The 57,671-nt window shown below is 61.7% G+C and carries 44 protein-coding genes and 7 pseudogenes (2 of these 51 cut by a window edge); 27 read left to right on the top strand and 24 right to left on the bottom strand.

Features of this window, described 5'->3' with window-relative positions; all coding sequences use genetic code 11:
• Window positions 1-522: the start of a YccS family putative transporter gene (gene yccS, locus AC0V2S_RS06165; protein WP_475508954.1), read on the bottom strand. 1,674 nt of this gene lie to the left of the window's left edge; the window shows 522 of its 2,196 coding nt (coding positions 1-522); its start codon is at window positions 520-522; its stop codon lies beyond the left edge, outside the window.
• Between the two features lie 151 nt (window positions 523-673).
• Window positions 674-1,852 carry a BaiN/RdsA family NAD(P)/FAD-dependent oxidoreductase gene (locus tag AC0V2S_RS06160; protein ID WP_475508953.1) on the bottom strand — a complete coding sequence of 393 codons (1,179 nt, stop codon included), beginning with the start codon at window positions 1,850-1,852 and terminating at the stop codon, window positions 674-676.
• 153 nt (window positions 1,853-2,005) lie between these two features.
• Here AC0V2S_RS06160 and AC0V2S_RS06155 point away from each other — a divergent pair, with 153 nt between their 5' ends.
• A complete protein-coding gene (locus tag AC0V2S_RS06155; protein WP_475508952.1) occupies window positions 2,006-2,794 on the top strand; it encodes a substrate-binding periplasmic protein in 789 nt (262 codons plus the stop codon).
• On the opposite strand, the gene AC0V2S_RS06150 is transcribed toward AC0V2S_RS06155, so the two are convergent.
• A complete protein-coding gene (locus AC0V2S_RS06150) occupies window positions 2,791-4,026 on the bottom strand; it encodes a diguanylate cyclase (RefSeq protein WP_475508951.1) in 1,236 nt (411 codons plus the stop codon). The two genes, AC0V2S_RS06155 and AC0V2S_RS06150, sit on opposite strands and share 4 nt — an antisense overlap.
• Before the next feature lie 151 nt (window positions 4,027-4,177).
• Window positions 4,178-5,557: an ATP-dependent RNA helicase DbpA gene (dbpA, locus tag AC0V2S_RS06145; RefSeq protein ID WP_475508950.1), complete on the bottom strand. Its 1,380-nt coding sequence runs from the start codon at window positions 5,555-5,557 to the stop codon at window positions 4,178-4,180.
• Between the two features lie 227 nt (window positions 5,558-5,784).
• Between dbpA and AC0V2S_RS06140 the strand changes: the two genes are divergently transcribed.
• Window positions 5,785-7,029, top strand: a complete 1,245-nt coding sequence (locus AC0V2S_RS06140; RefSeq protein ID WP_475508949.1) for an HD-GYP domain-containing protein — start codon at window positions 5,785-5,787, stop codon at window positions 7,027-7,029.
• A 109-nt stretch (window positions 7,030-7,138) separates the two neighbouring features.
• On the opposite strand, the gene mdtD is transcribed toward AC0V2S_RS06140, so the two are convergent.
• Window positions 7,139-8,566 (bottom strand): multidrug transporter subunit MdtD, encoded by a 1,428-nt coding sequence (mdtD, locus tag AC0V2S_RS06135; RefSeq protein WP_475508948.1) that lies wholly within the window; start codon window positions 8,564-8,566, stop codon window positions 7,139-7,141.
• A 251-nt stretch (window positions 8,567-8,817) separates the two neighbouring features.
• Here mdtD and torT point away from each other — a divergent pair, with 251 nt between their 5' ends.
• Together torT and AC0V2S_RS06125 are read left to right on the top strand one after the other, a co-directional pair.
• Window positions 8,818-9,846: a TMAO reductase system periplasmic protein TorT gene (gene torT, locus AC0V2S_RS06130; RefSeq protein WP_475508947.1), complete on the top strand. Its 1,029-nt coding sequence runs from the start codon at window positions 8,818-8,820 to the stop codon at window positions 9,844-9,846.
• Between the two features lie 206 nt (window positions 9,847-10,052).
• Window positions 10,053-11,222: an integrase core domain-containing protein gene (locus AC0V2S_RS06125; protein ID WP_475508601.1), complete on the top strand. Its 1,170-nt coding sequence runs from the start codon at window positions 10,053-10,055 to the stop codon at window positions 11,220-11,222.
• A 327-nt stretch (window positions 11,223-11,549) separates the two neighbouring features.
• On the opposite strand, the gene betA is transcribed toward AC0V2S_RS06125, so the two are convergent.
• The 7 genes and pseudogenes from betA to AC0V2S_RS06090 all read right to left on the bottom strand — a co-directional run bounded on the left by betA (window position 11,550) and on the right by AC0V2S_RS06090 (window position 19,940).
• Window positions 11,550-13,232, bottom strand: coding sequence for a choline dehydrogenase (gene betA / locus AC0V2S_RS06120; protein WP_475508946.1), 1,683 nt, complete (start codon window positions 13,230-13,232; stop codon window positions 11,550-11,552).
• A gap of 110 nt (window positions 13,233-13,342) precedes the next feature.
• A pseudogene (gene betB, locus AC0V2S_RS06115) lies at window positions 13,343-14,856 on the bottom strand (betaine-aldehyde dehydrogenase).
• Window positions 14,853-15,443, bottom strand: coding sequence for a transcriptional regulator BetI (betI, locus tag AC0V2S_RS06110; protein WP_475508945.1), 591 nt, complete (start codon window positions 15,441-15,443; stop codon window positions 14,853-14,855). Before betI ends, betB begins: the two are co-directional and overlap by 4 nt.
• A 240-nt stretch (window positions 15,444-15,683) precedes the next feature.
• Window positions 15,684-16,861, bottom strand: a pseudogene (gene choV, locus AC0V2S_RS06105) (choline ABC transporter ATP-binding protein).
• Window positions 16,858-17,703 carry a choline ABC transporter permease subunit gene (gene choW / locus AC0V2S_RS06100; RefSeq protein ID WP_475508944.1) on the bottom strand — a complete coding sequence of 282 codons (846 nt, stop codon included), beginning with the start codon at window positions 17,701-17,703 and terminating at the stop codon, window positions 16,858-16,860. The pseudogene choV and the gene choW overlap by 4 nt, the downstream one beginning before the upstream one ends.
• A gap of 91 nt (window positions 17,704-17,794) precedes the next feature.
• Complete coding sequence (locus AC0V2S_RS06095; RefSeq protein ID WP_475508943.1) at window positions 17,795-18,736, bottom strand: choline ABC transporter substrate-binding protein; 942 nt, start codon at window positions 18,734-18,736, stop codon at window positions 17,795-17,797.
• Window positions 18,737-19,001: 265 nt separating this feature from the next.
• On the bottom strand, window positions 19,002-19,940 hold the full coding sequence (locus tag AC0V2S_RS06090) for a choline ABC transporter substrate-binding protein (protein ID WP_475508942.1): 939 nt from the start codon (window positions 19,938-19,940) through the stop codon (window positions 19,002-19,004).
• Between the two features lie 284 nt (window positions 19,941-20,224).
• On the opposite strand from AC0V2S_RS06090, the pseudogene AC0V2S_RS06085 reads away from it, so the two are divergent.
• Together AC0V2S_RS06085 and gbdR are read left to right on the top strand one after the other, a co-directional pair.
• Window positions 20,225-21,600: pseudogene (locus AC0V2S_RS06085) on the top strand (L-serine ammonia-lyase).
• 480 nt (window positions 21,601-22,080) lie between these two features.
• Window positions 22,081-23,183 (top strand): annotated as a pseudogene (gene gbdR / locus AC0V2S_RS06080) (choline metabolism transcriptional regulator GbdR).
• Between the two features lie 76 nt (window positions 23,184-23,259).
• Here the strand turns inward: gbdR and AC0V2S_RS06075 are convergent.
• Complete coding sequence (locus AC0V2S_RS06075) at window positions 23,260-23,523, bottom strand: hypothetical protein (protein ID WP_475508941.1); 264 nt, start codon at window positions 23,521-23,523, stop codon at window positions 23,260-23,262.
• A 467-nt stretch (window positions 23,524-23,990) separates the two neighbouring features.
• On the opposite strand from AC0V2S_RS06075, the pseudogene AC0V2S_RS06070 reads away from it, so the two are divergent.
• From AC0V2S_RS06070 to AC0V2S_RS06035, 8 genes and pseudogenes are all read left to right on the top strand, one after another.
• Window positions 23,991-24,966, top strand: a pseudogene (locus AC0V2S_RS06070) (dipeptidase).
• A 179-nt stretch (window positions 24,967-25,145) separates the two neighbouring features.
• The gene (locus AC0V2S_RS06065) at window positions 25,146-25,655 is read left to right on the top strand and encodes a DUF5943 domain-containing protein (protein ID WP_475508998.1); all 510 of its coding nucleotides are present in this window, start codon (window positions 25,146-25,148) and stop codon (window positions 25,653-25,655) included.
• Between the two features lie 140 nt (window positions 25,656-25,795).
• Window positions 25,796-27,856 carry a dimethylglycine demethylation protein DgcA gene (gene dgcA, locus AC0V2S_RS06060; protein WP_475508940.1) on the top strand — a complete coding sequence of 687 codons (2,061 nt, stop codon included), beginning with the start codon at window positions 25,796-25,798 and terminating at the stop codon, window positions 27,854-27,856.
• Between the two features lie 140 nt (window positions 27,857-27,996).
• A complete protein-coding gene (gene dgcB, locus AC0V2S_RS06055; protein ID WP_475508939.1) occupies window positions 27,997-29,949 on the top strand; it encodes a dimethylglycine demethylation protein DgcB in 1,953 nt (650 codons plus the stop codon).
• Between the two features lie 126 nt (window positions 29,950-30,075).
• Window positions 30,076-31,299, top strand: a complete 1,224-nt coding sequence (etfA, locus tag AC0V2S_RS06050; protein ID WP_475508938.1) for an electron transfer flavoprotein subunit alpha — start codon at window positions 30,076-30,078, stop codon at window positions 31,297-31,299.
• Entirely contained in the window at window positions 31,289-32,068 is a 780-nt protein-coding gene (gene etfB, locus AC0V2S_RS06045; protein ID WP_475508937.1) for an electron transfer flavoprotein subunit beta, read from the top strand. The genes etfA and etfB overlap by 11 nt, the downstream gene beginning before the upstream one ends.
• Window positions 32,069-32,350: 282 nt before the next feature.
• Window positions 32,351-33,004, top strand: a complete 654-nt coding sequence (locus AC0V2S_RS06040) for an MCP four helix bundle domain-containing protein (RefSeq protein WP_475508936.1) — start codon at window positions 32,351-32,353, stop codon at window positions 33,002-33,004.
• Window positions 32,887-33,975, top strand: a complete 1,089-nt coding sequence (locus AC0V2S_RS06035) for a methyl-accepting chemotaxis protein (RefSeq protein ID WP_475508997.1) — start codon at window positions 32,887-32,889, stop codon at window positions 33,973-33,975. The genes AC0V2S_RS06040 and AC0V2S_RS06035 overlap by 118 nt, the downstream gene beginning before the upstream one ends.
• Window positions 33,976-34,131: 156 nt before the next feature.
• On the opposite strand, the pseudogene gbcA reads toward AC0V2S_RS06035, so the two are convergent.
• Window positions 34,132-35,417, bottom strand: a pseudogene (gbcA, locus tag AC0V2S_RS06030) (glycine-betaine demethylase subunit GbcA).
• Window positions 35,418-35,714: 297 nt separating this feature from the next.
• Here gbcA and gbcB point away from each other — a divergent pair.
• Window positions 35,715-36,814 (top strand): annotated as a pseudogene (gene gbcB, locus AC0V2S_RS06025) (glycine-betaine demethylase subunit GbcB).
• A gap of 117 nt (window positions 36,815-36,931) precedes the next feature.
• Here the strand turns inward: gbcB and AC0V2S_RS06020 are convergent.
• The 4 genes from AC0V2S_RS06020 to AC0V2S_RS06005 all read right to left on the bottom strand — a co-directional run bounded on the left by AC0V2S_RS06020 (window position 36,932) and on the right by AC0V2S_RS06005 (window position 40,799).
• Entirely contained in the window at window positions 36,932-37,555 is a 624-nt protein-coding gene (locus AC0V2S_RS06020; RefSeq protein WP_475508935.1) for a glutathione S-transferase family protein, read from the bottom strand.
• 143 nt (window positions 37,556-37,698) lie between these two features.
• Entirely contained in the window at window positions 37,699-38,211 is a 513-nt protein-coding gene (locus tag AC0V2S_RS06015; protein WP_475508934.1) for a hypothetical protein, read from the bottom strand.
• Entirely contained in the window at window positions 38,208-39,641 is a 1,434-nt protein-coding gene (locus AC0V2S_RS06010) for a hypothetical protein (RefSeq protein WP_475508933.1), read from the bottom strand. Before AC0V2S_RS06010 ends, AC0V2S_RS06015 begins: the two co-directional genes overlap by 4 nt.
• A 117-nt stretch (window positions 39,642-39,758) precedes the next feature.
• Window positions 39,759-40,799, bottom strand: coding sequence for a threonine aldolase family protein (locus AC0V2S_RS06005; protein ID WP_475508932.1), 1,041 nt, complete (start codon window positions 40,797-40,799; stop codon window positions 39,759-39,761).
• A gap of 240 nt (window positions 40,800-41,039) precedes the next feature.
• On the opposite strand from AC0V2S_RS06005, the gene glyA reads away from it, so the two are divergent.
• The 7 genes from glyA (at window position 41,040) to fdhA (ending at window position 50,077) form a co-directional block, all read left to right on the top strand.
• Window positions 41,040-42,293 (top strand): serine hydroxymethyltransferase, encoded by a 1,254-nt coding sequence (gene glyA / locus AC0V2S_RS06000; RefSeq protein WP_475508931.1) that lies wholly within the window; start codon window positions 41,040-41,042, stop codon window positions 42,291-42,293.
• A gap of 69 nt (window positions 42,294-42,362) precedes the next feature.
• Window positions 42,363-43,613, top strand: coding sequence for a sarcosine oxidase subunit beta family protein (locus AC0V2S_RS05995; RefSeq protein ID WP_475508930.1), 1,251 nt, complete (start codon window positions 42,363-42,365; stop codon window positions 43,611-43,613).
• A gap of 147 nt (window positions 43,614-43,760) precedes the next feature.
• Window positions 43,761-44,075, top strand: a complete 315-nt coding sequence (locus tag AC0V2S_RS05990) for a sarcosine oxidase subunit delta (protein WP_475508929.1) — start codon at window positions 43,761-43,763, stop codon at window positions 44,073-44,075.
• Window positions 44,072-47,089, top strand: a complete 3,018-nt coding sequence (locus AC0V2S_RS05985) for a sarcosine oxidase subunit alpha (protein ID WP_475508928.1) — start codon at window positions 44,072-44,074, stop codon at window positions 47,087-47,089. The genes AC0V2S_RS05990 and AC0V2S_RS05985 overlap by 4 nt, the downstream gene beginning before the upstream one ends.
• A 36-nt stretch (window positions 47,090-47,125) precedes the next feature.
• The gene (locus tag AC0V2S_RS05980) at window positions 47,126-47,755 is read left to right on the top strand and encodes a sarcosine oxidase subunit gamma (protein ID WP_475508927.1); all 630 of its coding nucleotides are present in this window, start codon (window positions 47,126-47,128) and stop codon (window positions 47,753-47,755) included.
• 107 nt (window positions 47,756-47,862) lie between these two features.
• On the top strand, window positions 47,863-48,720 hold the full coding sequence (gene purU, locus AC0V2S_RS05975; RefSeq protein WP_475508926.1) for a formyltetrahydrofolate deformylase: 858 nt from the start codon (window positions 47,863-47,865) through the stop codon (window positions 48,718-48,720).
• A gap of 157 nt (window positions 48,721-48,877) precedes the next feature.
• The gene (fdhA, locus tag AC0V2S_RS05970; protein ID WP_108094902.1) at window positions 48,878-50,077 is read left to right on the top strand and encodes a formaldehyde dehydrogenase, glutathione-independent; all 1,200 of its coding nucleotides are present in this window, start codon (window positions 48,878-48,880) and stop codon (window positions 50,075-50,077) included.
• 27 nt (window positions 50,078-50,104) lie between these two features.
• Here fdhA and AC0V2S_RS05965 read toward each other — a convergent pair whose 3' ends face one another.
• The 6 genes from AC0V2S_RS05965 to lptM are packed head-to-tail and all read right to left on the bottom strand — an operon-like array spanning window position 50,105 to window position 54,658.
• Window positions 50,105-50,800, bottom strand: a complete 696-nt coding sequence (locus AC0V2S_RS05965; RefSeq protein ID WP_475508925.1) for an HAD family hydrolase — start codon at window positions 50,798-50,800, stop codon at window positions 50,105-50,107.
• Window positions 50,797-51,693 (bottom strand): tyrosine recombinase XerC, encoded by an 897-nt coding sequence (xerC, locus tag AC0V2S_RS05960; RefSeq protein WP_475508924.1) that lies wholly within the window; start codon window positions 51,691-51,693, stop codon window positions 50,797-50,799. Before xerC ends, AC0V2S_RS05965 begins: the two co-directional genes overlap by 4 nt.
• A 48-nt stretch (window positions 51,694-51,741) precedes the next feature.
• Window positions 51,742-52,443, bottom strand: a complete 702-nt coding sequence (locus tag AC0V2S_RS05955; RefSeq protein WP_475508923.1) for a DUF484 family protein — start codon at window positions 52,441-52,443, stop codon at window positions 51,742-51,744.
• Window positions 52,440-53,270, bottom strand: coding sequence for a diaminopimelate epimerase (gene dapF, locus AC0V2S_RS05950; protein WP_475508922.1), 831 nt, complete (start codon window positions 53,268-53,270; stop codon window positions 52,440-52,442). Before dapF ends, AC0V2S_RS05955 begins: the two co-directional genes overlap by 4 nt.
• Window positions 53,271-53,275: 5 nt before the next feature.
• Window positions 53,276-54,523, bottom strand: coding sequence for a diaminopimelate decarboxylase (gene lysA / locus AC0V2S_RS05945; protein ID WP_475508921.1), 1,248 nt, complete (start codon window positions 54,521-54,523; stop codon window positions 53,276-53,278).
• A gap of 9 nt (window positions 54,524-54,532) precedes the next feature.
• Entirely contained in the window at window positions 54,533-54,658 is a 126-nt protein-coding gene (gene lptM / locus AC0V2S_RS05940) for an LPS translocon maturation chaperone LptM (RefSeq protein ID WP_110615808.1), read from the bottom strand.
• A gap of 148 nt (window positions 54,659-54,806) precedes the next feature.
• On the opposite strand from lptM, the gene AC0V2S_RS05935 reads away from it, so the two are divergent.
• The 5 genes from AC0V2S_RS05935 to AC0V2S_RS05915 all read left to right on the top strand — a co-directional run.
• Complete coding sequence (locus tag AC0V2S_RS05935; RefSeq protein WP_475508920.1) at window positions 54,807-55,841, top strand: AraC family transcriptional regulator; 1,035 nt, start codon at window positions 54,807-54,809, stop codon at window positions 55,839-55,841.
• A gap of 68 nt (window positions 55,842-55,909) precedes the next feature.
• Window positions 55,910-56,242: an iron donor protein CyaY gene (cyaY, locus tag AC0V2S_RS05930; protein WP_108097993.1), complete on the top strand. Its 333-nt coding sequence runs from the start codon at window positions 55,910-55,912 to the stop codon at window positions 56,240-56,242.
• Between the two features lie 22 nt (window positions 56,243-56,264).
• Window positions 56,265-56,483: a DUF1289 domain-containing protein gene (locus AC0V2S_RS05925; RefSeq protein ID WP_475508996.1), complete on the top strand. Its 219-nt coding sequence runs from the start codon at window positions 56,265-56,267 to the stop codon at window positions 56,481-56,483.
• Window positions 56,484-56,617: 134 nt separating this feature from the next.
• Window positions 56,618-57,022 carry a nucleoside diphosphate kinase regulator gene (gene rnk, locus AC0V2S_RS05920; RefSeq protein WP_475508919.1) on the top strand — a complete coding sequence of 135 codons (405 nt, stop codon included), beginning with the start codon at window positions 56,618-56,620 and terminating at the stop codon, window positions 57,020-57,022.
• 49 nt (window positions 57,023-57,071) lie between these two features.
• Window positions 57,072-57,671, top strand: partial view of a lipase family protein gene (locus AC0V2S_RS05915; RefSeq protein ID WP_475508918.1) — the 5' portion only. It continues 201 nt past the right edge of the window; the window shows 600 of its 801 coding nt (coding positions 1-600); the start codon lies at window positions 57,072-57,074; its stop codon lies beyond the right edge, outside the window.

Here is a 57,671-nt window from a genome sequence, read left to right as displayed (position 1 = left end):
CACTGGCTGGTGGGCAAAAATCGCCTGCCAGATCACCGATAGCAAGCCATACCAGGCGGCGCCGGCCACCAGCAGCATCGGTTCGTGCCAGAAATTCACCTGGGCGCCGTCGCGCTGGTCCACCCCGATCATGGTGTACACCGAGAGAATCAGCGTGGCCTGAGCGATGCGTGCGTAGCGTTCGCCCAGCGCGCCAAGCATGGTCAGGCAAAAACTCGCCAACGCCATCGAGGCCGCAAACACCCAGGGCATCGGGAACAACAACTCCACCGCCACCGAGGCCACGCTAAAGCACGCCAGGGTCACCAGCAGCGCATTGAGGCGGCCCTGCCAGCTGTCATCGGTTTCGGCCAGGGCGCTGGCGATTACGCCGAGAAACAGCGGAATCAACTGGTGCATGGCGTCCTGCGTCCAGCACAGGGCCATGATCCCGGTCAGGGCGATAAAGGCCCGCAGGCTATAGCTGAACTTGTCCAACGCCCACAGGCGACGCAGGGATTGGCGAATGGTCGGAGCGGGCATCAGTGGCAGGCAACCTGGCTGGCAATAGGGTGATTAGAGCGGATAAGCGCGACAGTGCGAACTGTCGCCCGCGACTTTTTGCAAAAAGCCTGGGCGATCAGCGCGCAAGCCGTGTGGTTGGACACTCGCCGCGCCACGAAGTCACGCCACCCTAGACGTATTGCGCCGCCGCATAGGCCGACGCCCAGGCCCACTGGAAGTTGAAGCCGCCCAGGTGGCCGGTAACATCCAGCACCTCGCCAATAAAATACAGCCCCGGCGACTTCAAGGACTCCATGGTTTTCGACGACACCTCCTTGGTGTCGACGCCGCCCAACGTCACCTCGGCGGTGCGGTAGCCTTCGGTGCCGGCCGGCACCACCTGCCAGTTGGCCAGTTGCTCGGCAATCTGCGCCAGCTCGCCGGGGGTGTACTGCTTCATCGGCTTGGACACAAACCAATGCTCGGCCAGCAGGTTGGCCATTTTCTTGGTGAACAGCTCACCCAGCAGGGTTTTCAGTTCGCTGTTGGGGCGCTCGGCCTGTTGTTCGGCAAGCCAGGTCGGCACGTCGTGGTCGGGCAGCAGGTTGATCGCCAAGGCCTGGCCGGGCAGCCAGTACGAGGAGATCTGCAAAATCGCCGGGCCGCTAAGGCCGCGGTGGGTGAACAGAATATTTTCCCGGAAGCTCTCGTCGTTGCAGCTCACCAGGCAATCCACCGAGGTGCCGGACAGCTCGGTGCACAGCTCTTTGAGTTGGTCGGTGATGGTGAACGGCACCAGCCCGGCGCGCGTCGGCAGCAGGTTGTGGCCGAACTGTTTGGCCACCTGATAACCAAAACCGGTGGCGCCCAGGGTTGGAATCGACAGGCCGCCGGTGGCAATCACTAGCGAGGTGCAGCTCACGGCGCCGATGCCGGTTTGCAGTTGATAGCCGCTGTCGGTCTTGTCGATCTGGGTGACGGCGGTATTCAGGTGCAGCGTGACGCCGGCCTGGTCGCATTCGCTGAGCAGCAGTTCGAGAATGTCGCTGGCCTTGTTATCGCAAAAGAGCTGACCGAGTTTTTTCTCGTGATACGGCACGCCGTGCTTGCTCACCAGCTCGATAAAGTCCCATTGGGTATAACGGGCCAGGGCCGATTTGCAGAAGTGCGGGTTCTGCGACAGGAAGTTGGCCGGCTCCGTATACATATTGGTGAAATTGCAGCGCCCGCCGCCGGACATCAGGATTTTCTTCCCGGCCTTGTTGGCGTGGTCCAGCAGCAACACCTGACGCCCACGCCCGGCGGCCTGCAACGCGCACATCAAACCGGCCGCGCCGGCGCCAATAATCACCACATCCGAACCTTGCACCGCGCACCTCTAAGCATTAGCCCTGTCTACAGGGGCGGCAGTTTAGCGTATGCACCGCACAAAACTTGGCGTTTCCCGACATCGGTACTGGTGTTGTGGGCCAAGGGCTGACTAAGCTCAGGTATCCATGAGCCGGTTAAGAAGTCGCCAGGCATGAAGTTATTCCCGCGCCTTATGTTGTGGCTGGTGTTTGCTTGCAGCGCCTCGGTGAGTGCCGAGAGTTTGCGCCTGGTGGCCAATACCTGGCCGCCGTTCAACGACGTCAATCTGCTTAACAATGGCCTGTCCAGCGACCTGGTGATTACCGCGCTCAAGCGCGCCGGCTACTCCAGCTCGTATTTCCAGGTGCCGTGGGCGCGGGTGCTATACGGGTTGCAGGCGTCCGACTACGACATCGTGGTCAGCGCCTGGTACGACGCCGAGCGCACCAGCTATGGCGTGTTTTCTGAACCCTATCTGGTTAACCGAATCCGTTTTCTGCGGCGCAAAGGCACCGATGTGCAGTTCCGCACCCTGAGCGATCTGGGCAGCAATTCCATCGCCGTGGTTCGCGGCTATGTGTACCAGCGCGACTTCGACAGCGACCCCTCGCTGCTCAGGGTGCCGGTGGTGGACTTCGCCATGGGCGCGCGCATGCTCGCCGCCGGGCGTGTGCAATTGACCCTGGAAGATGAGCTGGTGGCGCGGCATTACTTCCAGTACGAATTGCGCGGCACGGAAAGTCAGCTCGAGTTCTTGCCCGAGCCTTTGAGCGAAAACGGCCTGCATATTCTGGTGCGCAAAAGTCATCCGCATGCCGAGGAAATCGTCGCGCGGTTCAACCAGGCCATGCAGGGCATGAAGGCCGACGGCACCTACGCGAAGATATTCGCCGCCCATGGCTTTGCCGCCTTCGAAGCGAGCGGCCCAACCGGGCAAGACCCGGGCGAGATAGAGGATTAGTTGCTGACCGTGCGCCCGCGGCCTTGATGCTTGGCCTGGTACAAACGGGTATCGGCCTGGTGCAGCAGGCTTTCCAGGTCTTCCGGCGCGCCCTGGTACACGCCGGCGCTGAAATTCAGCGGCGGAGCGTCGTTCGCATACTTCAAACCGTTCGCCACCTGGCGCAACTGCTCCAGCGCACCATGCAGCGCTGGCGCGTCCTGACGGCTCAGCAGGGCAAACTCCTCACCGCCCAGGCGGCCCAGCAAGGCATCTGGAAACACCTGCAGCAGCGCGCGGGCAAACAACACCAGCGCGGTGTCGCCGCTGGCGTGGCCGTGTTCGTCGTTGATGCTTTTGAAGAAATCCAGGTCGAGCATGGCCACGCTCAGGTCATGGCCACCGCGTTGCGCCAGCTTGCACATCTGCGTGCCTTGCTCGTAAAAGGCGCGGCGGTTGTAGAGGTTGGTCAGCGAGTCGAACAACGCGGCTTGCTTGAGCGCCTGCATCAGGTCGCGCCGCTCCAGGGTCGACATCACCCGGCAATTGAGCTCTTCCGGGCAGAACGGTTTGCGCAGGAAGTCGTCGGCGCCGTGCTTGATAAACAGCGCGCTCAGCGAGCCCTTGGTGTCGGCAGACAAGCCGAGAATGATGAGGTCCGTGCGCTTCATTTTCTGCCGCAGCAGCTTCACCAGATCGAACCCGCTGATGCCGGGCATGCTGTGGTCCACCAGCAGCAGGTCGATGTCGGGCTGGTCCTTGAGAATCTGCAACGCCTGGTCGCCGTCTACCGCATCGATGATCTGGTAGAGGTGCGAGGTGAGAATGCGGCGGATGAAATGGCGGGTGGAATCGGAGTCTTCGGCGACCAGGATTTTGACCTTGCTGTTGCTTTCCAGACGGTGCAGCAGGCGGAAGGCGTACTCATAGGAATGCTGGCTTTCCTTGAGCACGTAATCGACCACGCCCTTGAGCAGCAGCTCGTCGCGACGCTGCTCGTTGTAAGAGCCGGTGAGCACGATGCAGGGCAGCTTGTAGCCGAGCACCAGGTCGACAATTTCGCCGTCCATGGCATCGGGCAGGTGCAGGTCGACGATGGCAGCGAAGAACAACGAGGCGGAGGTTTCCAGCATCACCTGGGCTTCGCCTAAGGACGCGCAGAAGACGGGTTGCAGGTTGGGTTCCTGGCGGAATAGGTGCTCGAGAATCTTCAGGACAAGAGGGCTGTCCTCAACGACCAAAATGTTCCTCACCTACTACTCCTTGTACTTGCGGTGCTTACGTCTCTCGCTCGGCCTTACCATTCTGGACCCCAGCCTTCGCTGGGGTGACGGGGTACTTAACAAACTCTCCGTCATCCCAGCGAAGGCTGGGATCCAGAATCTCAAGGGCGAATGCGGTTTTTTAAAGCATACGTACGCGAATCGACTTGCCTTTGATCTTCCCGCTGTTCAGGCGGTTAAGCGCCTGATTCACCACATTGCGATCCACCGCCACATAGGCCTGGTAATCGAAGATGGCGATCTTGCCGACCTTGTCGCCGGGAATGCCGGCATCGCCGGTGAGCGCGCCGAGAATATCGCCCGGGCGCACTTTGTCTTTACGCCCGGCGCCGATGCACAGGGTCACCATCGGTGGCTGCAACGGGCCGCCCGGCTGGGCCTTGAGGTTATCGATCTGGTCCCACTTCAGCGGTGCCTGCTGACGGGTTTCGATGGCTTGCGCGCGGTGGCCTTCGGCTGGCGCGACCAGGCTCAGAGCCAGGCCTTTTTCGCCGGCGCGACCAGTACGGCCCACGCGGTGAATGTGGATTTCCGAATCACGGGCCAGCTCGACGTTGATCACCGCATCCAGCGAGTCGATATCCAGACCACGGGCCGCCACGTCGGTGGCCACCAGAATGCTGCAACTGCGGTTGGCGAACATGGCCAATACCTGGTCGCGGTCGCGCTGTTCCAGGTCGCCGTTCAGGGCCTGGGCCGAGAAGCCTTTGGCGGTCAGGTGGTCGACCACTTCCTGGCACTGCTGCTTGGTAAAGCAGAACGCCACGCACGATTGCGGACGGAAGTGCGCGAGCAGCTTGGTCACGGCCTGCATGCGCTGGTCGGGGTCGATTTCGTAGAAGCGCTGCTCGATCTGGTTGTCGGCATGCATCGACTCGGCGCGCACCTGCTGTGGGTCGCGCATGATGGCGGCGGACAGCTGCTTGATGCCCGACGGGTACGTGGCCGAGAACAGCAGGGTCTGCCGCTTGGCCGGGGTGTGGCTGATGATGTCGGTGATGGCGTCGTTAAAGCCCATGTCGAGCATGCGGTCGGCTTCGTCGAGTACCAGGGTGTTGAGGCCGTCGAGTTTCAGGGTGCCTTTGCGCAGGTGTTCCTGAATGCGCCCCGGGGTGCCGACGATAATGTGCGCGCCGTGCTCCAGCGAGCCGATCTGCGGGCCGAACGGCACGCCGCCACACAGGGTCAGCACTTTGATGTTGTCGGCGCTGCGGGCCAGGCGGCGAATTTCCTTGGCGACCTGGTCGGCCAGCTCACGGGTCGGGCACAGCACCAGGGCCTGGCAGCCGAAATAACGCGGGTTCAGCGGGTTGAGCAGGCCGATGCCGAAGGCCGCCGTTTTGCCGCTACCGGTCTTGGCCTGGGCGATCAGGTCCATGCCCTTGAGAATCACCGGCAGGCTTTGTGCCTGAATCGGCGTCATCTCGGCATAACCCAGGGATTCCAGGTTGGCCAACATGGCGGCGGATAGGGGCAACGAATTGAACGCGGTGGAAGTCACGGGAGCAGGCCTGCTGAACGGAAATGGCGTGCAGTGTAACAGGGGGCGCCGCGCCACACGGCATGGACAGTGCAAGGCGGCGACGGGCTGTGGATAAATTTGTGTGCTGTAGCCGACCGGTTGCGCATAAAGGCTTGCGCAAAAGTGGCTATTTGCTGGTATTACTTTCTTCATGGGTCCGGGCGTTGCCGCCTGACCGTATCCGCTGAAATCTGCCGGGTCCTGCCGTGCTGAAACGAATTGCTGTCGCCGACCTCTGTCTGGGCATGTTTATTCACGAATTCTGTGGTTCGTGGATGGAACACCCATTCTGGAAAACCAAGTTTTTGCTGAGCACCGCCAAGGACCTGCAGCGCATTCTCGACAGTGGCATCGAAGAGGTCTGGATCGACCCTACCAAAGGCCTCGACGTGCCCGATGGCAGCGTCGCGCTGACCCAGGACGAAGTGGCCGCCGAAGTCGAGCAGCTGCTGGTGGCCGAAGTCCAGCACAAGCCGGTCAGCGCATCGCTGGAAGATGAAGCCAAGCGCGCGCAAAAACTCTGCGCCCGCTCCAAGGATGCGGTGGTCGCCATGTTTGGCGAAGTGCGCATGGGCCAGGCCATCGATGCCGAACGGGTCGTTGAACTGGTGGATGAAATCACCGAATCAGTGATCCGCAACCCCGACGCCATGATCAGCCTGGCGCGGCTGAAAACCTCCGACGAATACACCTATATGCATTCGGTGGCCGTGTGCGCGCTGATGATCGCCCTCGCCCGCCAGTTGGGCTTGAGCGAGGAGCAGGTGCGCGACGCCGGGGTAGCCGGGCTGCTGCACGACATCGGCAAGATGATGATCCCCGACGCCATCCTCAATAAACCCGGCAAGCTCACCGATGCCGAATTCACCACCATGCGCGACCACCCGATGGCCGGGCTGAAGCTGCTCAAAGACAACCGCGACATCAACGCCATCGTGCTCGACGTATGCCTGCACCACCACGAGAAGGTCGATGGCAGCGGCTATCCGCACCACCTCACCGGTGAGCACATCAGCCTGTTCGCCAAGATGGGCGCGGTGTGCGACGTGTACGACGCCATCACCTCCAACCGCCCGTACAAGAACGGCTGGGACCCGGCCGAGTCGATCCGCAAGATGGCCGAGTGGAGCAAAGGCCATTTCGACCCGGCGGTGTTTCAGGCTTTCGTAAAATCTGTGGGCATCTACCCCACCGGTTCGCTGGTGCGCCTGGAAAGCGGGCGGCTGGGCATCGTCATGGACCAGCACGCCACCTCGCTGCTGACGCCTCGGGTAAAGGTGTTTTTTATGGCCAAATCGAAAACGCCGATTCAGCAGCAGGTGATTGATCTGGCGAAGCTGGTGGGGCGGGAAAAGATCGTCGGCCGCGAAGCGCCGGAGGACTGGAATTTTCCAAAGTTGGAAGAGCTGTGGAGCGGGTTGCCTTCGAAAAACGGCAGCTATTTCGGCTGAAAAACGGTGTCTCCTGCAAAACTCTGGGTCCCAGCCTGCGCTGGGACGACGGTGGTCTTATCAAAACCTCCGTCATCCCGGCGCAGGCCGGGATCCAGAATGCCGCGTCTTATTCCTGAATCTCTGTCGGCACCGGCCTCGCCGACCGCCCATCCTCACGCGACAGCTGCAAGAAGATCCCCGCCGCCAACAGCGTCAACACCCCCACGCACAGAAACGTCAGCTGGAACGCGCCGAGCACGCTATTGATCTCGCCACTGCCGATCTCGCTGGTAAACCCACCCAACAACGCCGCCCCCGAGGCAATCCCCAAACTGATCGCCAACTGCACCACCACCGACAGCAGGCTGTTGCCGCTGCTGGCGCTGCTATCGTCGAGGTCGATCAGGGTCACGGTATTCATGGCGGTGAATTGCATGGAGTTCACTGCGCCCAATAACCCCAGTTGCACCAGCAACACGGCATAGGGCGTGGTCGCCGTGATCAGGCCCAGGCTGGCCAGCAATGCGCCGAGCAGCAAGGTGTTGCCGGTCAGCACCGTGCGGTAGCCAAAGCGGTCGATGATCGATTTGGCCAGGGGTTTTACCGCCATGGCCGCCAGGGCCAGGGGAATCATGCTCATGCCGGCCTGCGCCGGTGAATAACCCAGCGCCACCTGCAACAGCAACGGCACCAGAAACGGCAACGAGCCGCTGCCTAAACGGGCGAACAGATTGCCGAGAATGCCCACCGCAAAGGTGCGGGTGCGAAACAGGCTGGGGGCGAACAGCGGCTCGGCCACTTGCCCGGCGCGCAGCCAGTACGCCGCCAGGCAAGCCAGACCGCCGAGCAACAGCAGCATCACGCGCATATGCGCCAGATGCAGTTCGCCCAGGCCTTCCAGCGCGATCGTGATCAACACCATGGCGCCGCCAAACAGCAGAAAGCCCACGGTGTCGAAACGGCTGCGCAGCGGGCCGCGCAAATCCGGCATTACCCGGTACACGGCGATACAGCCGATCAGGCCAACTGGAATATTGATCAGGAAAATCCAGTGCCAGCTGGCGTATTCCACCAGCCACCCACCCAGGGTCGGGCCAATCAGCGGGCCGAGCAAACCGGGCAGGGTGATAAAACTCATGATCCGCACCAGCTCCGTGCGCGGGTAAGCGCGCAATACCACCAGCCGGCCCACCGGCATCATCAGCGCACCGCCCAGGCCTTGCACGATGCGCGCACCGACCAGTTGCGGCAGCGTGGTGCTCAACGCGCAAAGCAGCGAGCCACAGCTGAACAGCAGAATGGCGCCGAAGAAAATCCGCCGCGTGCCGAAGCGGTCGGCAATCCAGCCCGACGCCGGAATCAGCAGCGCCACGGTGAGCATGTAGGCGATGACCACCGACTGCATGCGCAGCGGGTCTTCCAGCAGCTCGCGGGCCATGGCCGGCAAGGCGGTGTTGAGGATGGTGCCGTCCAGGGTCTGCATAAAAAACGCGATGGCGACAATCCAGGGCAGCAAGCGGGCGGTGCGGGCATCCAACGGGGGGTGTACAGACATAGAAACTCTCGAGGGCAGGGCGGCAACACTCCACGGACTTTAGGCTCAAGGTTCGTTGGTTGCCAGCATTTACCCGGTGCGATTGGCGAAACCAGAGCAGCGCTGCCACGCTGTAGATGCCCCTGAACCTGCTCAAGACGATGCCCGAGGGAGCCGCAAAATTTCCCCCGTCGCAGGTAGAAATCCGTAATGCAGGCTGGCACGCTTTGCACGTACGTACTCCATTGCCCTCTTCACATAAGGCGCTGCCGATGCGGGTGACCTTTGTCGTTGTGTTCTGTTTGTTTGCTTCACTGGCCCAGGCCCAGGAGTGGTTTCCGGTGCCCGTGGTGAGCGATGGCCGGGCCCTCGATTACCAACCCCAACTCAAGGCCAGCAAACCCTGGCGGATTTGTGCGGTGCTGCCGCAGGGGCTGGGCCGTTATTGGTGGGCGATGTCCTGGGGCCTGTCGCAAGAGGCCGAGCGCCAGGGTGTGCGGATGGGGATTTACGATGCCGGCGGCTACCAGAATGCCGGTGTGCAGAGCGAGCAATTCGCCCGCTGCGCTGCTCGTGGTGCCGATGCGTTTATCGTCGGCGGTATCAGCGCTACGGGCCTGTGCCCGCAGATCAAAGCGGCCGCCGACAAAGGCGCGCCGGTAATCGATCTGGCTAACCGCTTGGACTGCCCGGGCGTCAGTGCTCATTCGCGGGTCGACTTTGCTGAGATGACCAAAGAAGCGGTGGCCTATCTGCTGGCCGACAGCAAGGGCCGCGCGGTGCGGGTGGGCTGGTTTCCGGGGCCGCAGGGCGCGGGTTGGCTGAAGGATGCCGAGGATGGACTGAATGCGGCGCTCAAGGGCTCTGCGGTCACTCTGATTCATGGCGGCTATGGTGCGGCGGATATCTCTGGGCAGGCGCCGCTGGTGCGCGATCTGCTGGAGCGTGAGCCTAATCTGGATTATGTGTTGGGCAATGCCGAGGCGGCGGCGTTTGCGTCGCGCTTGGGGCACAACAAGGCGCCGCGTTATCACTTCAAGGTGATTTCGTTTTATGCCAATGAGCGGTTGCTGGAGCCGATTGCCGATGGGCAGGTGTTGGCGGCGCCGACGGATTCGCCGGTGGTGCAGGCGCGTATTGCGGTGGATTTGGCGGTGCGGTTGTTGGAGAAGCAGGCGGTGGCCAAGTGGGTGAGTCCGCAGATCATCATGCTCGACAGGAGCAATGTGCGGGGGTTGGATTTGAGTTTGCTGATTCCGCCTAGTGGGCAGTGGATGATTCGGCAGGATTTGCCGGACTGATTTTTGGTTTTTGTGGCGGTGATGGCCTTCGTTACCGCGTGTGCTGGGCGTTTTGTTTCGCGCCTTACGCGCGAGTCACTTTTGTCATTGCGACAAAAGTAACCAAAAACGCTAGCCGGTACGACTCACCCACATAGGTAACAAATCAGTTCAACCACATGGGTAACAGTTTTTAACCTAGTGGGGTCTCCTCAGGAGGGTGCCCCATGCCGTGGCGAGAACTGAAACCTATGGACGAGAAAGTGTTGTTTATTGCTGACTACCTCAGGCAGGTCAGCAGCTTCACTGCGTTGTGCGAGCACTTCGGCATCAGTCGAAAGACCGGCTACAAGTGGGTGGAACGCTACAACCTAGCCGGTATGGAGGGGTTGGCTGAGCAAAGTCGCCGCCGCCGCGAACAGGTGTGCACCCCCTTTGTTATTCGTGAATACATCCTCGATCTGAGGCGCCGATCTGCCGTTGAGCTGGGACCGAAGAAGATCCAGGCACTGGTGGAGCAGCGATACCCTGGGCAGAGTCCTTCCCGGACCACGATCTACACCATCCTTAAGCAGGCGGGGTTGGTCACGCCCCGCCGGCTTCGTAAGCGGGTGCCCAGCTATCCAAAGCCGCTTAAATCCACCAACGAACCTAATGAACTCTGGAGCGCCGACTACAAAGGCCAATTCCTGACTCAGGACGGGAAGTGGTGTTATCCGTTGACGGTGATGGATCACGCCAGCCGCTTTCTGCTGGCTTGCGAAGGCATGTCTGGCACGCGATTGAAGGAAACCCAGTCGGCTTTTGAACACCTGTTTCGCTGCTACGGATTACCTTCGCGCCTGAGAACAGACAACGGAACCCCTTTCGCCAGCGCTGGCAAAACCGGCCTAAGCCAATTGTCCATTTGGTGGTTACGGCTGGGCATCATTCCTGAGCGAATAGCACCTGGTCGCCCCGAACAGAATGGGCGCCACGAACGCATGCATCGCACGTTGAAACGCGCCGTCACTCACCCCTGTTCTGCGCATATGGCAGAGCAGCAAAAGCAGTTCGACCTGTTTCGTCACAACTACAATGAGCAGCGGCCGCACGAAGCGCTAAACCAGAGCACGCCCAAATCGCACTACCAGAGTTCGCCACGCCCATACCCTGAACGGTTGCCGGAGCCGGCCTATCCTGGCTATGTCGAACCACACCGTGCCGACTGCAGCGGAATCATCAATCGGCACGGCATGCGCATCTATGTGGGGCACCTGTTGAAGCACGAGCTAGTTGGGCTGGAGCAAATTGGCGATGATCTTTGGGCCATACATTTCGGCCCGGTAGTGATCGGTAGGCTGGACGAAAGGGAGCAGAAGGATGGATATCTATCCTTGAAAGTGTCACCCATGTGACTGAACACTTTTGTTACCCATGTGGTTGTCTCGTACAAGCCCCCACCTTGGGTTTTCACTGCGTGAAAACTTCCCTCGCTGCGTCGCCGCTCCAGGGGCCGGGCTGAAGGGCCATCCATGGCCCTCATCCCTCTCCGCGGCTCCCGGCCGCTACGACCCCTTACGCAACGACTCCACTCGGCCTGGCGCTCAAGGGGCGGGTAGATCACAAGCCAGATCAAGATCAAAAGCCAGATCAAAAGATCGAGGCTGAAGCCTCCCACAGGGAGCGGTGAACTCACTGTGGGAGAGGCTTCAGCCTCGATTCCTGAAAACGGAAATCCTTCGTTAACGCACCGGCGTACCTCTAACCGGCGCCCCATTGGCCACGAAATACGGCGCTGTGCTGCGTGGCAACGGCGTCCGCCCACGAATCTTGTCGGCGATTTTCTCGGCGATCATGATGGTCGGCGCGTTCAGGTTGCCGGTGGTAATCAGCGGCATGATCGAGGCGTCCACTACGCGTAAACCTTGCACGCCATGCACGCGACCTTCGCCATCCACCACGGCCATTTCGTCTGTGCCCATCTTGCAGGAGCAGGAGGGGTGGAAGGCGGTTTCGGCGTGTTCGCGGATAAATTGGTCGAGTTGTTCGTCGCTCTGTATGTCCGGCCCGGGGCTGATTTCGCGGCCGCGGAAAGGGTCCAGGGCGGGCTGGTTCATGATCTCGCGGGTCAGGCGGATGCCGTCGCGAAATTCTTGCCAGTCTTGCTCGGTGGCCATGTAGTTGAAGAGGATGCTCGGGTGTTCGTGCGGGTCTTTGGATTTCACTTGAATACGCCCGCGGCTCGGTGAGCGCATGGAGCCGACGTGCGCTTGAAAGCCGTGTTCTTTTACGCCGTTGCTGCCGTTGTAGTTAATCGCCACTGGCAGGAAGTGGTATTGGATATTCGGCCATTCGAATTCTGGCCGGGTGCGGATAAAACCGCCTGCTTCGAATTGGTTGCTGGCGCCGATGCCTTTGCCGAGGAATAGCCATTTGGCGCCGATCTGCGGCTGGTTGCGCCATAGCAGCGAGGGGTAGAGCGACACCGGTTGGGTGCAGGCGTATTGCAGGTACATTTCCAGGTGGTCTTGGAGGTTTTCACCCACGCCGGGCAGGTCGTGCACCAACGGAATGCGCATTTTTTTCAGCAGGGCGGCGGGGCCCACGCCGGAGCGTTGCAGGATCTGCGGTGAGGCGATGGCGCCGGAGCACACCAGCACTTCGCGGCGCGCCATGGCTTCCACCGGAATCGAGCTGGTGCCTTTGAGGTAGGCCACGCCCACGGCATGTTTGCCTTCGAACAACACGCGGTCGGTGACGGCGTGGGTGACGATGGTCAGGTTCGGGCGTTTGCGCGCCTGGTCGAGATAACCCCGGGCGGTGCTGGAGCGCCGGCCCGCCGGGGTGACGGTGCGGTCCATCGGGCCGAAGCCTTCTTGCTGGTAGCCGTTGAGGTCGGTGGTGGCGGGGTAACCGGCCTGTACGCCGGCTTCGACCATCGCTTTGAACAGCGGATTATTGCCGGCTTTGGGCGTGGTGACGCTCACCGGGCCGTCGCCGCCGTGGTAGTCGTCGGGGCCGATGTCGCGGGTTTCGGCTTTGCGGAAATACGGCAGGCAGTCGAGGTAGCTCCAGTCTTCCAGGCCCGGGGTTTTCGCCCAGTTGTCGTAGTCCAGGGCGTTGCCGCGGATGTAGCACATGCCATTGATGAGCGACGAACCCCCCAGGCCCTTGCCGCGCCCGCATTCCATACGGCGGTTGTTCATATGCGGTTCGGGGTCGGTTTCGTAGGCCCAGTTGTAGCGCCGGCCTTGCAGGGGGAAGGCTAATGCGGCGGGCATCTGGGTGCGAAAATCCAGGCGGTAATCCGGGCCGCCGGCTTCGAGCAGCAACACTTTTACGTCGGCATCTTCGGTCAGGCGAGTGGCCAGGGTGTTACCGGCCGAGCCGGCACCGACGATGATGTAATCGAATTCTGTGTTCATCTATGCACCAGGAACAGGGACGTAGGATGGGTAGAGGCCTTGGCCGAAACCCATGCTGCTCGCGAAATCGATGGGTTTCGCCTTCGGCTCTACCCATCCTACGGGTCGCGTCAAAAGACGGAGGTATACCCACCCAACTCCACCTGCACCGACTTAATGCGGGTGTATTGCGCCAGGGTCACCAAACCGTTTTCGCGGCCGACGCCCGATTGTTTGTAGCCGCCCACCGGCATCTCGGCCGGCGATTCGCCCCAGGTGTTGATCCAGCAGATCCCGGCTTCCAGCTGGTGGATAACCCGGTGCGCGCGGTTCAAGTCCTGGGTGATGATGCCGGCGGCCAGGCCGAACTCGGTGTCGTTGGCGCGGCGGATCACTTCGGCTTCGTCGTCATAAACGAGGATGCTCATCACCGGCCCGAAAATTTCTTCGCGCACGATGGTCATCTCATCGGTGCAGTCGCTGAACACGGTCGGCGCCACATACGCGCCTTTGCCAAATTCACCTTCCGTTACGCGCTCGCCGCCAATCAGCAACCGCGCGCCTTCTTCTTTGCCCTTGGCGATATAGCCGAGCACGTTTTCCATATGGGCAAAGCTCACCAACGGGCCGAAGTTGGTGGTGTCGTCGGTCGGGTCGCCGAGGCGAATGCGCTGCACGCGCTCCAGCACCTTGGCTTCAAAGCGCGCCTGCAAACTGCGCGGCACGAATACGCGGGTGCCGTTGGTGCACACCTGGCCGGAACTGTAGAAGTTGGCCATTACCGCGATGTCGGCCGCCCGGTTGAGGTTGGCGTCTTCGAAGATGATCAGCGGGCTCTTGCCGCCCAGTTCCATGGTCACTTCTTTCAGCGACGAGCTGGAGGCGCTGGCCATGACTTTCTTGCCGGTGTCGGTGCCGCCGGTGAAGGAAATTTTCTCGATGCGCGGGTGCTCGGTCAGCCAGGTGCCGACTTCGCGGCCGGCGCCGGTGAGTACGTTGAACACGCCATCGGGCAAGCCGGCGGCGGTGTAGATTTCCGCAAGTTTCAAGGTGGTCAGCGAGGTGACTTCGCTGGGTTTGAAAATCATCGCGTTGCCGGCGGCCAGGGCCGGGGCGGATTTCCACAGGGCGATCTGGATCGGGTAGTTCCAGGCGCCAATCCCAGCCACTACGCCCAGCGGTTCGCGGCGGGTGTAGACGAACGAAGTTTCGCGCAGGGGGATCTGCTCGCCTTCGATCGCCGGCACCAGCCCGGCGTAGTACTCCAGCACGTCGGCGCCGGTGACGATGTCCACGTAACGGGTTTCCGACAGCGCCTTGCCGGTGTCGAGGGTTTCCAGTTCGGCCAGTTCGTCGTTGCGCTCACGGAGAATATCCACGGCTTTGCGCAGAATGCGCGAGCGCTGCATGGCGGTCATCGCTGCCCAGATTTTCTGGCCCTTTTCGGCGCTTTCCACCGCGCGCTCTACATCGGCTTGCGAGGCGCGTTGCACCTCGGCGAGCACTTCACCGTTGGCCGGTTGATGGCCTCGAAGGTGGCGCCGCTGGTGGCATCGACATAGCCGCCGTCGATATAGAGTTTTTGCAGGGAAAACGGGCCATGGTGTCCTCGCGAGAGTCGTAAAAGGGGGAGGGCGAGCGTCAGCCCGCCTGCCTGGCCAATTGTTGGTCCAGGTAGTCGAAGGCGATTTGCAGGGCTTGCTGAGTATCGAACGCTTCGCCGCTCAGGGCGCCGCGCAACCACAAGCCGTCAATCAATGCGGCCAGACCGCGGGCGGCAGTGCGCGCCTCGGCAATCGGCATCACGCGGCGAAATTCGCAGCAGATATTGGAATACAGGCGGTGGTCGTTGATGCGTTGCAGCCGGCGCAACGACGGCTGGTGCATGCTGCTGGCCCAGAACGCCAGCCAGGTTTTCATTGCGGGGCCGTTGACCTGGCTGTCATCGAAGTTGCCCTCGATGATGGTGCGAATCTGTGCCCGTGGGCTGAGGTCTTCGAGGAGCATACGGCGGTCGCGCACAGCCAGGCTAAGGGCCGACATCAAGTGGCGCATGGTGGCTTCGAGCAGGCCGTTCTTGTCTTGGAAGTAGTGGCTGATGATGCCGTTGGAAACACCGGCCAGGCGCGCGATGAGGGCGATGCTGGCGTCCATGCCGACCTGGTCGACGGCTTCCAGAGTGGCGTGAATCAACTGCGAACGGCGGATGGGTTGCATCCCTACTTTGGGCATCGTTGTACTCCTGACATCCAGACGCTGCGGGCTTTCTGGCAGTCTAGAGCGTTTTTATTGAACGCGGAATCAATAAAAACGACGGGCTGTAGCTCTGAGCGACACAGCAGGGTCGCTGTGGTCCGTTCACGACATTGGGAGCGTTCGTTGGGCTTCGCTGCGCTCAACCCAACCTACAATTCCGTAGGTTGGGTTGAGCGCAGCGAAGCCCAACGGCCGGCCCAACATTGCGACAGCAAATTAGCCGAGGTTCTTGCCCAGCAACGCGTGATAAAGCTCGGTATCCCCCAGCACCCCAACCACCCGATTCTCATCCTGCAGCACCAGCTTGTGCCCGGTCTGATAACGGATCTGCAGCGCATCGCGCATGCCGATATTGGAGTCCACCAGCGTCGGGCGGCGGGTCAGGCCTTCAACGGCGTCACCCGGTGCCCAGTTCTGCAGGGTGATGGCGTCCGCGCCCTGGCGTGCGCCTTTGTACACGTTGCCTTCGGCCAGCCCCAGCCACGAGTCGTTGCCCGGGTCCAGACACACTTCGCCGTTAACCTGGGTGCACTTGTCCAGCGTGCGCATCAGGCTGCGGCCGCACAACACGTTGAGCGGGTTGGTGTGGGCGACGAAGGTGCGCACGTACTCATCGGCCGGGTTCAGCACGATCTCTTCCGGCTTGCTGTATTGAATGATGCGGCCGTCTTTCATGATGGCGATGCGGCTGCCGAGTTTTAGCGCTTCATCGAGGTCGTGGCTCACGAACACAATGGTTTTGCTCAGCTTGCGTTGCAGCTCGAGCAACTCGTCCTGCAGGCCCTGGCGGATCAGCGGGTCGAGTGCCGAAAACGGTTCGTCCATCAGCAGAATATCGGCATCCATCGCCAGCGCACGGGCCAGGCCCACGCGCTGCTGCATACCACCGGAAAGCTCGTCCGGGCGTTTGTTGCGCCACTGGGTCAGGCCCACCAGTTCGATCTTGTCGTTCACAAGCTTAGTGCGCTCGGCACTCGGGCGGCCCTGCATTTCCAGGCCGAAGCTGATGTTCTCGCGCACAGTCAGCCAGGGCATCAATGCGAATTTCTGGAACACCATGGCGATGCGTTTGGTGCGCATGGCCTTGAGGGTCGCTGCCGAGCAGTTGGCGATGTCCACTTCCTGGCCTTCATGCTCAATCAGCAGACGCCCACGGCTCACCGTGTTCAGCCCGTTGATGCAGCGCAGCAGGCTGGATTTACCCGAGCCGGACAAGCCCATCATCACGCAGATTTCGCCGCGCTCGACGTCCAGGCTGGCTTTTTCCACGCCGACCACCAGGCCGGTTTTTTCAGAATCTGGTCGCGGGTCAGGCCTTGGTCCAGCAGTGCCAAGGCTTCCTTGGGGTACTTGGAGAAGATGACGTCGACGTTCTCGAAACGAATCATGCTCATTGTTCAACCCTCACTTTCGCTTCGGGCTGTTTGCATACCCGGTCGAGGATGATGGCCAGCAGCACGATGGCCAGGCCGGCTTCGAAGCCGAGTGCGATATCGGCGGTATTGAGTGCGTTGACGACCGGTTTGCCCAGGCCATCGGCGCCTACCAGGGCGGCGATTACCACCATCGAGAGCGACAGCATGATGCATTGGGTGATGCCGGCCGCGATGCTCGGCATGGCGTACGGCAGTTCGATGCGCGTCAGCAGTTGGCGGCGCGAGCAGCCGAAGGCTTTGCCGGCATCCAGCAGTTCATTGGGCACGTCGCGAATGCCCAGATACGTCAGGCGTATCGGCGCGGCCACCGCAAACACCACGGTGGAAATCAGCCCCGGCACAACGCCCAGGCCGAACAGAGTCAGGGTAGGAATCAGGTACACGAAGGTCGGTACGGTTTGCATCAGGTCGAGGATCGGTTGCAGCACGGTGTAAAAGTGCGGGCGGTGCGCCGCCATGATGCCCACTGGTACGCCAATCAACACGCAGATAAACGTGGCGAACAGCACCTGCGCCAGGGTTTCCATGGTCTCTTGCCAGTACCCCAGGTTGAGGATCAGCAGAAACGACAGCACGCAGAACAGGGTCAGGCCCCATTTGCGCTGAATCAGGTGAGTGAGCAAGCCGAACAGGCCAATCAGTACCAGCGGATTGAAAAAGGTCAGGCCATTGGTTACCCCGTGAATCATGAATTCCAGGGCAGAGGCGATGGCGTCGAAATACGCAGCTCCATGCTGGGTCAGCCACTCTACGAATTCGGCGATTTTCTCGCCCAGAGGGAGTTTTTCAAAAGTCGGCATGGTAGTGAGTGTCCACATGCGGGGGGATAGGTACAGGCTGCCGAGCGCGCCGCAGGGTAGCTGCAGGCGCTCGGTTACTGCTCTAACAGACTTACTTGGCGAATGCGGCTTTGGCGGCATCGACGCCAGGTTTGCCGTCGAGGGTGGTCACACCAGCCAGCCAGGTATCGAGTACCTGTGGGTTAGCTTTCAGCCAGGCCTTGGCGGCCGCGTCGGGCTTCTGGTTTTCGTTGAGCACGGCGTCCATCAGGTTGTTTTCCATCTCCAGGGTGAAGGAGAGGTTGGTCAGCAACTTGCCGACGTTGCCGCACTCTTGCACGTAGCCTTTGCGCACGTTGGTGAGCACGGTGGCCTGGCCGTAGTTGGGGCCGAAGTACTCGTCGCCACCGGTGAGGTACTTCATTTTGTTGCGGGTGTTCATCGGGTGCGGCTCCCAGCCCAGGAACACCATGAACTCGTTTTTGCGGCTGGAGCGTTTCAGCTGCGACAGCATGGCCGCTTCGCTCGACTCAACCACCTTGAAGCCCTTCAGGCCAAAGGCATCTTTGTCGATCATGCTCTGAATCAGACGGTTGCCGTCGTTGCCGGGCTCGATGCCGTAGATTTTGCCGTCGAGCTTGTCTTTGAATTTGGCGATGTCGGAGAAGTCTTTCAGGCCTGCGTCATACGCGTAGTCCGGCACGGCCAGGGTGTACTTGGCGCCTTCGAGGTTGGCCCGTACGGTTTCCACGGTGCCGGCATCACGGTAGGCCTTGATGTCGTTCTCCATGGTCGGCATCCAGTTGCCGAGGAACACATCGAGGTCCTTGCCAGCGGCCAGCGATTTGTAGGTCACCGGTACGGAAATCATGGTGGTCTTGGTTTTGTAACCCAGCGATTCCAGCACGGCACTGGTCACCGCCGTGGTGACCGTGATGTCGGTCCAACCCACATCAGAAAAGCGCACGGTGCTGCACGACGCCGGCTCTGCGGCGCTGGCCAGCAACGGCAGACCGAGCGATGCGACCAACAGCAAGGGGGTGAAAACTTTCATGGGACTGACTCCTTATGATTTTGTTTTGGCAGTGCAGTGCTGAACGCGGGTTGCCGCTTCTTGTATAGCCCCTGGCTTAACGCCCCGGATAAGCGCGCCATGCAGCGCTGCCGGTAAAGAGCCTAGCGGTCGTGTCGAGAACGATCATGGAACAGGGCAAAACAAACGAATACAGGGTGCGTCGCAACCAGTGCAGAGGGCGTCGTATCTGGCACGAGTGAGGTCGTTTACGACCTCATCCGCCAATTTCGCCGCCCCTTTAAAGTCAAAGTTCGAGCTTGTTTTTCACAACGGCGAGCGCCGGTTGTCCTTCGCGGGTGGTCACGCCCTGTAGCCAGGCATCGAGAACCTGCGGGTGCGCGGTCAGCCAATTCTTCGCGGTCTGGCGCGGGTTGAGGCTCTGGTTGAGCACGCCATCCATCAATTCGTTTTCCATCGCCAACTGGAACTCCAGATTGCCCAGCAGCTTGCCGACGTTGGTGCATTCCTGGGCATAGCCCTTGCGCACGTTGGTGTACACCGTGGCGCCGCCGTAGTCGGGACCGAAGTAGTCGTCGCCGCCTTCGAGGTATTTCATTTTGTAGTGAGTGTTCATCGGGTGCGGTTCCCAGCCGAGGAACACGATCCACTGATTGAGGTGCCCGGCGCGCTCGACGCTGGCGAGCATCTTCGCCTCGTTGCTCTCCACCAGCTTGAAGGTGCCGATGCCGTAGGCGTTCTCTTTGATCATCTTGTTGATCAGCGCATTGCCATCGTTGCCGGGCTCGATGCCGTAGATTTTGCCGTCGAGTTTGTCCTTGAATTTGGCCAGGTCCTTGAAGCTTTTCAGGCCGCCGTCATACACATAATCCGGCACTGCCAGGGTGTACTTGGCGCCATGCAGGTTGGCTCGCAGGGTTTCAACGGTGCCGGCGTCGCGGTAGGCCTTGATGTCGTTTTCCATGCTCGGCATCCAGTTGCCGAGGAACACATCCAGCTGTTTGTCTTGCAGCGATTTATAGGTCTGCGGCACCGACATGCGTTTTACGCTGGTGACGTAACCGAGGTTGCCAAGCAGCAGACGGGTGACGGCGGTGGTCACGGTGATGTCGGTCCAGCCGACATCGGCAAAGCGCACCAACTTGCAGCTTTCCGGTTCTGCGGCGGTGGCCAATACGGGCGTTGTCAGGCTTAGCGCCAGGCAAAAAGAGGTCACGAATTTCATAAGCGGTCCTTGGCTAGGTGGCAATGCCCATACGCTCGCAGGATCTGTGCCGGGCGCGGCGACTATGCGCGTGACATGTGACAGCCACCACGGCCGAGGTCGCGATTGGATTTGCCGACGTCGTATTCAGTGCGCCGCTGTTGCAGGCGGGTGTGAGGGGGCTACAGGGCGACGTTGGTGGATACGACCGCGTCGTTGCCGGACCCCGTGCAGGGGAACAAAAGCCGGATGATCCGCGCACTTGCGGGCGTTCTTCCCGCCCTGTACCGGTTGAGGAAAACAGCATGGCCATCAGCGTATTCGACCTGTTCAAAATAGGCATCGGCCCCTCCAGCTCCCACACCGTCGGCCCCATGCGTGCGGCCGCGCTGTTCGTTCAAGGCCTGCGTGAACGCGGCGAGTTGCAGCACGTGCGCCGCGTGGAAGTGCGTCTGTATGGCTCGCTGTCGGCCACCGGCATCGGCACGGCAGCGACAGCGCGGTGATCATGGGCTTGATGGGCGACTGGCCGGACGCCATTGACCCGGCCGACATTGCGCCGCGCATTGCGGCTCTGCACGAGAGCGGTTGCCTGCTGCTCGACGGCCACTTCGAAGTGCCGTTTCAGTGGTCGCGCGACATGCTGCTGCTCGACGAAAACCTGCCCTACCACCCCAACGCCATGACCCTGATTGCTGAAGGCATAGGCGGGGAGTTGCACCGCGACACCTACTATTCGGTCGGCGGCGGGTTTGTGGTGGATGCCGAGCAGGCCGCCAGTGGCGTGCTTGATCAGGACCACACCGAACTGCCTTACGATTTCTCCAGCGCCGAAGAACTGCTGCGGCTGTGCAAAACCCACAGCCTGCGGGTTTCGGAACTGATGATGGCCAACGAAATGGCCTGGCGCAGCGAAGCGGAAATTCGCCAAGGCCTGATGCGCCTGTGGAAAGCCATGCGCGACTGCGTGGACAACGGCCTCAAGCACGAAGGCATTCTGCCCGGCGGGCTCAACGTAAAACGCCGCGCCGCCAAGCTGCACCGCAGCCTGCAGGAACTGGGCAAACCCAATGTGATTGGCTCGACCCTGAGCGGCATGGAGTGGGTAAATCTTTTTGCCCTGGCCGTGAACGAAGAAAACGCCGCCGGCGGGCGCATGGTGACCGCGCCTACCAATGGCGCGGCCGGCATTATTCCCGCCGTGCTGCACTACTTCGTGCGCTTTAGCCCGGCGGTGACCGAGGCGGATGTGTGCGACTACTTTCTGGCCGCAGCCGCCATTGGCATCCTGTGTAAAAAGAACGCCTCCATCTCCGGGGCGGAAGTGGGCTGCCAGGGCGAAGTCGGCTCGGCATGCGCCATGGCCGCGGCGGGCCTGGCCGAGATTCTTGGCGCCACGCCGGGGCAACTGGAAAACGCCGCCGAGATTGGTCTGGAACATAACTTGGGGCTGACCTGCGACCCGGTCGGTGGCCTGGTGCAAGTGCCGTGCATCGAGCGCAACGCGATTGCCGCAGTAAAAGCCATCAATGCCGCACAGATGGCCCTGCGTGGTGACGGCGAACACTTTATTTCCTTGGACCGGGTAATCCGCACCATGCGCGACACCGGCGCGGATATGCACGACAAATACAAAGAGACCTCGCGCGGTGGGTTGGCGGTTAGTGCGATCGAGTGTTGAGGTGGCTATCACCGTTTGCAGGAATCGAGGCTGAAGCCTCTCCCACAACAACCGCAGGAAACTGTGGGAGAGGCTTTAGCCTCGAGTTTTTGATCTTCGTTTTATCTGCACAGTTTTTGATCGTTACCTGAATAACACGCCATGTTTTGGCGCGAACTTTCGGCAACCCTTCCGCCACCTGGCGGCCCCGTGTTGCACCCGCAGTGACAGTTTCCGAAAGCGCCGTAGGAGCGCCGCAGAAAGTGCTACGAAACTGCTCAGTCACGCTGCCCGCCTGCGTTCTAGCACCCTCGTTCTGACCTTATAAGCAGTGGCGATTTAGAGCCTCAGCGACGTCGTTTTTGGTTTTTTTTGAATGGCCGTTCAATTTAGGCATGGGCTTTGCGTTAGGCCTTGCCATAGCCCAACGCTGTGATCACACGTGGGCCAGAAAAATAAAGAGCCTCGGTTGGGGCCACACCTGCGTGAGGAGATACCGTGATGTCGCCGTTCAACCAAGGGGCTCAACCCCAGAACCGTGCTCCACAATCCATCGGCTTTCTGCTGCTGGATAATTTCACTCTGATTTCCCTGGCTTCGGCCGTCGAACCACTGCGCATGGCCAACCAGTTGTCTGGCCGTGAGCTATACCGCTGGACCACCATGACCCTGGACGGCAATCAGGTGTGGGCCAGTGACGGTCTGCAAATCACCCCGACTGCGCGGCCGCCAAGGCGCCGGCGCTCGATATGGTGATTGTCTGCGGCGGCATCGGTATTCAACGCAGTGTTACCCGCGAACACGTGCTGTGGCTGCAAACCCAGGCACGCCAGTCGCGCAAACTCGGCGCCGTGTGCACCGGTAGCTGGGCCCTGGCTTGCGCCGGTCTGCTCGATGGTTTTGATTGCAGCGTGCACTGGGAATGCCTGGCCGCCATGCAGGAAGCGTTTCCGCGTGTGGTGATGAGCACCCGCCTGTTCACCCTCGACCGCAACCGCTTCACCAGCTCCGGCGGCACCGCGCCGCTGGACATGATGCTGCACGTGATCTCCCGCGAGCACGGCCGCGAGCTGTCGGCGGCGATTTCGGAGATGTTCGTGTACGAGCGCATTCGTAACGAACAGGACCACCAGCGCGTGCCGCTCAAACATATGCTCGGCACCAACCAGCCCAAGCTGCAGGAAATTGTGGTGCTGATGGAAGCCAACCTGGAAGAGCCCATCGATCTCGATGAGCTGGCGGTCTACGTCAGCGTTTCCCGTCGTCAGCTTGAGCGCCTGTTCCAGAAATACCTGCACTGCTCGCCATCGCGTTACTACCTGAAACTGCGCCTGGTGCGGGCACGGCAGCTGCTCAAGCAGACGCCGATGTCGATTATCGAAGTGGCGTCGGTGTGCGGGTTTGTGTCCACGCCGCACTTCTCCAAGTGCTACCGCGAGTACTTCGGCATTCCGCCGCGTGACGAGCGCATGGGCTCCAACACCGCGCAGCAAGTGGCGCTGATGCCGATTCCGCAGGCGTTGGTGTTGGCGAGTACGCCGGGGGCGATGTCGGCTCTTAGCCAGGCGCGCAGCGAATCGACGTTCGCCAGCGTCCGGTTGTAAAACCATTCGCGAGCAAGCTCGCTCCTACAGGTCCGCGTGGGCATGTAGGAGCGAGCTTGCTCGCGAAGCTTTTTAATTACCCGCCATGACTCTCTTTGTACTGCGCCAGCGCCGGCAGCAACTGCCGCGAAATCGCTTCGCGCACCGCCGGCAGCATCACCGCGCCGCTGCCCAGCATCTGTTCCACCAACTTGCGTAACGCCATCGCGCGCGGGCCATCAAGGCCGATAACCGCGTGTTCGCACGCCTGTTCCGGCGTAGCGCCGGCGGGCACGGCAAAGCCCAGGGTTTGCAGGCGTTCGCGCAGGTCGTCCTGGTCGATCAGGTCTGCGTGCATCATGGCCGTGGTCCTTTTACGGGGAGAGGTGAATCGATTCTGGTGAGCGCTGAGGCCGGCGACAAGCGACATGGCTGTTATATGCATGAGCAGGTCGTTTTCAAGCAATTTTCAGTCGTTCGCAATCGGCACAATGGCCGCCAGAGCGTCAGCCTTGATTGGCAATACGTTGGCTGTTTGCCCAGGTTGGTCACCGGGGCGAAGTGGTCGGCTTAACGTGGACTCTCCCTGTTAGAAGCATATTGGCTCCCTGCGCTGTGTCGGCTTTGCAGGGAGCTTTTTTTTGCCCGAAAAAAAGCATCGAGGCTGAAGCCTCGATGCTTTTGATCTCCTCCCCAATGCCCCTGCTTTGACGCTTTCGACAATTCCCCTGTCGTTTTTGCGCGATAGCGGCAAACCCCCAAGGAATATGCTGGCTCAAAGCGCCGGCAAACGATTCGGCGCGCTCTTGCCAAAAAGGGGACAGCCTGATGAGCCCAGCCGAATTGCACGCCGACAGCATCGTTATCGACGGTCTGATCATTGCCAAGTGGAACCGTGAGCTGTTCGAAGACATGCGCAAAGGCGGCCTGACCATGGCCAACTGCACGGTCTCGGTATGGGAAGGCTTCCAGGCCACCGTCAACAGCATCGCCGCCAGCCAGAAACTGATGCGCGAAACGCCGACCTGGTTATCCCGGTGCGCACCACCGCCGATATCCGCAAAGCCAAGGAGCAGGGCAAAACCGGCATCTTGTTCGGCTTCCAGAATGCCCATGCGTTTGAAGACCAGATCGGCTATGTCGAGATCTTCAAGCAGCTGGGCGTGGGCATTGTGCAGATGTGCTACAACACCCAGAACCTGGTGGGCACCGGCTGCTACGAGCGCGACGGCGGCCTGTCTGGTTTTGGTCGCGAGATCGTCGCCGAGATGAACCGCGTTGGCGTGATGTGCGACCTCTCTCACGTCGGTTCCAAGACCTCCGAAGAAGTCATCCTCGAATCGAAAAAGCCGGTGTGCTACTCGCACTGCCTGCCGTCCGGGCTCAAAGAGCACCCGCGCAACAAGTCTGATGAAGAGCTCAAGTTTATTGCCGACCATGGCGGGTTTGTCGGCGTGACCATGTTTGCGCCGTTCCTGGCCAAGGGCATCGACTCCACCATCGACGACTACGCCGAAGCTATCGAATACGTGATGAATATCGTCGGCGAAGACGCCATCGGCATTGGCACCGACTTCACCCAGGGCCACGGCCAGGACTTCTTCGAATACCTGACCCACGACAAGGGCTACGCCGTCGCCTTACCAGCTTCGGCAAGATCATCAACCCGCTGGGCATCCGCACCGTGGGTGAGTTCCCCAACCTCACTGAAACCCTGCTCAAGCGCGGTCACCCGGAGCGGGTGGTGCGCAAAGTGATGGGTGAAAACTGGGTCCGCGTTCTCGCCGACGTTTGGCACGAATAACGTCTTCTCCTTCGGCCCTCTCCCCCGGCCCCTCTCCCGCAAGCGGGCGAGGGGAGACCACCCCGATCAGCGCACCTTACGCGGTCGGGCCCCCTCTCCCGCTTGCGGGAGAGGGTTGGGGAGAGGGCAGCCAACTTATGAATTTTCCGGAGTAACACCATGGCCAAAATCGCCCCCAACTGCCCATCGAAGTCGACAGCGAAACCGGTGTCTGGACCAGCGATGCGCTGCCGATGCTGTATGTGCCGCGCCACTTTTTCGTGAACAACCACATGGGTATTGAGGAAGTGCTGGGCGCTGATGCCTACGCCGACATCCTCTACAAGGCTGGCTACAAATCCGCCTGGCACTGGTGCGAGAAAGAAGCCGAATGCCACGGCATTGAAGGCGTGGCGGTGTTTGAGCATTACATGAAGCGCTTGAGCCAACGCGGCTGGGGCCTGTTCAAGATCCAGGACATCGACCTGGAAAAAGGCACCGCCAGCGTGAAGCTCGAGCACTCCTGCTTTGTGTATGTGTACGGCAAGGTCGGCCGCAAGGTGGACTACATGTTCACCGGCTGGTTTGCCGGCGCCATGGACCAGGTTCTGGCCGCCAAAGGCAGCAGCATCCGCACCGTCGCCGAGCAGGTGTATGGCGGGTCGGAAGAAGGGCATGACGATGGGTTGTTTGTTGTGAAGCCGCTGTAACCCATCTAGCGAAAATCCCCTGTGGGAGAGGCTTCAGCCTCGATGCTTTTGATTTCGGCACCGAGTAAAGGCCATCGAGGCTGAAGCCTCTCCCACAAAAGAAAAAAGAAAATAGGTCGCCCTTCCGTGAGGTTGCCGTAATGGCTTTTGAATCGATGTTCCAGCCGATCCAGATCGGCAAACTGACCATCCGCAACCGCGTGCTCAGCACTGCGCACGCCGAGGTGTATGCCACCGATGGCGGCATGACCACCGAGCGCTATATCAAGTACTACGAAGAGAAGGCCAAGGGCGGTATCGGCCTGGCGATCTGTGGTGGCTCTTCGGTGGTGGCGATCGACAGCCCGCAGGAGTGGTGGAGTTCGGTCAACCTCTCCACCGACCGCATCATTCCGCACTTCCAGAATCTGGCCGATGCCATGCACAAGCACGGCGCCAAGATCATGATTCAGATTACCCACATGGGCCGCCGCTCGCGCTGGGACGGCTTTAACTGGCCGACCCTGATGTCGCCGTCGGGTATCCGCGAGCCGGTGCATCGCGCCACCTGCAAAACCATCGAAGTGGAAGAGATCTGGCGGGTGATCGGCAACTACGCGCAAGCGGCCAGACGCGCAAAAGAAGGCGGCCTTGACGGCATCGAATTGTCGGCCGTGCACCAGCATATGGTCGACCAGTTCTGGAGCCCACGGGTTAACAAACGCACCGATGAATGGGGCGGCGATTTCGAAGGGCGGATGAAATTCGGCCTGGAAGTATTGAAGGCGATTCGCCAGGAAGTCGGTCCGGACTTCTGCGTGGGCATCCGTATCTGCGGTGATGAATTTCACCCGGATGGCTTGAGCCACGAAGACATGAAGCAGATCGCCACGTACTACGACAACACCGGCATGATCGACTTTATCGGCGTGGTGGGTTCGGGTTGCGACACCCACAACACCCTGGCCAACGTGATCCCCAACATGAGCTACCCGCCGGAGCCGTTCCTGCACCTGGCGGCCGGCATCAAGGAAGTGGTGAAGGTCCCGGTGCTGCACGCGCAGAACATCAAAGACCCGAACCAGGCCACCCGTATTCTCGACGGCGGCTATGTGGACATGGTCGGCATGACCCGCGCGCATATCGCCGACCCGCACTTTATCGCCAAGATCAAGATGGGCCAGGTCGACCAGATCAAGCAGTGCGTTGGCGCCAATTACTGCATCGACCGCCAGTACCAAGGCCTGGACGTGCTGTGCATCCAGAACGCCGCCACCTCCCGCGAATACATGGGAGTGCCACATATCATCGAAAAAACCACCGGCGTGAAACGCAAGGTGGTGGTCGTCGGTGGCGGTCCCGCCGGCATGGAAGCGGCGCGCGTAGCCGCCGAACGTGGCCACGACGTGACCTTGTTTGAAAAGAAAGACGCGCTCGGCGGCCAGATCACCACGGCGTCAAAAGCCCCGCAGCGTGACCAGATTGCCGGTATCACCCGCTGGTATCAGCTTGAGCTGGCCCGCCTGAAAGTCGATTTGCGCCTGGGCACCGGCGCCGATGTGGCGACCATTCAGGATCTGCGTCCGGACGTGATTGTGCTGGCCAACGGCGGTCATCCGTACCTGGAGCAGAACGAACACTGGGGCTCGGCTGAAGGCCTGGTGGTCAGCAGCTGGGACGTGCTCGACGGCAAGGTGGCGCCGGCCAAGAACGTGCTGGTGTACGACACCATCTGCGAATTCACCGGCATGTCGGTGGCTGACTTTATGGCCGACAAAGGCTCGCAGGTGGAGATCGTCACCGACGACACCAAGCCGGGTGTGGCCATGGGCGGCACGTCGTTCCCGACCTACTACCGCAGCATGTACCCCAAAGACGTGATCATGACCGGCGACATGATGCTGGAGAAGGTCTACCGCGAAGGCGACAAATTGGTGGCTGTGCTGGAGAACGAATACACCGGCGCCAAAGAGGAACGGGTGGTCGATCAGGTGGTGGTGGAGAACGGCGTTCGCCCGGATGAAACGCTTTACTACGCGCTGAAAGAAGGCTCGCGCAACAAAGGCCAGATTGATGTCGAGGCCCTGTTCGCGATCAAGCCGCAGCCGTGCCTGAGCGAAGCGGGGGACGGTTATCTGTTGTTCCGCATCGGCGACTGCGTGGCCCAGCGCAACACCCACGCGGCGATTTATGACGCGTTGCGGTTGTGTAAGGACTTCTGATGCCGCTGGTCTCCCCTCGCCCGCTTGCGGGAGAGGGGCCGGGGGAGAGGGGCTTTTTATCGGTGATTCGCGTCGCCTGCACCCCCTCTCCCTAACCCTCTCCCCGCAGGGGCGAGGGGACTGAATTGTGGAGACCAACGATGTTGAACACCCTTCTGCCCATCCTGCTATTCGCTGCCCTGCTGCTGGCCGTGATTGGTGCGGGCAAGCGCTTTTTCATGTGGCGGCGTGGCCGTGCGGCCGAGGTCGATTGGCTTGGCGGCCTGCTGGCCATGCCCAAGCGCTATATGGTCGACCTGCACCACGTGGTGGCCCGCGACAAATACATCGCCAACACCCACGTCGCCACCGCTGGCGGCTTTGTGCTGGCCGCCGTGCTGGCGATTCTGGTGCATGGCTTTGGCTTGCATAACCGTATTCTCGGCTTCGCCCTGCTGGCTGCCAGTGCGCTGATGTTTGTCGGTGCGCTGTTTGTCGCCAAGCGCCGCCTCGACCCGCCGTCGCGGCTGTCGAAAGGCCCGTGGATGCGCCTGCCGAAAAGCCTGCTGATGTTTTCCGCCAGCTTCTTTATCGCCACCTTGCCGGTGGCCGGCATTCTGCCCGCCGATTTTGGTGGCTGGATATTGGCGCTGGTGCTGGCCATTGGTGTGGCCTGGGGTGTGTCCGAATTGTTCTTCGGCATGACCTGGGGCGGGCCGATGAAACACGCCTTTGCCGGCGCCCTGCACCTGGCCTGGCACCGCCGCGCCGAGCGTTTTGGTGGTGTTCGTTCCACCGGCTTGAAAGCCCTGGACCTGAGCAACCCCAACGCACCACTGGGCGTGGAAAAACCCACCGACTTCACCTGGAACCAACTGCTCGGCTTCGACGCCTGTGTGCAGTGCGGCAAGTGCGAAGCGGCGTGCCCGGCCTTTGCTGCCGGCCAACCGTTGAACCCGAAAAAGCTGATTCAGGACATGGTGGTCGGCCTGGCCGGCGGCACCGATGCCAAATTTGCCGGGAGCCCATACCCATCCCTTGACGGCGGTGGCAAACCGGTTGGCGAACACAGCGGCGGTCCGCATCAACCCATCGTCAACGGGTTGGTCGATGCCGAAACCCTGTGGTCGTGCACCACCTGCCGCGCCTGCGTCGAGGAGTGCCCGATGATGATCGAGCACGTCGATGCCATCGTCGATATGCGCCGCCACCTGACTCTGGAAAAAGGCGCCACGCCAAACAAGGGCGCCGAGGTGCTGGAAAACCTGATCGCCACCGACAACCCCGGCGGCTTCAACCCCGGCGGCCGGTTGAACTGGGCGGCGGATTTGAACCTCGAGCTGCTCAGCGAAAAGAAAACCACCGATGTGCTGTTCTGGGTCGGCGACGGCGCCTTCGATATGCGCAACCAGCGCACCTTGCGCGCGTTCGTCAAAGTGCTGAAAGCCGCCAATGTCGACTTCGCCGTGCTCGGGCTGGAAGAGCGCGACAGCGGCGACGTGGCCCGCCGCCTGGGTGATGAAGCCACGTTCCAAAGCCTGGCTAACCGCAATATCGCCACGCTGGGCAAATACAACTTCAAGCGCATCGTCAGCTGCGACCCGCACAGTTTCCATGTACTGAAAAACGAATACGGCGCCCTGGGTGGCAATTACGAGGTGCTGCACCACAGCACCTTTATTGCCGAGCTGATTGCCGGGCAAAAACTCAACCTTGGCCAGCACAAAGGCGGCTCGGTGACGTATCACGACCCCTGCTACCTCGGCCGCTACAACGGCGAGTACGAAGCGCCGCGTGATGTGTTACGCGCGCTCGGCATTGAAGTGAAAGAGATGCAACGTTCGGGCTTCCGTTCCCGCTGCTGCGGCGGCGGTGGCGGCGCGCCGATTACCGATATTCCCGGCAAACAGCGGATTCCGGATATGCGCATGGTGGATATCAAAGAGACCGGCGCCGAGCTGGTGGCCGTGGGTTGCCCGCAGTGCACGGCGATGCTCGAAGGGGTGGTGGAGCCGCGGCCGCAGATTAAAGACATTGCCGAGTTGGTGGCCGACGTATTGCTGGAAGCGCCGGCTGCGGTGGCCGTGAAGCGTGTGGTGGAGGTGGTGGAATGATGAATCTGAATGCCACTCCGTCCCTCGTAGGAGCGAGCTCGCTCGCGAAGCTTTTACGTTCGCCGCACTATCGCTTCGCTAGCAAGCTAGCTCCTACAAGAAGCAACCGCGCGGCGGAGGTTTGCCATGTCTGACATCATCCGCCGCGACCCCCGCGCCGAGCGCATCGCCCGCAACCGCCTGCACCCGTTGCACGCCGCCATGCAGCGCAGCGAAACCAGCTGGATGGGCCCCAACGGCATCATCCGCAAGAACCCTCACGCCGTCGGCTTTATCGGCCCCAACGGGATAAAACGCATCGACCGCAGCGGCGCTCAACAAGGCGGTACAACCAAGCGCTCCAACCAGACCGCCGCCGTGCAGTTGCCGCTGCATACCGTCGCCGCGCCACGCTTCTACATCGTGGTCGTCCCCGATTTGGTCGGCGGCCGCCTGACCACCCACGACCGCGACCTGCTGGGCCTGGCCCACAAGCTGGCCGGCAGCGAAGGCGCGGTGTTGGCGGTGGTATTCGGCGAGCATAAAGAAAGCAGCTTCGACACCGCTGGCGTCGACCGACTGCTGCAGTTCGAAGGCCCGCTCTACAGCGGTTATGCGCCCGAGCAACAGGTGCAGGCCCTCGCCGCCATCGAGCGGCAATTCCAGCCGCGCCATTGGTTGCTGCCCGATAGCCGCACGGGCGGTGGCGAGCTGGGTCGGCGTCTGGCTGCACAGTTGGGCGAACGCCCGGCCACTCGCGTGTGGCAAGTCACCGACGAACACTGCATCGGCCGCGCGGGTGCGGGCCAGCAGGATCTGCAACGCCCATTGGCGCGGGTAATTCTGGCCGCCAGCGAATGCGCCGAACCGGTCAGCGAAACCCGTCATGAAGCCTTGGCGCTCGCGCTCGACAACGAAGTCGCCCGCTGCCTGCCCCGTATCGAAGACCTCGGCGCCGTGGCTGTCGACCCGGCGGCAACGCCGATGGCCGAAGCCGAATTTATTCTCTCCGGCGGCAACGGCATCAAAGACTGGGACCTGTTCCACCGCACCGCCGTGGCCCTCGGCGCCACCGAAGGCGCCTCGCGCGTGGCGGTAGACGACGGCCATATGGCGCGCAATCGTCAGGTCGGCGCCACCGGCACCTGGGTGACGGCGCGGGTGTATTTGGCCGTGGGTATTTCCGGCGCCATTCAGCACCTGCAAGGCATTGGTGCCTGCGACAAGGTGGTGGCGGTGAACCTGGATGCTGGCTGCGACATGATCAAACGCGCCGACCTCTCGGTAATCGGCGACTCGGCGGCCATTCTCGCCGCCCTTATCGAACGCATGGCCGCGCACCGCGCCGGAGGCAATCGCGATGCAGCCTAAGCCATTCAACGTGTTGTGCCTGGTGTCCATCGGCGCCCACCCCACCTCCGGCCGCGCCCGCCGCGCCGAGCAGGATGCCCGCGCCGTCGAGTTGGGACTGCGTCTGGCCGGCGACCAATTGCAGGTGCTGCATGCCGGCAATGCGCAGGAAGAAGCGCTGCGTGCGTACCTCGGTATGGGGCTGAACGAACTCAGCGTCTTGCAGCAACCCAGCGGCGCCGATGTGCTGCCGGTGCTGCTCGACTATTTACAAGGCAGCGGCGCACAGCTGGTGCTGACCGGCAGCCAGGCCGAAACCGGCGAAGGCTCGGGCATGCTGCCGTTCCTGCTGGCCGAACAACTGGGCTGGCCACTGGTGGTGGGCCTGGCTGAAGTGGAAAAGGTCGAAAACGGTGTGGCGCAAGTGCTGCAAGCGTTGCCCCGTGGTCAGCGTCGGCGCTTGCAGGTGCGCTTGCCGTTTTTGGCCAGCGTCGACAATGCCGCTCCCACTGCGCGGCAGAGTGCGTTCGGCCCGGCCCGTCGCGGCACGTTGCGGGCCGACGAAGTGGAAGTGCTGGATGACGATCTGCTGACCAACGCCAACTTCCAACCGGCGCGGCCACGGCCCAAGCGGTTGAAAGTGATCAAGGCCAAAACCGGCGCCGAGCGGATGAAAGCGGCGACAGCGAAAGCGGCCGGTGGCGGTGGGCAGGTGCTTAAGGATGTGAGTGCCGAGGAAGGCGCTGAGGCGATCTTCAAGTTGTTGCTGGAAGAGGGCGTGATTCGCTAGATAGCAGCTAACACCGTCATCCCCGCGCAGGCTGGGATCCAGGCTCTCGCGCCGGGCCCAATATCTCGCCAAATCCGAAATTCTGGGTCCCAGCCTGCGCTGGGACGACGGGGGATGGGTTGTAAATCTTTATAAACATCCTGTTACGATTACGCCCAAACAAAAAGCCCAAGGCATTCAGTGCCTTGGGCTTTTTGTATGGCCGTCATATCAAGTGGTGGCAGTTTGCCGCCGATAGGCAGTTACGCTCGAATAACTGATTTTCTACAGGATGGACTCTCCATGAATCTACGCAGCCTCAATATCGCGCCCCGCGCGGGCCTGGGCTTCGGCCTCGTTGCCTTGCTGGTGTTTTTCCTCGGCGGTTTTGCCTTGCTGCAAATGTCGAGCATGCGTGAGCAATCGGCAGAGGTGGATCAGTCCTGGTTGCCCAGTGTGCTGGCGCTGAGCAACCTCAGTGAAAGTGCGCTGCGGCTGCGCACCATCACGCTGCGACTGCTGCTGATCCGCGACCCGCAGGCTCTAAAGGACAACGAAGCGCGCGCCGAGCAGTTGAAAAGCGACATGCAGACCGCCCAGGCCCGCTACGAAGCGTTGGTTGATGAAGGCGAAGAAACCCGCCTGTATCAGACCTTCAAAACAGCGCAAAGCGGTTACCTGCAACAGCAAAGCCGGGTCGTCGAATTGTCCCGGCAGAACAAGATTGATGAAGCCCTGGTAGTTGTCAGCGGCGAAATGAACGCCCAGGCCGACGCCATGGCCAAAGCCCTGCGCGCGCTCAGCGAGTACAACACCCACGGCGCCACCGAGGCGGCAGAATCGGCCAGCGCCACCTTCGTCAACGCCCGCACCTGGGTAATCATCACCATGGTATTGGCCGCCATCGCCACCGTGCTGCTGGCGCTGCTGCTGACCGCAGCATCGTCAACCCGCTGAACCGCGCGCTGCGTAGCGCCGAAATCGTCGCCTCGGGTGATCTGACCGAACGTATTCAAGTGGATGGCTCCGACGAGCCGGCGCGTTTGCTGGCGGCCTTGCACACCATGCAGCAAAGCCTGCGCACCACCATCCAGAGCATTGCCGATTCGTCCAACCAGCTGGCTTCGGCATCGGAAGAATTGAGCGCGGTGACTGAAGATTCCACCCGCGGCCTGCACCAGCAGAACGACGAAATCGAACAGGCCGCCACCGCCGTCAACGAGATGACCACCGCCGTGGAAGAAGTGGCGCGCAATGCCGTGATCACCTCCGAAGCCTCGCGCGAATCCGACCGCACCACCCAGCGTGGCCGCGAGCAGGTGCAGCAAACGGTGAACTCGATTTCCAGCCTGGCCGATGACGTCACCACCTCGGCCGATCAGGTGCTGCAACTGGCGGACAAAGTGCGCGATATCAGCCAGGTGCTCGACGTGATCCGCTCCATCGCCGAACAGACCAACCTGCTCGCCCTGAACGCCGCCATTGAAGCGGCGCGTGCCGGTGAAGCCGGGCGCGGGTTTGCCGTGGTGGCGGATGAAGTGCGGGCGCTGGCGCACCGTACGCAGCAGTCGACGCAGGAAATTGAACAGATGGTCGGCGGCATTCGCCAAGGCACCGACCAGGCGGTAAACGCCATGCAGAACAGTAATCAGCGGGCGCGTTCAACCCTGGAAGTAGCCAAGTTGGCAGGCGGAGCATTGGATGAAATTGCCGTGGCGATTTCAGCCATCAACGAGCGCAACCTGGTGATCGCCAGCGCCTCGGAAGAGCAGGCGCAGGTGGCGCGGGAAGTGGACCGTAACCTGACCAATATCCGTGATCTGTCGCTGCAATCATCGGCCGGTGCCAATCAGACGGCAGCGGCGAGTCAGGATCTGTCGCGGTTGGCGGTGGAGTTGAATGGGATGGTGGCGCGGTTCAGGGTGTAGGTTCGAGATCGCGCAAACTGTCTGAAATTCTGGATCCCCGCCTGCGCGGGATGACGGAGATGTTCCTACCAACGCCGTCATCCCCGCGCAGGCGGGGATCCAGAATCTCCCGGTAAGACACCTTTCGAACCCCGCCCAAGATCGTTGCCGGACCCCTTACTGGGTCTTGATGCCGTACAAATAAGGCGCCGGCGCCGCCCCCAAATTGCTCAACAACCGCTCGCTATACCAATCATAAAATTCACCACGCCAAACTCATACGTCTTCGAATACGGCCCCGGCTGATACGCCGTCGAGTTGATCCCGCGCTGGTTCTCTTCCGCCAATCGCCGGTCCTGGTCGTTGGTCGCATCCCACACTTGGCGCATCCGCACCGGGTCGTAGTCCACGCCTTCGACGGCGTCTTGTGCACGATCCATTTGGTGGTGACCATGGTTTCCTGGGCGCTGATCGGCCACACGGTAAACACGATGATGTGGTCGCCCATGCAGTGGTTCCACGAGTGCGGCAGATGCAGGATGCGCATGGAGCCGAGGTCCGGGTTTTTGATGCGCCCCATCAGTTTTTGGCAACCCTGTTTTCCGTCCAACGTCATCGACACGGTGCCCTTCAACAGCGGCATACGCACGATGCGGTTACGCAGGCCGAAGCTGGCGTGGGCGTACGGAATTTTTTCGGCATCCCAGGCGGCAGCGGACGCGGCCACGTGGTCTTTGAAGGCCTGGTCGGCGCGTGGGTCGGTGACGTCGTCCCACTCCAGCAGGGTTTTCAGCAATTCTGGGTGTGAGCCGTTGCAGTGGTAGCACTCGCGGTTGTTCTCGATCACCAGCTTCCAGTTGGCCTTTTCCATCAAGGTGGTTTGCACGGCCACCTTGGTGTTCTCCATGTCGTAGGGCTCCATGTAATGGGCCAGGGTGGAGAGGAATTCGTCGATGGCCGGCGGGTTTTCAGCCAGCGACACGAAGATATAACCGCCAGCCACTTTCACATGCACGGGTTTGAGGCCGAACTTCTTCATGTCGAAGTCGTCGCCCATTTCGGTGCCGGCATACAGCAGGCGACCGTCGAGCTCATACGTCCACTGGTGGTATGGGCACACCAGCTTGGCGACCTTGCCTTTCTCGCCAGTGCACAGGCGCGAGCCACGGTGACGGCACACGTTATGGAAGGCGTTGACTGCACCATCGGCGCCACGGATCACCACGATCGGGTTCTTGCCCAACTGGAAGGTCAGGTAGTTGCCTTTGGCCGGAATCTCGCAGGTCATGCCGCGATCAACCATTCCTTGTGGAAGATCTCCTGCATGTCGATATCGAACAGGCGCTCGTCGCTGTAAAACGGCTGCGGCAGCGAATAGGTGCGCTCGCGTTTTGCAGCATGTCGGCGGTGGCCTTGCGTGCCGGTTCCAGCGGGTCGCCCAAACTCAGGGTAGTGGTGTCCATCTATCTGTCCTCATGGCTGATCGCGGTGTGCGCGCAGCGAAAAATGGCGGTTGGTGTTCACGCAAGGCGCTTGTACGGCGCTCTCTAGAATGAGGTGGAGTGTGGGGTCGGGCGTGTCGATGGCCTTATCCATGGGCGACACGGCCAATTCCGTTTCCGACGCGCTAGCCCCTATGGTTGGGGGCTGGTCGCGGTGAGCATGCCGATGTCGCAGATAGGTAAGTGACCCACTAGGCGCGTGCCCACAATCGGCGCCATAGTCCGAGCGACATCCAGGCATTCAGCGCGGGAGCGAACATGTCCAACACCTTCCTCAATCCGGTCAACACCCAGACCTGGGCCAATGGCCGTCACCTGGTGCGTTGCGTCAAGGTGATCCAGGAAACCTGGGATGTGCGCACCTTCTGCTTTATGGCCGACCAGCCGATCATGTTCTTCTTCAAACCGGGGCAATTCGTCACCCTGGAGCTGGAGATCGACGGCCAGCCAATCATGCGCTCGTACACCATCTCCAGCTCGCCCTCGGTGCCGTACAGCTTTTCGCTGACCATCAAGCGCGTGCCTGGCGGCCGGGTGTCGAACTGGCTGCACGACAACATGAAGAAGGCGATGAGCTGCCGGTGCACGGCCCGGTCGGTCTCTTTAACGCCATCGATTTCCCCAACGACAAAGTGCTGTATTTGAGTGGTGGCGTCGGCATTACACCGGTGATGTCGATGGCGCGCTGGTATTTCGATACCAACGCCAACGTCGACATGGTGTTCGTACACAGCGCCCGTTCGCCGCGTGATGTGATCTACCGCCGCGAACTCGACCATATGGCCTCGCGCATCCGTAACTTCGCCCTGCACATCATCTGCGAGAAGCACGGTGAAGGTGAGCCGTGGGCCGGTTATCGCGGCTACCTCAACCAGCCGATGCTGGAACTGATTGCCCCGGACTTCCGCGAGCGGGAGATTTTCTGCTGCGGGCCAACGCCTTACATGAGCGCGGTAAAACGCCTGCTGGAAGCCAATGGCTTCGACATGAGCCGCTACCACGAAGAGTCTTTCGGCGCGACGCCGGCCGAGGACAAAGCCGAAGCCATCGTGCACGCCGAGCAGGCCGCCGATGCGCCGGCGCCGGATGCCGCCGACCTCAATCAGGTGGAGTTCACCGCCACCGGTAAAAGCATTCGCGTAGCGCCGGGCGAGACCGTGCACGCGGCGGCGGCCAAGCTCGGGCTGCATATTCCCAAGGCCTGCGGCATGGGCATTTGCGGCACCTGCAAGGTGATGAAAACGTCGGGTGAGGTGGAGATGGAGCACAACGGCGGGATCACCGACGAGGACGTGGATGAGGGGTACATCCTCTCGTGTTGCAGTGTGCCGAAGGGCGATGTGGTCATCGATTATTGAGCAACCTTTGCGATTCTGGATCCCGAATCGTCGGACCGCCGCCTGCGCGGGGATGACGGAAGTTAAATTCCAGAACACCGTCATCCCCGCGTAGGCGGGGATCCAGAATGTTGCGTCTTACACCGTTTGTCCCTTCAACAACTCCGCATCCTTCGCCACCGCCCGCTTGTACGCCGGGCGGCTGGTGACGCGGTCGATATAGGCTTTGAACGCCGGCAATAACGGCACCACGCCAAACTGCGTGGTCCAGTTCAACGCCGAGGCCCACAACACGTCCGCCGCGCTAAAACGTTCCCCCAGCAGATACGGGCTTTTGGCCAACTGCGCCGCGACTACCGCCAGCACCTCGTCATAGCTGCCATAGGGCGAACGCCGCTTGGGTGCGGGTTCGCGTTGCAGCGAGTGGTCTACCACGGCAGGTTCGAAGCACGACCCATAGAACACCATCCAGCGCAGGTACGGCCCGCGCAACGGATCGTCGATGGCGGGCGCCAGACTCGCCTGGGCGAACAGATCGGCGAGGTAGATAAAGATCGCCCCTTGCTCGGTAATGAGCGCGCCGTTGTGCACGATGGCGGGCACCTTGCCCATCGGGTTGATGGCCAGGTAAGCCGGCTGGCGCTGGTCGCCCTTGTCCAGACTCATCACATGCAGCGCATAGGGCGTGCCGAGTTCTTCCAGCAGCACCAGTGAACCCAGCGAGCGGCTTTGCGGGGCGTAGTGGAGGGTGAGGGTAGACATGGTCGGGCTCCGGCTGATGTGCAGGAGCAACAACATAGTGCAGATAGTGGAGGCGGCAAGGTGATTGGTCGGGCGATGTTTGCCTGACATATTCTGGATCCCTGCCTTCGCAGGGATGACGGTGTTCTTGGAAGAGACTTCCGTCATCCCTGCGAAGGCAGGGATCCAGAATCGTAAGGCGAGCGAAGTTCTTGCAACCGCCACGCACCTTCCATCACACACGCATGCTGCTGCCGATAAAACAGCCGCCAATCACCGTCCCGTTGCGCAAAGTCATAGGCCACCCCAGGCGCCGGGGCGGGCTCTTCGAATTGGCTTTCGCGCTCCGGATTGCCCTGGCCGGGCCCGGTAACCGGCACATACCGATTACGCCCCAGCAAGCGCAGCAGGTGCAGTTGGCCGTGGATAAAACCCTGCAGATGAACGTCGAGAATATCGTCTGCCAGCCAATGCAGACTCTCGCTACGCGGCTCGGCAATCGCCACGCGGTGCAGCACCGCCGGAGCATCGGCGAAGGCGATCAGGGCAATAAAGTGGCCGCAGTCAGACACCCGATGTTCCAGCACCCAATCGCCCGGCACCTGCCAGGTTCCGATCTGGCATTGGTAGGCGCAAAGGTCGCCTTTCTTGCTAGTGCGCAACGGTTGCCAGGTCATGCGTTCACCGCTTTCAGCGGCGCGCTTTGCAGCAACAGCGGCGCGTCGTTCAGCGGCAACAGCACGTCCACTTCCGCCATGTCGGCATAACCCAGCTGCGGTTTGCCGCGCCGCGTCTGGCCGACTTCCAGTTCTAGCTGGCTGTAGGTGTACGAGGTCACGGGGCCGTGGTTGCCGTACTCCAGACTCGGCTGCGCCCACTCCATGCGCAGGCGCACGTGCTCGGCTTCCAGGGCTATCAGTGTGGGCGACGTGCTGTGGGGTTCGCGGTCTTTGCGTTGCCAGACGTGATCCAGCAAGCGCCACGCCTGGCCGCGTTGCCATAACCAGTAGCCGCTGTGCTCGCCGCGTGTGGCGGCGCAGACAAAGGCCGAGCCGTTGTCGCTGAACACCATTTCGGGATCGGGCTGTCGCAGCATCAGGCCGGTGGCGGCGCCGTCCAGCCACAGTTCACCGACGGGATAGCGCAGCGGTGCCAGTGGGTCTTCCATCGGCATCAGGCTGTCGGGAATCCAGGTATGCAGTTCCAGCTTCGGTGCACCCTTGGGCGCCGGCAGCGTGCGGGATTGGTGGTCGGCTTGCAGGTGTTGCCAGAACGCGTCCGGCAGCCACAGATCGCGCACGGCGACCATCGTTTGCACGTGGGCATTGGCGAGCAAGTCGCTCAACGACAGGCGATACGCCGCGTCCGAGGTCAGCGGGCTGACCCGGCCGACCACCTCGGTGTCGGTGACTTCATCCAGCTCCCAGAACTGGTCGATGTTGCAGTGATGCAGCAGCCGTTCCTGGCGGTCGTAAATCAGCAAGCCCCAGCGGCCGCGGCTGGGCATGGGCGAGACGAAGTAGCGGCCGTTGGTGGAGAACTGCGCCGAGGGGCTGGCGTTGAAGACCACGCTGCCGTCGGGCAGCAGGTAGTCGCAGACCAGCGGGCCGCCCATGGCGATTTCGCAGACGTCCAGCAGGCGAATAGGGTCGCCCTCGGGCGTTACCTCGGGCTCGCCGCCACCCCAGGCACTGGCGCCGCGCCATTCGCTGGTGGTGGGAGTGGGTTCCAGTGCGTCGGGTGTTGCAGGCTTTTGTTCTTGCAGGGTCCAGCCCAGGCGTTTGGGGAGTTTGATGAGCAGTACGAGGCCCCCAATCATCACCGCGGCGCCCACGCAGAACGCCAGCCAGAACGCAGGAATGGAGCGGCCGATGCCAATCCCCAAACCGATCAGCCAGAAGAATTGCAGCTGTTGCAGGCGGTAGGGGATCTGGCCGCGGAAGCGGTTGAACAGGGCGCAGGCGGGGAACAGCGCTAGCCAGAAGGTGACGCCGAGGCTCAAGGGTAGAAACACGGGCGATAGCAGGGTGAGGGCGATCCAGCCCAGCTCCATTGGCAGCAGCATTAATAGCTGGGGGAGGGATTTATTAGCGTGTCGGTCGTCCATGAGCGGCTCGGTGAGTGGTGGTTGGCTCAAGATTCTGGGTCCCAGCCTGCGCTGGGACGACGGTGGGCTTAACAAAAACTCCGGTCGCTGGGACCCAGGTGCGGAGGTCTTACAGGCTTACCCCTGCATCACCAACCGAATATCCGCCGCCAACTCACGGACCCGCGCTTCTTCCGTATCCCACGAACACATAAACCGCGCGCCGCCGGCCCCGATAAAGGTATAGAACCGCCAATCCCGCGCCCGCAGCGCTTCAATGGCCGGCTCCGACAGTTGCAAAAATACGCCGTTGGCTTCCACCGGAAACATCAGGCTCACCCCCGGGATATCGCTGACCAACTCGGCCAGCAGCCGCGCGCAGTGGTTGGCGTGGCGGGCGTATTTCATCCAGGCGTCGTTTTCCAGCAAACCGACCCAGGGTGCCGACAGAAAACGCATTTTCGAGGCCAGTTGCCCGGCCTGTTTGCAGCGGTAGTCGAAGTCTTCGGCCAGGTCTTTGTTGAAGAACAGAATCGCCTCGCCAACGGCCATGCCGTTTTTGGTGCCGCCAAAGCACAGCACGTCGATGCCGGCTTTCCAGGTCAGCTCGGCCGGCGAGCAGCCCAAGAACGCACAGGCGTTGGCAAAGCGTGCGCCGTCCATATGCAGGTTCAGGCCCAGTTCGCGGCAGGTGGCGCTGATGGCTTTGAGTTCTTCGGGGCGGTACACGCTGCCGATTTCGGTGGCCTGGGTAAGGGTGACCACGCGTGGTTTCGGGTAGTGGATGTCTTGGCGCTTGAGAGCAATTTCGCGAATGGTGTCTGGCGTCAGCTTGCCGTTTTCAGTGCGCGCGGTGAGCAGCTTGGAACCGTTGGAAAAGAACTCCGGCGCGCCGCATTCGTCGGTTTCGACGTGGGCGGTCTCGGAGCAGATCACGCTGTGGTAGCTCTGGCACAGCTGCGACAAGGCCAGCGAGTTGGCGGCGGTGCCGTTGAAGGCGAAGTACACCTCGCAGTCGGTTTCAAACAAGCGGCGGAAATGGTCGGAGGCGCGGGCCGTCCATTGGTCTTCGCCGTAGGCGCGCTCATGGCCCTGGTTGGCCTGCGCCATGGCGGCCCAGGCTTCCGGGCAGATGCCGGAGTAGTTGTCGCTGGCGAATTGCTGGGTGTTGTCGGTCATGGCGGGAAATCCTGCTTACGGCGATGGCCAACACTGTAGCGCGGGTCGGCCATGTGTCGTTTCAAAGAGCGACGGTTCATGACGGCGTACGGCCTTGGTCGGATTGAGCATTTTGACGTCGCAAACAGGCATATGGGTGGGCCGGCTATTTCGCAGAATCGCTAACAACGCAGAACCGCTCCGCATGCCGGGGTGGGCGCTCTAATAATGTTGCGGCAGCCGCTGTCGCTGGAGACCGAGATGTTCAGCAAAAACGACCAGATCAAAGGCTACGACGATGAACTGCTGGCTTATATCGACGCTGAAGAAGCGCGCCAGGAGCACCACATCGAGCTGATCGCCTCGGAGAACTACACCAGCAAGCGCGTGATGGAAGCCCAGGGCAGCGGCCTGACCAACAAGTACGCCGAAGGCTATCCGGGCAAGCGTTACTACGGCGGCTGTGAGCATGTGGATAAAGTCGAGCAGCTAGCCATCGACCGCGCCAAGGAACTGTTCGGCGCCGACTACGCCAACGTGCAACCGCACTCCGGCAGCCAGGCCAACGCCGCTGTTTACCTGGCCCTGCTGCAAGCCGGCGACACCGTGCTGGGCATGAGCCTGGCCCACGGCGGCCACCTGACCCACGGCGCAAAAGTGAGTTTTTCCGGCAAGCTCTACAACGCCGTGCAGTACGGCATCGACACCGAAACCGGGCTGATCGATTACGACGAAGTCGAGCGCCTGGCCGTCGAGCACAAGCCAAAAATGATCATTGCCGGTTTCTCGGCCTACTCGAAAACCCTGGATTTCCCGCGTTTCCGCGAAATTGCCGACAAGGTGGGCGCGTACTTCTTCGTCGACATGGCCCACGTGGCCGGTCTGGTCGCTGCCGGGCTGTACCCGAACCCGCTGCCCTATGCCGACGTGGTCACCACCACCACCCACAAAACCCTGCGCGGCCCGCGCGGCGGTCTGATTCTGGCCAAGGCCAACCCGGACCTGGAAAAGAAATTCCAGTCCGCCGTTTTCCCCGGTGGCCAGGGCGGCCCGCTGATGCACGTGATTGCCGGCAAAGCGGTGTGCTTCAAGGAAGCGCTGGAGCCTGGCTTCAAGGTGTATCAGCAGCAAGTGATCGACAACGCCCAGGCCATGGCTAAGGTATTTATCGAGCGCGGTTACGACGTGGTGTCCGGCGGTACCGACAACCACCTGTTCCTGGTCAGCCTGATTCGTCAGGGCCTGACCGGCAAAGACGCCGACGCCGCCCTCGGCCGTGCCGGCATCACCGTGAACAAGAACGCCGTGCCGAACGACCCGCAGTCGCCGTTCGTGACCTCGGGCCTGCGCATCGGTACGCCGGCCATTACCAGCCGTGGTTTCAAAGTGGCGCAGAGCGTGGAACTGGCAGGCTGGATCTGCGACATCCTCGACCACCTCGGCGATGCCGATGTCGAGGCGCAGGTGGCCAAGCAGGCCGCCGCCCTGTGCGCGGATTTCCCCGTCTACAAATGATCTCACCGGTTTGATTTCACCCGCCTCGCGCCAGCAGTCGGCGCGGGGACGCAGCGAGGAGCACCTCTGATGCAACGTTATTCCGGCTTCGGCCTGTTCAAGCACTCGCTCAGCCATAACGAAAACTGGCAGCGCATGTGGCGCAACCCCACACCCAAACCGGTGTATGACGTGATCATCGTCGGCGGTGGCGGCCATGGCCTGGCCACCGCCTACTACCTGGCCAAAGTGCACGGCATCACCAACGTGGCGGTGATCGAAAAGGGTTACCTGGGCGGCGGCAATACCGCACGTAACACCACCATCGTGCGCTCCAACTACCTGTGGGATGAATCGGCGCACCTGTACGAACACGCGATGAAACTGTGGGAAGGGCTGTCGCAAGACATCAACTACAACGTGATGTTCTCGCCGCGCGGCGTGTACAACCTGTGCCACACCCTGCAAGACATGCGCGACTCCGAGCGCCGGGTGAGCGCCAACCGCCTTAACGGCATCGACGGCGAACTGCTGGATGCCAAGCAGACCGCAGCGGAAATTCCGTACCTCGACTGCTCGAAAAACACTCGCTACCCGGTGATGGGCGCCACCGTGCAACGCCGCGCCGGCGTGGCCCGTCACGACGCCGTGGCCTGGGGCTATGCCCGTGCCGCTGATTCCCTGGGTGTGGACCTGATTCAGCAAACCGAAGTGATCGGCTTCCGTAAGGAAAACGGCGTGGTCATCGGCGTGGAAACCAGCAAAGGCTTTATCGGCGGCAAGCGCGTCGGCGTGGTCACGGCCGGTAACTCCGGGAATATGGCCAAGCTCGCCGGGTTCCGTCTGCCGCTGGAATCCCATCCGTTGCAGGCGCTGGTGTCCGAGCCGATCAAGCCGATTATCGACAGCGTGATCATGTCCAACGCCGTGCACGGTTACATCAGCCAGTCCGACAAGGGCGACCTGGTGATCGGCGCCGGTATCGACGGTTATGTCGGTTACGGCCAGCGCGGCTCCTACCCGACCATCGAACACACCCTGCAAGCCATCGTCGAGATGTTCCCGGTATTGAGCCGCGTGCGCATGAACCGCCAGTGGGGCGGCATCGTGGACACCTCGCCGGATGCCTGCCCGATCATCAGCAAAACGCCGGTGACGAACCTGTTCTTCAACTGCGGTTGGGGCACCGGTGGCTTCAAGGCCACGCCGGGTTCGGGCCATGTGTTTGCCGCCAGTTTGGCCACTGGCGAAATGCACCCGCTGGCCAAGCCGTTCTCGATGGACCGTTTCCATAACGGCGCGTTGATCGACGAACACGGCGCGGCAGCGGTAGCGCACTAATCAGGGGCGATCCCCTCTCCCGCGTGCGGGAGAGGGTGCCCGAAGGGCGGGTGAGGGGCTGTTAGCCGCAAGGCAAAACCCTCTCCCCCAGCCCCTCTCCCACAAGTGGGCAGAGGGGAGCAAAACACGAATTCTGGAGGTACGGCCATGCTGCAAATTTTCTGCCCTCACTGTGGCGAGTTACGCGCTGAAGAGGAATTCCATGCGGCCGGCCAGGCCCATATTCCTCGTCCGCTCGAGCCCAACGGCTGCACCGATCAGGAGTGGGGCGACTATCTGTTCTTCCGCGACAACCCCCGTGGCATTCACCACGAGCTGTGGATTCACGCCGCCGGCTGCCGCCAGTACTTCAACGCGACCCGCGACACCATCAGCTACGAGATTTTCGAAACCTACAAAATTGGCGAGAAACCCTCGGTGACCGCCAAACCGAAAGCGGCCGCCCCAGGAGAACAGGCATGAGCCAGATCAACCGCCTGAACAACGGTGGCCGGATCAACCGTAACCAGCCGCTGACCTTCACCTTCAACGGCACCACCTACCAGGGTTTTGCCGGCGATACCCTGGCCGCAGCCCTGTTGGCCAACGGCGTCGATATCGTCGGCCGCAGCTTCAAATACTCGCGCCCGCGCGGCATCGTCGCTGCCGGTGCCGAAGAGCCGAATGCCGTGTTGCAGATCGGTTCCCGTGAAGCCACGCAGATTCCTAACGTGCGTGCCACGCAACAGGCGCTTTACAGCGGCCTGGTCGCCACCAGCACCAATGGCTGGCCGAGTGTGAACAACGACGTGATGGGCATTCTGGGTAAGGTCGGCGGCGACATGATGGCGCCCGGTTTTTACTACAAGACGTTCATGTATCCGCAGTCGATGTGGATGACCTACGAGAAATACATCCGTAAAGCCGCCGGCCTTGGCCGTGCGCCGAAAGAAAACGACCCGGACCGCTACGACCATATGAACCAGCACTGCGACGTGCTGGTGGTCGGTGGCGGTGCGGCCGGTCTGGCCGCTGCCCTGGCCGCTGGCCGTGCCGGTGCACGGGTGATTCTGGCCGACGAGCAGGAAGAGTTCGGCGGCCAACTGCTGGACAGCCGCGAAAGCCTCGACGGTCGCCCGGCGGCCGATTGGGTGGCCAAGGCGGTCGCTGAATTGAAAGCCATGCCCGAGGTGCTGCTGTTGCCGCGCTCGACCGTCAACGGCTACCACGACCACAACTTCCTCACCATTCACGAACGTCGTTTCGACCATGTTGGTGAAGTCGCTCCCCTCGGCGAGACGCGCCAACGTATGCACCGCGTACGCGCCAAGCGTGTAGTGCTGGCAACCGGCGCCCATGAACGTCCGCTGGTGTACGGCAACAACGACGTGCCGGGCAATATGCTCGCCGGCGCCGTGTCCACCTATGTGCGCCGTTATGGCGTGGCACCGGGCAAACAGCTGGTGCTGTCCACCACCAACGACTTCGCCTACCGCGTCGCGCTGGACTGGCTGGAAGCCGGCTTGAAAGTCGTGGCCATCGCCGACGCCCGTGGCAACCCACGCGGCGCCTGGGTGGAAGAAGCCCGCGCCAAAGGCATCCGCGTTCTCACCGGCAGCGCCGTGATTGAAACCCGTGGCAGTAAGCGGGTGAGTGCGGCACGTGTCGCCGCCATCGACCCGGTTGGCCATAAAGTCACCAGCCCCGGCGAGTGGCTGGAGTGCGACACTGTGGCCACCTCCGGCGGCTACAGCCCGGTTGTGCACCTGGCCTCGCACCTGGGCGGCAAGCCGATCTGGCGTGAAGACCTGCTGGCCTTTGTGCCGGGTGAAGGGTTTCAGAAACGCGTGTGTGCCGGTGCCGTCAACGGCGTGTTCCAGCTCGGCGATGTATTGGCCGATGGGTTTGAGGCCGGCGTAAAAGCCGCTGGCGAAGTGGGCTTTGCCCCGGTCAGCGGTGAAGTGCCCAGCGTGGCCACACGCAGCGAAGAAGCCAGCATTGCGCTGTTCCAGGTGCCCCACGAGAAGTCCACCGCCCGTGGCCCGAAACAGTTTGTCGACCTGCAGAACGACGTGACCAGCGCCGGTATCGAGCTGGCCACCCGCGAAGGCTTCGAGTCGGTCGAGCACGTGAAACGCTACACCGCCCTCGGTTTTGGTACCGACCAGGGCAAGCTCGGCAATATCAACGGCCTGGCGATTGCCGCGCGTTCGCTGAACATCAGCATTGCGCAGATGGGCACCACCATGTTCCGCCCTAACTACACCCCGGTGACTTTCGGGTCGGTAGCCGGGCGTAACTGCGGCGCCTTGTTCGACCCGGTGCGCTACACCGCGCTGCACGCCTGGCACCTGGCGCAAGGCGCCGAGTTCGAAGACGTCGGCCAGTGGAAACGCCCGTGGTACTTCCCGAAAAACGGTGAAGACCTGCACGCCGCCGTGGCTCGCGAATGCAAAGCCGTGCGCGACAGCGTCGGCCTGCTGGATGCCTCCACCCTCGGCAAGATCGACATTCAAGGCCCGGATGCCCGCGAGTTCCTCAACCGCGTATACACCAACGCCTGGACCAAGCTGGACGTGGGCAAAGCCCGCTACGGCCTGATGTGCAAAGAAGACGGCATGGTGTTCGACGACGGCGTGACCGCGTGCCTGGCCGACAACCACTTCCTGATGACCACCACCACCGGCGGCGCGGCCCGCGTGATGCAGTGGCTGGAGATTTACCACCAGACCGAGTGGCCGGACCTCAAGGTGTACTTCACCTCGGTGACCGACCACTGGGCCACCATGACCCTCTCCGGCCCCAACAGCCGCAAGCTGCTGGCCGAGGTCACCGACATCGATCTGGACCGTGAAGGCTTCCCCTTTATGACTTGGAAGGAAGGCCTGGTGGGCGGCGTACCGGCGCGGGTGTTCCGTATCTCGTTTACCGGTGAGCTGTCCTACGAAATCAACGTGCAGGCCGACTACGCCATGGGCGTGCTGGAGAAAATCGTCGCCGCCGGCAAGCAGTTCAACCTGACCCCGTACGGCACCGAAACCATGCACGTACTGCGGGCCGAGAAGGGCTTCATCATCGTCGGCCAGGACACCGACGGTTCGGTGACCCCGGACGATCTGAACATGGGCTGGTGCGTCGGCCGTACCAAGCCGTTCTCGTGGATCGGCTGGCGCGGCATGAACCGCGAAGACTGCGTGCGCGAGAACCGCAAGCAGCTGGTTGGCTTGAAACCGGTCGACCCGAACCTGGTGCTGCCCGAAGGCGCGCAACTGGTGTTCGACACCCAGCAGCAAATTCCCATGGCCATGGTCGGTCACGTGACCTCCAGCTACTACAGCGCGAGCCTGGGTTACAGCTTTGCCCTGGCGATGGTCAAAGGCGGTTTGAAACGCATGGGCGAGAAGGTGTTTGCACCGTTGGCCGATGGCCGTTTCGTCGAAGCGGAAATCTGTGGCTCGGTGTTCTTCGATCCGAAAGGGGAGCAGCAGAATGTGTGATCTCCACTCTCTCCACGTTTTGCCAGTGAGGTTCGTATGACGGCTATCAACGTTTATCAGCAGCGCCCCGAGGGCGGTCAGGCCGAGTCTCCGCTGTTCCACGCAGGTCTCACGGATGCCGCCGGCAAAGGCAAAGCCAGCGCCGGGATTCAGCTGCGCGAGCGCAAGCTGCTGGGGCACTTAACCATCCGTGGCGACAGCCATGACGCCGCCTTTGCTGGCGCCATCCACAAAGCCACCGGCCTGGAATTGCCGGGCGCGTTGGCGCTGGTGAGTGCCGGCGAAAGCTCGCTGCAATGGATGGGCCCGGATGAGTGGCTGCTGGTGGTACCGGGCGGCAGCGAATTCGAGGTCGAGAAAAAACTGCGTGAAGCCCTCGACGGGCAGCACATTCAAGTGGTGAACGTCAGCGGCGGCCAGACCCTGCTGGAACTCACCGGCAGCAAGGTGCGTGAGTTGCTGATGAAGTCCACCAGCTACGACGTGCACCCGAAGAATTTCCCGGTCGGCAAGGCCGTGGGCACCACGTTCGCCAAATCGCAGCTGGTGATTCGCCACACCGCCGAAGACACCTGGGAACTGCTGGTACGCCGCAGCTTCTCCGACTACTTCTGGCTGTGGCTGCAGGATGCCAGTCAGGAATATGGGCTGGCGGTAAAAGCCTAAAGCTCAGGCCTTTCCTTTGTGGGAGAGGCTTCAGCCTCGATTGCCTTTTCCAGGAATCGAGGCTGAAGCCTCTCCCACAGAGAACGACGTTTCTCCCGGAGAACAGCATGAGCCGCACCCCCGATACCTGGATTCTCACCGCCTCCTGCCCGAGCATTCTCGGCACTGTGGATGCGGTGACGCGTTATCTGTTCGAGCAGGGCTGCTACGTCACCGAGCACCACAGCTTCGATGATCGGCTGTCGGCGCGGTTCTTTATCCGCATCGAATTTCGCCAGCCCGAGACCTTCGCCGAACTGGATTTTCGCGACGGCCTGGCTGCCCGCGTGGCGAGCTTCGGCATGGACTTCGAGCTCACCCCGCCGAACTACCGCAGCAAGGTGGTGATCATGGTTTCCAAGGCCGATCACTGCCTGAACGACTTGCTCTACCGGCAACGCATCGGCCAGCTGCCGATGGACGTGGTCGCCGTGGTGTCCAACCACCCCGACCTGGAACCGCTGGCGCGCTGGCACGACATTCCCTATCACCACTTCCCCCTCGACCCGGCCGACAAGCCGGCGCAGGAACGCCAGGTGATGCAGGTGATCGCTGACACCGGCGCCGAGCTGGTGATTCTTGCCCGCTATATGCAGGTGCTGTCGCCGGAGCTGTGCCGCAAGCTCGATGGCTGGGCGATCAATATCCACCACTCGCTGCTGCCCGGTTTCAAAGGCGCCAAGCCATATCACCAGGCCTACGAGAAAGGCGTAAAGCTGGTCGGCGCGACCGCCCACTACATCAACAACGACCTCGACGAAGGCCCGATCATTGCCCAGGGCGTAGAGCCGGTGGACCACAGCCACTACCCCGAAGATTTGATCGCCAAGGGGCGCGACATTGAATGCCTGACGTTGGCCAAAGCCGTGGGTTATCACATTGAGCGGCGCGTGTTTCTCAACGCCAGCCGTACCGTTGTTCTTTAACTGTGCGTTGAATTGATGAGCTGAAAATCACCCCGAAGAGGGCATTCCGCTCTGCCTTTGCGGCCTCTTCCGCTACAGACACATAACTCCAGTGCAGAACCGCGCGGTGCTGTTTGGCTGCGCCTTTGTAATCACAAAAACAAACGGAGAATCACCTATGTCTGGTAATCGTGGCGTCGTTTATCTCGGCGCTGGCAAGGTCGAAGTACAGAAGATCGACTATCCGAAAATGCAGGACCCGCGCGGGCGCAAGATCGAGCACGGGGTCATCCTCAAAGTGGTGTCCACCAATATCTGCGGCTCTGACCAGCACATGGTCCGTGGCCGTACCACCGCGCAGGTGGGGCTGGTGCTGGGCCACGAAATTACCGGTGAAGTGATCGAGAAGGGCAGCGATGTCGAGCACCTGAAAATCGGTGATCTGGTGTCGGTGCCGTTCAACGTCGCCTGTGGCCGCTGCCGTTCCTGCAAGGAGCAACACACCGGTGTGTGCCTGACCGTAAACCCGGCCCGCCCGGGTGGTGCGTATGGCTATGTGGACATGGGTGATTGGGTCGGCGGCCAGGCTGAGTACGTGCTGGTGCCGTATGCCGATTTCAACCTGCTGAAGCTGCCGGACCGTGACAAGGCGATGGAGAAGATCCGCGACCTGACGTGCCTCTCCGACATTCTGCCGACGGGCTACCACGGCGCGGTAACCGCCGGCGTTGGGCCGGGCAGTACGGTGTATGTGGCCGGTGCCGGTCCGGTGGGTTTGGCGGCTGCTGCTTCTGCGCGTTTGCTCGGTGCTGCCGTGGTGATCATTGGCGATGTAAACCCGGTGCGCTTGGCGCATGCCAAGGCGCAGGGTTTCGAGATTGCCGACCTGTCGACGGATACGCCATTGCATGAGCAGATTGCGGCGCTGCTGGGTGAGCCGGAAGTGGATTGCGCTGTCGATGCGGTGGGTTTCGAAGCCCGTGGTCATGGGCATGCGGGGGCGCAGCACGAGGCGCCGGCTACCGTGCTCAACTCCCTGATGGGTGTGGTGCGGGTGGCGGGCAAGATCGGGATTCCGGGGTTGTATGTGACGGAAGATCCGGGTGCGATTGATCAGGCGGCGAAGATGGGCAGCCTGAGCATCCGCTTCGGGTTGGGCTGGGCGAAATCCCACAGCTTCCATACCGGGCAGACGCCGACCATGAAGTACAACCGCCAGTTGATGCAGGCGATCATGTGGGATCGCATCAATATTGCTGAGGTGGTGGGGGTGCAGGTGATTAGCCTGGATGACGCGCCGCGCGGGTACGGCGAGTTCGATGCCGGGGTACCGAAGAAGTTTGTGATTGATCCGCACAAGACGTTTAGCGCGGCGTAACACCAAGGCAGCCCACGGGCTGCCTTTTTATTTCCATTGAGCCAGCACGCCCGGCAACTCGGCCAGCGCGCGAATCTCTGCATCTGGCTTTCCTTCGCCTTCCCAGCTTTTCCCCTTCGGGTTAAACCAGATCGCGCGCATGCCGGCGTTCTGTGCGCCGCGGATGTCGTCGGCGGGGTGGTCGCCGACATGCACACCGGCATGGGCTTCAACGCCGGCGTGCTGCAACGCGGTTATAAACGGCAGCGGGTCAGGTTTGCCCACGCCCAGGTCTTCGGCGCACAGCGCGAAGCGGAAGTAATCGGCCAGCCCAAGGCGGCGTACGTCGGCGTTGCCGTTGGTGATGACGCCGAGGGTGTAGCGCTCGGTCAGGTGTTCCAGGGTGGGCACGGTGTCGTCGAAAAAGGTGATGCGATGGCGGGCATCGAGCATGGCGTGAAAGGCTTGCTCGGCCATCTGTTGCGATTGCTCGGCGCTGTAACCCACCCCTTCCATAGCCAGAAACAACGTGCGCTTGCGCAGCTCGCTCAAGCGATACCGCAGCGTCGGTTCAGCGGCCAATACCTGGCTGCGAATACTCCACAGATGCTCCACCGGCAGCGCCGCCAACAACGGTGCGTTTTCGGCCAGCCAGCTGCGCATGGCGGCTTCGGCGCCGGTGATGACGGGCAGGTTGTCCCACAGGGTGTCGTCGAGGTCGAAGGTGATCAGTTGAATGCTCATGGCTCACTGCTTTTGCGTTTGGCGCGGGGGTGGGCACCGTCGTAGACCGTGGCCAGATGCTGGAAGTCCAGGTGGGTATAGATCTGTGTGGTCGCGATATCGGCGTGGCCGAGCAGCTCCTGCACGGCGCGTAAGTCCTGGGACGATTCGAGCATATGGCTGGCGAAGGAGTGGCGCAGCATATGCGGGTGCAGGTGCTGACCCAGTTCGCGCACACCGGCCTGACCGACCCGCAGTTGAATGGCCCGTGGCCCCAGGCGCCGGCCTTTGGCACTGACAAATACGGCGTCGTCCGGCGGGTTGGCCAGGGCTCGTTGCGGCAGCCAGATTTCCAGCGCTTCACGGGCTTTGCGGCCCAGCGGCAGTACGCGGGTTTTGCTGCCTTTACCGAACACTTCCACCAGGCCACCGGGCAAGTCGAGCTGTTGCAAATTGAGGCCGGCCAATTCGGCCAGACGCAGGCCAGAGGAGTAGAACAGCTCTAACATGGCCTGGTCGCGCAGGCCGATAAAGTCGTCTTCCACTGCGCCGTCCAGCAGCTGCGAAGTGCGGTCGGCATCCAGGGTGCGCGGCAGGCGACGTTCGCGTTTGGGCGGGGCCACGCCGGTGGCGGGGTCGTGTTGGCAAACGCCTTCGCCGATCAAGTAGCTGTAAAGGCCGCGGGTGGCTGAGAGTAGGCGCGCCAGGCTACGGGCCGACAGGCCCTGCTGGTGCAGGCGAGCGACGAAACTGCGCAGGTTACGTACATCGAGTTTTGCCCAACTGGCGATGCCTTGCTTTTCGCACAGCTCAACCAGTTTCAGCAGGTCGCGTTGATAGGCATCGAGGGTGTGCGGCGACATCTGCCGCTCGCTGCGCAGGTGTTGCAGATAGGCATCCAGGGCAGCGTGCATCAGGCCTTGCTCCTCCAGGCGCGCGCTTTGCGCTGCGCGCCAGGCTGGTTAGCGTACCGAGCGCAGCGGCGTGGCGAAGCGCGGCAGAACGCGGGCGAGAACTTCGGCGATATAGCCGAGAAACAGGGTGCCAAGCGAGCTTTTGTAGTGCTGCGGATCGGGGCTGCCGATCGCCAGCACGCCATGCAAGCCTTGATGGCTGAGGGCAACCACGGCGGCGGAGCCTACGCCGTCGCGCTCGTCTTCACCAAACAGAAAGGCCAGCTCGTGGCTGCGCAGCACGCCGCAGATGGTCTTGCCGTCGGCCAGCAAGCCGCCGATGGCTTGATGGGCTTCGGCAAAGCTCACCGAACGACCCACGCCGGTCGGCGTTTCGCTGAACAGGGTCAGGCTGACAAAGGGCACCTGAAACTCGTGACGCAGGCTGTCTTCAACCGCGCTGACCACTTCTTCCAGGGTGCCGGCGTCGAGCAAATCGAGCACCAGGCGACGGGTCTTGTCGAACAGCCGATCGTTGTCGCGGGCGACATCCATCAGTTGCGAAAGACGGTGGCGCATTTCGATATTGCGCTCACGCAGCAGCTTGACCTGACGCTCTACCAGCGACACCGACTCGCCGCGCTGATGCGGAATACGCAGTTCGGGAATCAGCTCATCGTGGTCGACGAAAAACTCCGGGTGGGCACGCAAATAAGCGGCCACCGCTTCGGCGTCCAGAGGCGTGCTTGGGTCTTGCTGCTTGTCGGTCATAGGCGAACCTGCCCTTCATAAACCCGGACGGCGGGTCCGGTCATCATTACGGGGTGCCCCGGGCCTGCCCATTCAATAAACAGGCGACCGCCAGGCAGTTCGAGTTGCAGAGGTGAATCCATCCAGCCTTGGCTGATTGCCGCGACTGCTGCCGCGCAAGCGCCGGTACCGCAGGCCTGGGTTTCCCCGGCGCCACGTTCCCACACGCGCAACTTGGCGTGCTGACGGTCGAGCACCTGCAGAAAACCAACGTTCACGCGCTGTGGAAAACGCGGGTGATGTTCCAGCTTCGGCCCCAGCGTATGTACCGGTGCTGTGGTCACATCATCGACACGCAGCACGGCGTGCGGATTGCCCATGGACACCGCCGCCAGCTCCACTGAAGTGCCGTCGACATCCACGGTGTAGTTCAGCGCCTGGCTATCGGCCTGGAACGGAATGCGGGCTGGCTCAACGATCGGTGCGCCCATATTGACGCTGATCTGGCCGTCGGCACGCACATCGAGCTCGATGATGCCGCCGGTGGTTTCCACGCGAATCTGCCGTTTCATGGTCAGGCGTTTATCGAGCACAAAGCGGGCAAAGCAGCGCGCACCGTTGCCGCATTGCTCCACTTCCGAACCGTCGGAGTTGAAGATGCGGTAGCGGAAGTCCACGTCCGGATTGGTAGGCGGCTCCACCAGCAGCAGTTGGTCGAAACCAACGCCGGTGTTGCGGTCGCCCCATTGTTTGGCGTGTTTGGGCTGGATATGCGCGTGCTGGCTGACTAGGTCCAAGACCATGAAGTCATTGCCCAGCCCGTGCATTTTGGTGAATCGCAGCAGCATGACCGTTACTCCGGCAGCAGGCTTTCGCCAGCATAGAGTTCTTGCACGGTCTCGCGGCGGCGCACTTCGTAAGCCTGTTCGCCGTCCACCAGCACTTCGGCGCAACGGCCACGGGTGTTGTAGTTGGAGCTCATGGCAAAACCATAGGCGCCCGCCGAACACACCGCCAGCAAATCACCTTCCTGCAGCGCCAGTTCACGACCTTTGGCCAGGAAGTCGCCGGTCTCGCAGATCGGCCCGACGATGTCGTAAGCGCGTGCAGCACCTTCGCGTGGCTGCACCGGCACCACGTCCATCCACGCTTGGTACAGGGCGGGGCGGATCAGGTCGTTCATCGCCGCGTCGACGATGGCGAAGTCTTTGTGTTCGGTGTGCTTGAGGTATTCCACCTGAGTCAGCAGCACGCCGCCGTTGGCGACGATATAGCGGCCCGGCTCGAACACCAGCTTCAGGTCGCGGCCGGCGGTGCGCTCACGCACGGCTTTGATGTAGTCGCTGACCAGCGGCGGGGTTTCGTCTTTGTAACGAACGCCGACGCCACCACCAAGATCGAGGTGCTGAATCTGAATACCACGCGCGGCGAGGCGATCGATCAGCGCCAGCAGGCGGTCGAGGGCATCGAGGAACGGCGGCAGGCTGGTGAGTTGCGAACCGATATGGCAGTCCACACCCAGCACTTTCAGGTTCGGCAATTCGGCGGCGCGGGCATACACCGCTTCGGCATCGGCAATGGCGATACCAAATTTGTTTTCTTTGAGGCCGGTGGAAATGTACGGGTGGGTGCCGGCATCGACGTCCGGGTTTACGCGCAGCGAGATCGGGGCGATCAGATCCTGCTCGGCGGCCACCAGTTGCAGGCGCTCAAGCTCATCGGTGGACTCGACGTTAAAGCAGTGCACGCCTACTTCCAGCGCTCGGCGCATGTCGTCGCGGCTTTTTCCTACACCGGAAAAAACGATTTTGCCCGGCTCGCCACCGGCAGCCAGTACACGCTCCAGCTCGCCTGCCGACACGATATCGAAGCCCGCGCCCAGACGGGCCAGCAGGTTTAGAACCGCGAGGTTGGAGTTGGCTTTGACCGCGTAACACACCAGGTGCGGCACGCCTTGGAGGGCGTCGGCATAGGCGTTGAATTGCGCGCTGATGTGCGCCCGCGAGTAAACGTAAGTGGGCGTGCCAAAGCGCTCGGCAATGGCGGACAACGCCACACCCTCCGCAAACAGTTCGCCTGTGCGGTAATTGAAGGCGTGCATACCGCCTCCTTAATGGGTGTGTTCAGCAGAAGGTTGATCTTCGCCTGGCAGGTACAGCGGGCCTTTCTGGCCACAGCCGCTGAGCAGAGACGAAATAGCGACGAGCGCGATAAGGGCAGTCAGTAACCGCTTCATGGCGGATTCCTTGTAAAAGCAGTGATTGGGCCCGAGTATACCGGCCCCCCGGCGCCTTGCCTATGCGCCAACCTCTCCCGTGCAGCGGCCTCTGGCGCTATCGTATTGGCCTAGGTTGCTGTCACTTTGGCCTCACACAGGAGCTTCGATGGATACTCCAACGCCCCTCGCCGGCTCGGTCTCGGTCGCCTATTTGCAGGGGCTGCTGGACTATCTGGGGCGTCACGGCGTCGCTGTCGACACCTTGCTTGAGCCCTTGCAGCTGAGCCCCGAGTTATTGGCTCAGCGCGATCAACGGGTGGCGGCGTCGGTCTATCTGGAGTTGATGACGCGTGGTGTGGCGCTAACGGGTGACGAGTTTTTCGGCCTGCACCTGGGCGAAGCGGTGCGGCCCGGTTACTACGGCGTGCTCGGTTACCTGTTGATGAGTTGCGCCACCCTGGGCGATGCACTGCACCGTCAAGCGCGCTACGCCACGCTGGTTGGCAGCCTCGGGCATGTAGATCTGGCCGACGAACCGCCCCGGCCGGGGCTGGAGCCGCAAGTGGCGCACAGCTGGCAACCGCTACCGCAACAGCAGCGCCACCTCAGCGAAGAAACCCTGGCCGGCTGGACCACCTTCGGCCACTGGATCAGCGGCCTGGATATTCCGCCCACCGAAGTGCGTTTCCAGCACCCGGCCCCCGCCGACACGAGTGAATACCAGCGGATCTTTCGCTGCCCGGTGCTGTTTTCCCAAGCCGATAACGCCCTGATTTTCCCCAAGCGGCTGCTGCAAGCGCCGCTCGGCCAGGCCGATGCGCAAGTGCTGCAGATGCTCGACGGCTATGCCGACCGCCTGCTCAGTGAACTGCGCCAGGGCCAGCAAGTGCTGGATCGCGCGCGCCTGGAACTGGCCAAACAACTGGCGGATGAAGGCCCTGATCTAGAGCGGCTGGCCCAGGTGTTGGCACTCAGCCCGCGCACCTTGCAGCGCCGTCTGCGCGAGACCGGGTTATCATTCAGCCAACTGGTGGATGAAACCCGGCAGCAGCTTGTGCTGCACTACCTGCGCGACCCGACGCTGGAATTGGCTGATATCGCCTTTTTCGTCGGGTTTAGCGAGGCCGGTTCACTGGCCCGTGCGTTCCGTCGCTGGACCGGCCAAAGCCCGGCCGAGTACCGCCGCACGTTGCTGGGCTGAATTCGCTAACCAAATGAAAGCAACGCACCGCGGTGACGTTGCCCTATTTTTTGCCTGAGGTGCCCGTTATGAGTTTGACCGAAGCGCGTTTTCACGACCTGGTGGATGCCACCCAGGAATCGGTAGAAGACATTTTCGATGACAGCGGTCTGGACCTCGACCTGGAGAACTCCGCCGGCATCCTCACCGTACGGTTCGCCAACGGCACGCAGCTGATCCTCAGCCGCCAGGTGCCGATCCGCCAGTTGTGGGTTGCTGCGCGCTCCGGTGGTTTCCACTTCGATTACGACAGCGCGACCGACCGCTGGATCTGCGATACCAGCGACGAGCTGTTGGGCGAAATGCTCGCGCGCATCACGCTGGAGCAAGCTGAAGAGGCGATCGAGTTCGATGAGCTCTGAAAACCCGTCTTCTGCGGCCGTTATGTTCCAACCGGTGCCCGGAACGGTAGCGCCGGCCGAAGACATCGTGCTGTCGCCCTGCCGCCGCGAATGCTGCCTGGATGACGATGACGTCTGCCTGGGTTGCGGGCGGCTGCTGGCGGAAATTCGCGAATGGAAAGCCGCCGATAGCCCGCGTCGCCGCGAAATCATCGGCTTGGCCCTGGCGCGGGTTAAGCCCTCGCCGTTCCGGCAGATTTGACCAAGTAGTCATGTTCTGTGCTACGGTCGGCCCAGCCTCACCCGAATGAGGCACCTATCAAACCCCGGCTCACGTCGGGGTTTTTCTTTATTGCCGCCTGGGATTTACCGCCCACCGAATATGAGTGCCGAGCCATGACTGCTCCTGCGATCACCATTACCCGTCTCGACCTGCAACGCCTTGAACGCCTGCTCGACAGCCTGGAGGACTTTAGCCCCGGCGCCCAAGCTCTGGAGGCGGAGCTGGCGCGCGCGCAAGTCGTCGGCCATGACGAAGTGCCGGCGGGTGTGGTGACGATGAATTCGCAGGTGTTTTGCCGTGAAGAAAGCAGCGGCAAGGAATACCACCTGACCCTCGTTTACCCGAACGAGGCCGGTGCCGAAGGCACTGTATCGATTCTGGCCCCGGTGGGCAGCGCATTGCTGGGCCTGTCGGTCGGTCAGCATATCGACTGGCCAACGCCGGCCGGCAAGTTGATCCAGCTGACAGTGCTGGCAGTCGAATATCAGCCAGAAGCGGCAGGAGCTTACAGTCTGTAGTCAGCGAGTGTTTTTAGTGTAAGGGCTCACTCACCGCAGCGAGCCCGCCATGTCCAGCCTGCCCATGTATTTCCCCTCGACCTTCTCCCTTCCTCAAGCGTTGCGCTGTGCGGAACTGGTGGACTGTGCGTATCAGCAGTACACCCAGTGGGTGATGCAGGGCAAACCGCGCAAACCCGAACATTTTGTCTGGCAGACGCCGGATAGGCCGGGCTGGCAGTTTTCCGCGCCGGTCTGGAGCGTGTTGAGCGAACTGCACTTTATCAATGAGTCTGAGCCGTTCGGCTTTGCCGCCCGGGACCCGCAAGGCGCGGTCTATCTGGCGTTTCGCGGCACCGATACGGCGCAGGATTGGCTCGACGATCTGCAGTTGCACCAGCAGCACTATCCCTGGCAGCCGGATGTAGGCCTGGTGCACGTTGGTTTTCTGAAGCTCTATGCATCGCTGCGGGAATTGGCGATGCAAGCGGTGGATGGCCTGCATCCATCCGGCTCGCTCTGGGTGTGCGGCCACAGTTTAGGCAGCAGCCTGTCCAGCCTGGCCGTATTGGATATGCGCGAGCGTTGGCCGGATTTGCCGTTGCAGCACTACAACTTCGCCAGTCCGCGCCTAGCTTCGCCGACCTTTGCCCGGTATTACAACAGCCTG

The sequence above is a fragment of the Pseudomonas sp. CC11G genome (assembly GCF_056174845.1).
The sequence above is the reverse complement of the archived record's forward strand: the minus strand, read 5'-3'. Positions and strand labels throughout refer to the sequence as shown.

Excerpts from the sequence above, each read along its gene's own strand:
- dapF (WP_475508922.1), bottom strand. The coding sequence starts at position 53,270 with ATGCTGCTGCGATTCACCAAAATGCACGGGCTGGGCAATGACTTCATG.
- AC0V2S_RS06005 (WP_475508932.1), bottom strand. The coding sequence starts at position 40,799 with ATGACCGACAACACCCAGCAATTCGCCAGCGACAACTACTCCGGCATC.
- etfA (WP_475508938.1), top strand. The coding sequence starts at position 30,076 with ATGTCTGACATCATCCGCCGCGACCCCCGCGCCGAGCGCATCGCCCGC.
- AC0V2S_RS06010 (WP_475508933.1), bottom strand. The coding sequence starts at position 39,641 with ATGGACGACCGACACGCTAATAAATCCCTCCCCCAGCTATTAATGCTG.
- fdhA (WP_108094902.1), top strand. The coding sequence starts at position 48,878 with ATGTCTGGTAATCGTGGCGTCGTTTATCTCGGCGCTGGCAAGGTCGAA.
- AC0V2S_RS06040 (WP_475508936.1), top strand. The coding sequence starts at position 32,351 with ATGAATCTACGCAGCCTCAATATCGCGCCCCGCGCGGGCCTGGGCTTC.
- AC0V2S_RS05990 (WP_475508929.1), top strand. The coding sequence starts at position 43,761 with ATGCTGCAAATTTTCTGCCCTCACTGTGGCGAGTTACGCGCTGAAGAG.
- AC0V2S_RS05995 (WP_475508930.1), top strand. The coding sequence starts at position 42,363 with ATGCAACGTTATTCCGGCTTCGGCCTGTTCAAGCACTCGCTCAGCCAT.
- AC0V2S_RS06125 (WP_475508601.1), top strand. The coding sequence starts at position 10,053 with ATGCCGTGGCGAGAACTGAAACCTATGGACGAGAAAGTGTTGTTTATT.
- AC0V2S_RS06090 (WP_475508942.1), bottom strand. The coding sequence starts at position 19,940 with ATGAAATTCGTGACCTCTTTTTGCCTGGCGCTAAGCCTGACAACGCCC.
- AC0V2S_RS06020 (WP_475508935.1), bottom strand. The coding sequence starts at position 37,555 with ATGTCTACCCTCACCCTCCACTACGCCCCGCAAAGCCGCTCGCTGGGT.
- lysA (WP_475508921.1), bottom strand. The coding sequence starts at position 54,523 with ATGCACGCCTTCAATTACCGCACAGGCGAACTGTTTGCGGAGGGTGTG.
- AC0V2S_RS05925 (WP_475508996.1), top strand. The coding sequence starts at position 56,265 with ATGTTCCAACCGGTGCCCGGAACGGTAGCGCCGGCCGAAGACATCGTG.
- AC0V2S_RS05965 (WP_475508925.1), bottom strand. The coding sequence starts at position 50,800 with ATGAGCATTCAACTGATCACCTTCGACCTCGACGACACCCTGTGGGAC.
- betI (WP_475508945.1), bottom strand. The coding sequence starts at position 15,443 with ATGCCCAAAGTAGGGATGCAACCCATCCGCCGTTCGCAGTTGATTCAC.
- cyaY (WP_108097993.1), top strand. The coding sequence starts at position 55,910 with ATGAGTTTGACCGAAGCGCGTTTTCACGACCTGGTGGATGCCACCCAG.
- glyA (WP_475508931.1), top strand. The coding sequence starts at position 41,040 with ATGTTCAGCAAAAACGACCAGATCAAAGGCTACGACGATGAACTGCTG.
- mdtD (WP_475508948.1), bottom strand. The coding sequence starts at position 8,566 with ATGTCTGTACACCCCCCGTTGGATGCCCGCACCGCCCGCTTGCTGCCC.
- AC0V2S_RS06015 (WP_475508934.1), bottom strand. The coding sequence starts at position 38,211 with ATGACCTGGCAACCGTTGCGCACTAGCAAGAAAGGCGACCTTTGCGCC.
- betA (WP_475508946.1), bottom strand. The coding sequence starts at position 13,232 with ATGAACACAGAATTCGATTACATCATCGTCGGTGCCGGCTCGGCCGGT.
- AC0V2S_RS06095 (WP_475508943.1), bottom strand. The coding sequence starts at position 18,736 with ATGAAAGTTTTCACCCCCTTGCTGTTGGTCGCATCGCTCGGTCTGCCG.
- purU (WP_475508926.1), top strand. The coding sequence starts at position 47,863 with ATGAGCCGCACCCCCGATACCTGGATTCTCACCGCCTCCTGCCCGAGC.
- choW (WP_475508944.1), bottom strand. The coding sequence starts at position 17,703 with ATGCCGACTTTTGAAAAACTCCCTCTGGGCGAGAAAATCGCCGAATTC.
- AC0V2S_RS05985 (WP_475508928.1), top strand. The coding sequence starts at position 44,072 with ATGAGCCAGATCAACCGCCTGAACAACGGTGGCCGGATCAACCGTAAC.
- rnk (WP_475508919.1), top strand. The coding sequence starts at position 56,618 with ATGACTGCTCCTGCGATCACCATTACCCGTCTCGACCTGCAACGCCTT.
- AC0V2S_RS06155 (WP_475508952.1), top strand. The coding sequence starts at position 2,006 with ATGAAGTTATTCCCGCGCCTTATGTTGTGGCTGGTGTTTGCTTGCAGC.
- AC0V2S_RS05935 (WP_475508920.1), top strand. The coding sequence starts at position 54,807 with ATGGATACTCCAACGCCCCTCGCCGGCTCGGTCTCGGTCGCCTATTTG.
- dgcA (WP_475508940.1), top strand. The coding sequence starts at position 25,796 with ATGGCTTTTGAATCGATGTTCCAGCCGATCCAGATCGGCAAACTGACC.
- lptM (WP_110615808.1), bottom strand. The coding sequence starts at position 54,658 with ATGAAGCGGTTACTGACTGCCCTTATCGCGCTCGTCGCTATTTCGTCT.
- AC0V2S_RS06075 (WP_475508941.1), bottom strand. The coding sequence starts at position 23,523 with ATGATGCACGCAGACCTGATCGACCAGGACGACCTGCGCGAACGCCTG.
- etfB (WP_475508937.1), top strand. The coding sequence starts at position 31,289 with ATGCAGCCTAAGCCATTCAACGTGTTGTGCCTGGTGTCCATCGGCGCC.
- AC0V2S_RS05955 (WP_475508923.1), bottom strand. The coding sequence starts at position 52,443 with ATGACCGACAAGCAGCAAGACCCAAGCACGCCTCTGGACGCCGAAGCG.
- dgcB (WP_475508939.1), top strand. The coding sequence starts at position 27,997 with ATGTTGAACACCCTTCTGCCCATCCTGCTATTCGCTGCCCTGCTGCTG.
- AC0V2S_RS05980 (WP_475508927.1), top strand. The coding sequence starts at position 47,126 with ATGACGGCTATCAACGTTTATCAGCAGCGCCCCGAGGGCGGTCAGGCC.
- torT (WP_475508947.1), top strand. The coding sequence starts at position 8,818 with ATGCGGGTGACCTTTGTCGTTGTGTTCTGTTTGTTTGCTTCACTGGCC.
- xerC (WP_475508924.1), bottom strand. The coding sequence starts at position 51,693 with ATGCACGCTGCCCTGGATGCCTATCTGCAACACCTGCGCAGCGAGCGG.